Genomic DNA, 57,671 nt, shown 5'->3' on the forward strand with positions numbered 1-57,671 from the left:
GGAGATCTTCGGCCCGGTGGTCGCGGTGACCCGGTTCGACACCGTGGACGAGGCAGTCCGGATCGCCAACGACACCCTCTACGGGCTCGGCGCGGGCGTCTGGACCAGGGATATCACCACGGCGTATCGGATGGGCCGGGCAATCAAGGCAGGGCGAGTATGGACCAATTGTTTCCACGCGTACCCCGCACATGCCGCCTTCGGCGGGTACAAGAAATCCGGCATCGGCCGGGAAAACCACAAAATGATGCTCGACCACTACCAGCAGACCAAAAATTTGCTGGTCAGTTATTCACCGACAAAACTCGGACTCTTTTGATGCATGGCAGAGTAGCCCGCGTCGCGATCACCGAGCGGGCGCGAGAAGTGTTGCGCCGGTTGATCGAACAGCACGGCCCGGTGCTGTTCCATCAATCCGGCGGCTGCTCACCGATGTGCATCGGTGTGCGCGAATTCCGCATCGGCGGCACGGATGTGCTGCTGGGTCGGCTGCCGTGGCATACCGAATTCTGGATCAGCGGCGAGCAGTACGAACACTGGAAAAATACTCATCTCACTGTCGACGTGGTGAGTGGACGCGGCAGCGGAATCTCACTCGAGGCGTCCGAGGGCATGCGTTTCATCATCCGATCGCGGCTGCTGACCGATGAGGAGACTACGGTGCTCGCGGCCGGGCCACCGCCACGGAAGGGAGCCGATCGGATGGACTGACTGCCGCTAGCAGTCGCCTCGGCCTGATTCACGCCTGCGTAGGTGCGTCCGCGGGCGACAACCCGGTGTTCGGCCAGGGGGTTCCGCAGCCCCGGACCGACACCGCGAGGCCCCGCCGTCCCGCTGCAGACCGGGACGGCGGGGTCGGGGGCGGGGTCAGCGGCCGGGCAGGAACCGCAAGCTGCGGGCGAGGGTCATCAGCAGCCGCTGCCACTTGTCCTGCGAAATCACCACTGGCGCATCGAGATTCATGAATCGCGTGACGACCACCGTCTGCGGTTCAGTGAACTTCAGCAGACCGTCCGGGCCATGCCTGCGCCCGACACCGGAAATGCCCATACCGCCCATCGGCGCGGCGGTGGTGCCCCAGGCCGGTGCGTATCCCTCGTCGACGCAGACGGTGCCTGCATGCAACCGCTCGGCGATCCGCTCGCCCGCGGATTTGCTCTGCGCCCATACGCTCGCGTTCAGTCCGTACTCGGTGTCGTTGGCCAGCTCGATCGCCTGCTCGACATTCTCGACCGGGTAGATCGAGACCAGCGGGCCGAAGGTTTCATTGCGACCGCATTCCATCTCGTCGGTGACATCGGCGAGGACGGTCGGTTCGAAGAACAGCGGCCCCAGATCCGGGCGCGCCGAACCGCCAGCGAGCACCTTCGCGCCCTTGGAGGTCGCGTCGGCGACGTGTTTGGCGACGGTCTCCAATTGCGCCTCGGAGATCAGACTGCCGATATCGGCCGAATAGTCATAGGCGGCACCGAGTTTCGCGGCCTTGACGGCGGCGACGAACTTCTCGGTGAACTCCGCGGCGACCGCCTTCTCCACGTACAGCCGCTCGATCGAGATGCACAGCTGTCCGGCATTGGAGAAGGCGGCCCGCACCGCGGCCTTGGCGGCCCGATCCAATTTCGCGCCGCGGGTGACGATCATCGGGTTCTTGCCGCCGAGTTCGGCGGAGAAGCCGATAAGCCTGCGCCCGCACTGTTCGGCCAGTGTGCGCCCGGTCGCTGAGGATCCGGTGAACATCAGGTAGTCGCAGCTGTCGACGATCGCGGTGCCGACCACGGTGCCCGGACCGGGTACGACCGCGAGCAGGTCGCGGGGCAGCCCGGCCTGGTAGAGCAGCTCCGCGCTGGCCAGTGCGGAGAACGGGGTCTGGCTGTCCGGCTTGACGACCACCGCATTGCCCGCGAGCAGCGCCGGGATCGAATCGCCGATGGACAGCAGCATCGGATAGTTCCACGGCGCGATCACACCGACGACGCCCTTGGGCTGATGGCGCACGCTCGCGCGATTGAGTACCGGGAATGCGCCGGGCACGCGGTGCGCATCGAGCAGATCGGGCGCGACCCTGGCGAAGTAGCGAGTCGCGAAGATCAGGCCCATGATCTCTTCCTGGGCGGCCCAGCGGGCCTTGCCGGTTTCGGCCTGGATCACGTCCATCAGGAATTCCCGCTGTTCGATGACCAGTTCCCGATACCGCTCGAGCACCTCGGCCCGGTCCTTGGCCGACCGCGCGGCCCACCGGGCCTGTGCCGCCCTGGCCTTGCCGAATGCGACCGTCACGTCCTCGGCGCTGCCCACCGGCACGGTGCCCAGTGGTTTGCCGGTGAAGGTCTCGGCGATTGTCTTGCGCGCACGCTCGGCGGGATCATTGATCGCGGCGAGCGCACTGAGACGGTCGAAGACTTCGGCATTCGGCGCGGACATCGGTGCCTCCTACTTGTCAGTAACCCCGGGATACACACAACATACGCCGCGCGGGGCGCCCGCAGCAGCCACTACCCCGCGGTTGACGGAGATCGACGCGTATTCGGCCGGAACTGTCACCTTCCGCGGACCTGATTTGTCTTATGGACACCCTGCCCCCAACGAACTCAGGGAGGAATCATGAATGTCGCGTTGTGGATCGGACAGATCTTCCTTGCCATCGTGTTCACCGCATCCGGGCTCGCGAAATCCACGCAGCCCAAGGAGAAACTGGTCGAAATGGGCCAGACCGGAGTTGCGGTATTCCCGAAGCCGGTCGTGCGGCTGACCGCCTACAGCGAACTGCTCGGCGCCATCGGGATCATCGTGCCCTGGTGGACCGGGATCGCGCGGGTGCTCACCCCGCTTGCCGCGGTCGGTTTCGCCGTGGTGATGATCGGCGCGATCACCTCGCACGTGCGCCTGCGCGAACCCCGCAATATCGCGATCACCACGACGATCCTCATCATCGCCGTCCTGGTTGCCATCGGCCGTTTCGCTGGCCTGTGAACGCGGTGGCGATTCCGGTACCGAGGGCCTTCGCCGACGCTCGATCACGATGAGGGGTTCCGGTAGTAATCAAATTGCCGACTCCGAACAGCACCTCCTGCTCGCGCAGACCGGTCAGGATCTCTCCGGCCTCGGCTATCTTGCGCACGAATCACGTTGAGACGATCAGCTTCAGCGGTGACAGTGGGGCGGTAGATGAGCAGCGTCAGTAGAGCTCGACTCCGTCCCACAGATCCCGGACTGGGCACGGGTCGTCAACGACGGTGGGCTGGAGGTCCAGTCGCATGGTTGTCCTGCGGGCGGGTTCGTAATGCGGCCAGTTCACTCGCCCGGTGCTGGCGAACTGCACCCAGGTGTGGTGCACGATATCGGCCAGCTGCTGTGGTGGGTTCGGGCCGGTGATCCATTGCATCCGCCGATCGTGGAGTTGGTCGAAGACGAACGGGACCTCGAGGAAGTGGCATGATCCGAGTTGTCCATCGAATTGTGGGGAGCGCCAGGCGAATTCGTACATGTAGGTGGCCGCCGGTGCACTGGTGCGGGCGTCGGCGAGCCGGAGGCCGGGGATGGTGTAATACCAGTCCGCCTGCAGGATCGCCAGCAATGCACCGGGATCGGCGCCCGGGTAGGCGGCGCGGTAGGCCGGTAGCGCCCGGTCGACGGGCAGCCGGTACATACGCATCGCAGTGGTCAATTCCTCCTCGGTGACCGAATCAAGGTTGCGGAACGGTACCAGCGACAGTCGTCCCTCTTCGCCGTTGTGTCCGAGCAGCACATCCACATCGGCCCCCGCTCCAGCGGTGACGGCGTCGATGGGTTTGGCGGGCAGGGTGGCGCCGTCGAGCGTGGGCCGCCACATATTGATGCGGCATCCCGGCTCGCCGCCCCAGCGTTGCGGATCCGGTTGCTGCGCAAGGTCACCCATGACCGTGGTTTGCGCGGCGAGCACGCGCTCGACACCGACTGCGGCGACGGCGTCGCGTGTCGGCTCCACGCCGAGCTTCGCGATGAGGCGCTGTCCGATCTCGTGGGCGGTGTCGGTGGAGTAACAGATATTGCCCGCACCGCTTTCCATGATCGCGCGCCGAAACAGCCCCGTGGCGCCCGGCATCGCCAGCAGAGTGCCCACCGCCATGGCGCCGGAGGACTGCCCGAAGATTGTGACGTTGCCGGGGTCGCCGCCGAAGGCCGCGATGTTGTCGTGCACCCATGCCAGCGCCGCAATCTGGTCCAGCAGACCGACATTCGCCACACCGTCGTCGAGGAACAGGAATCCCTCGGCACCCAGCCGGTAGTTCATCGCGACGAACACCACGCCGTCGCGGGCGAATGCGCTGCCGTCGTAGAGTCCGTTGCTGCCGGTATCGAAACCGCCACCGTAGATCCACACCAGTACCGGCAGGCGCGCCGAGCCGGGGTCGGGGGTCCAGATGTTCAGGTTGAGGTAGTCCGCGCCCGGAATCGGCGGCGCGGAGAAGTCCAGCGGCGGCGGGGTCGGCGGCTGCGGTGGCGTGGGGCCGAGGGCGAGCGCGTCACGCACCCCGGTCCACGACTGGACCGGGTGCGGCGGCAGATAGCGGTCCACACCCTGCGGTGGCGCGGCATAGGGCACACCCTTGAACACGTGCACACCTGCGGTCACGATGCCCCGCACTCGCCCGGCTCGCGTCGCGACGATTGATTCAGTTGTGTTGCCAGCACCGCAACCGGCGGCGGCCAATGCGGCGAACGCGGAGGTCGCCGCCGCGCCGCGAAGAAATGTTCTGCGGTTCAAGATTCTTCCTTTCTTCCCGCCCAGCACGCGACGCCCATCGAGGAGCCCCTCTTCATTTCTCGGCTGTACCCACGATGTGGCGCGAAAACGCGGCAGTCCCAGACCCGTCACACTCGGCGAGAGACGCCGACGAAGCTGCCTCCGTGCACATGGACTACGAATGGCAGGTCGATCCCCGTGCCGCCGCGCTCGGGCGAGGGCCGATACACCCGGACGGGGAGTTCGCAGCCGGGCAGCGGCACTTTCTGCCAGTGATTGTGGCGCCGGGATCCAGGCTCCCGAGGATCGCTCGCGCCGCCTCCGACGCCCGGAAACGGTTCTTCGCTTCACGGTAGGCGACCAGTTCCTCGACCGTGACGGTCGAATAGTTCGGCCCCACTGGCCGTTCGACGTCGACGGCTTTGCTCATGTCCGCTCCCTGATACGACTCCGATTCCCAATACCTACGATGTAGGTTTCGTAGCGACGGTATATCCTACGGTGTAGGTTTGACAAGAGGAGGGAGTAGAACGTGGCCCGGCGCACACAGGGCACGTCGGCAGGGCTCAGCCGCGAGCGCATCGCGGCCGCCGCCGTCGCACTCGTCGACCGTGACGGCCTGGAGCGCTTCGGGGTGCGGCGGCTCGCTGACGAGCTCGGGGTCGACCCGATGTCGATCTACAACCACATCAAGGGCAAGGCAGCGCTGCTGGACGCGGTCTCGGAGGCTGTGCTCACCGAGATGGCGATCAACGCCGAGGGCGCACCCGATACCTGGGAAGAGATCGCTCGCTGGACAGCGCACAACTACCGGGAGACCGCCTACCGGCACCCTCACGTGATCCCATTGCTGGCAACCCGGCCGCAAAACTCGCCGCCGGCCCTTGCCACGCTGGAACAGCTGGTCACCGCAATGCGTACGGCCGGTCTGCCCGACCAGGTTATCTCGGACGCACCGCTGGTCTTGTTCGGCTTCCTCAACGGATATCTGCTGGCGGTCCTCAATGGCGGATCCGACGGTGCGGCAACCGTGCCCGCGATCGACCCCATGCTGTACCCCACGATGGCCGCCCTTGCACCCACCATGGCCGACTTCGGGTCCGTGGCGGAATTCGACCGGATGCTCGACGCCGTGCTCGGCGGAATTCGTGACCGGACCGCTTGGCAGGCAACCGAAGAACGCGCAGGCCACAACGATGGGAAGGCAAAACCGCCCATCGTTCGTCAAGGCTCCGGCTCACGAGCGGACCCAACCGGGTAGTCGCTCCCGCCGCCAATATCCGGGAACTCCCGCAGACGCGCCAACTCTTCGTCCGCGAACACCCTCGTCGCCACGAAACCCGATCTCCAGCACACCGACCAACCCCATCGGCAGCCAAGCCGAGCACCAACCGAGCCCATCCGCAGCTCGAACCAGCAACACGCCATCGCTGCTGGTCAAGCCATTGCCGTTGGTTTTCGCGCGATTACTACAGGGAACCCGATGCGGCGCAACAGTTCCAGCCGATCGGGGGTGGGAGTCGAATCCGGACCGGCGCCGTTTCGGAATGTCAAATCGGGTCCCGCTCACCGGGACGCGGGAAACGAAATGGTCACAACTGATTTAGGTTGGGTCGATGTTCAGAGCGAGGCTCGGGGTCCGAACGCGGATTCTGGCGATCGCGCTCGTCCCGAGCCTGACTCTGCTCGTGGTCGGCGTGGGATCGGCGGGATACCTGGTTGCCGAGGGAAATAAGGCCAAGAACTGGGCGTCGCAGAATCAGCAGGCGATTCCCTCGATCCGGGAATTGCTGGAGGCCGTCCAAAGTGAACGTCAGCTCACGCTGGCCGCGCTCACCGGCGACGAGACCGCGGCACCCGCACTCGGCGCGGCCCGGATCCGGCTGGACAGCGCGCTGAAGGGCCTTGTCGCGGCTGGCGACAGATTGCGTGAGGTCGACGATTCCAAGATCGGCGACAATGCCGCCAACTTCATGACGCTCTCGACGTCGATGACCCAGGTGCGCACCGCAACCGATGCGGGCGCACTGCCCATCCCCGACGCGTACAACTTCTACAACCGGCTGCTCGATGTCATCTCTTTCGGCACCGAGATCGCCGAGCAGACCGCGCCGGATGCCGAGATCGGCGTGCATATCGCCGACGGTATGCGGATCTTCCTGGCGACCGAGGCGATGTCGCGCAGCAACGCGCTCGCGGCCGTGATCGTCAATGTGAACGGGCCGACCCCCATTTCGATCGAGGAGTTCCTGCACGAGAGCGGCTTCTACCACGCCGAAGTCGCCAATCTGGCGGGCGAGCTCGACCCGAAGCTGCAGGAGAGCCTGCACGCGCTGATGGCCGGTCAGGCCTGGCAGCAGTTGACGGCCATGGAAAACGCTGTGGCCCAGCGCAATATGACCGCGACGAGCACAACTTCCACCGGCACCAGCTCATCGAGCACGTCCAGTGGCACCGGCAAGCAGTCGACGCCGCCGCCACTGCCGTTGAGCCCGCAGGAGTGGCACAATGCCGCCGCCGAGGTGAACCGCGGACTGATCGACGTCTGGATCGCCCAGAACAAGAACTCACAGAGACTCGCCGAGGACAAGGCCGCCGACGCCACCGAGACCTCCGCGTGGGCGGGCGGCGGTGTCGTGGCGGTCAGCCTGTTGGCATTTGTCATCGCGATCCTGCTGGCCAACCGAGTCATCCGCAGGCTCAAGCGACTTCGCGGCGAAACCCTGGCCCTGGCCGATGAGCGTCTGCCCGAGCTCATGCGGCGGCTGGGCGAGGGCGAACTCATCGATCCCGATGCCGAGGCAGCGAACCTGAACTATGGTTCCGACGAAATCGGCCAGGTGGCCAAGGCATTCCAGCATGCGCACGCCGCGGCCGTCGCGGGCGCGGTGAACGAGGCGCGCACCCGCGAGGGCGTGAAGGCGGTCTTCCTCAATATCGCCCACCGCAGCCAGATCGTGGTGCACCGGCAGTTGGAGATCCTGGACAAAGCCGAAGAGCGCCAAGAGGATCCGGCCCTGCTGGACACGCTGTTCCGGCTCGACCACCTGGCCACCCGGGAACGCCGCAATGCCGAGAACCTGATCATCCTGGGCGGCGGTCGGCCCGGACGTCAGTGGCGCAATCCGGTGCCGCTGCTCGATCTGGTGCGCAGCGCGGTCGGCGAAACCCTGGACTACGCCCGGGTTCGGGTGGCCCGGCTCCCGGAGGCGCAGGTACTCGGCGCGGTCGTGGCCGACCTCATCCACCTGCTCGCCGAACTGGTGGACAATGCGACCTCGTTCTCGCCGCCGCAGTCGCGGGTCGAGGTGACCGGCAATGTGGTCGGCAAGGGTGTGGTCGTCGAAATCAGCGATCAGGGCATGGGCATGCCCGAGTCCGAGATCACCAGGGTCAACGAAATGCTGCGCCAGCCACCGGATTTCGGTGTCGCCGCACTGTCGGCGGATTCGCGTCTCGGACTGTTCGTCGTCGCGCAGCTGGCCGCCCGCCACAGTGTTTCGGTCCGGTTGACCGAATCCGATTACGGTGGCGTCCGCGCCATCGTGCTCATCCCGAAGTCCCTGCTCGCCGACGGAACAACCCCCGCGCTCACGTCGGGTTCGGAACCATCGGATTCGGTGCGCAGACGACGGCATCCGGTCCCCTTCGTCGACTCCTCGCCCTATGGCGCCGCCGAGTCCGATTCCGCGGTGCTCACCGCGCCGCCACTGGCTCCGCCCGCGGTAGCGCCCGTGACTCCGGCGGATCCGCCGCGGCCCGCGTTCGAGGCGCCGCAGCCATCGGCATCCGACACCAGGCCGGCGCTGCCGCGCCGCAACCGACAGGCCAGTATCGCACCACAATTGGCGCAGCAGGCCCCGGCGGAACCGGCTACCGAACAGCAGCCGGAGCGGGAGCGCTCGGCCGAGCAGGCCCGAGATCTGATGTCGGCCATCGAAAATGGGACCAGACAGGGCCGCCGCGCGGTCCCCGATTCCGCGATCCCCGATGTTGTGGTGCCCGAGGTAGCATCCACTGAGCATTACGGCGCATCCGCTGCGCCTGCCGTCAATCCCTCGGATGAACAGGAAGGCAACGGTGACTTCTTCCAGCCCCGGTGATCTCAATTGGCTGCTCGATGATCTAGTCGATCGGCTGGCGGGCGTGCGTTATGCGGTGGTGCTGTCCACCGACGGCCTGCTGCTGGGCCGTTCCACCGCGATGACCCGCGAGGACGCCGAACATTTCGCCGCCATGTCCTCCACCCTCTACGGACTGGCCCGCAGCGCGGGCAGCCGTTTCGAGGGCGGCGGGGTCCGCCAGGCGGTGATCGAACTCGATCGCGCCGTACTGTTCGTGACCTCGGCCGGGGACAATGCCTGCCTGGCCCTGCAGGCGGCCGAAACCGCGAATCTCGGAATGGTCGCCTACGAAATGAACGTCACCGTGCAACGCGTCGGCACCTACCTATCGACCCCAGCGCGACTGCCATGACACGCAGCGGCGGGCAATGGTTCGATGAGGATGCCGGTCCGCTGGTCCGGCCCTATGCGCTGACCCGCGGGCGGGTCATGGGGGCAGGTCACGATCTGGACATGCTCACCGTGGTCGTCATGGCCGATCGCGCGCCCACCCTGCGCCGCACCGAACCCGAATACGCGGACATCGTCGCGCTGTGCCGCGTTCCGCAGTCGGTCGCCGAGGTGGCTGCGCATGTGAAACTTCCCTTGGCGGTAACCAAGATCCTCGTCGGCGACCTGATCGGCGAGGGCCACTTGATCTTCCGGGCACCGGTACAGCCGGATGCGGGCCCCGGCGATCTCAACGTATTGCGAGCGGTACTGGATGGCATCCGAAAGCTTTGACCCGACCCGACCCGGTGCGACACCGCATCTGGCCGCCTCGGTCAAGATTCTCATCGCCGGTGGCTTCGGCGTCGGCAAAACGACCATGGTCTCATCAATCAGCGAGGTCGCGCCGCTGCGCACCGAGGAACTGATCACCGAGGTCAGCACCGGCATCGACGACCTATCCGGCGTCGAACAGAAGACCACCACCACGGTCGCACTGGACTTCGGTCGGATCACCATCGACAGCGAGTTGGTGCTCTACCTGTTCGGGACACCGGGCCAGGACCGATTCTGGTTCCTGTGGGATGAACTCTCACGTGGAGCACTCGGCGCGGTCGTCATCGCCGACACCCGCCGCCTCGGCAATTCCTTTGCCGCCGTAGACTTCTTCGAACGCCGTGGGCTGCCGTTCCTGGTCGCGGTCAACTGCTTCGACGGCGCACCGGTCTACACCGTCGACGAGGTCCGCGACGCTCTCGACCTCGACCCCCACATCCCCACACTGCTCTGCGACGCCCGCGACCGCGCCTCCTGCAAACAAGTACTACTCGAACTGGTGCAACACCTCATCGAACGCGCCGGACGGGCACCGGTTGCGACCTAGCGGTATTCGCAGCGGGGGCCGATGCAGCGGCCGGTGATGCCAGCGACCTCCCAGTCGTCGAGACAGCCGACGAGTCGGCGTTCGGTTTGTTCACCGAGTGCGGATTCGAGGGTGACCAGCCAGATCCCCTCATACTCCCGGACCTGCGACGATGTGCACATGATTCACGCTGCTCGCACATTCCTGCCACAGGTCAGCGCGGGATCAAGGTCGCGGGTCTGCGCGTCGAAACGGACTACCGCGCGGGTGTTGGCGGCGCCGCGGTCGGTGTGGACTTCATACTGAACGCCAAGGCCATGTCCCCGGCGATCGCGATCACCGTGAGCACGGTCGGAATGACTAGGCGGCGCAGCATGATTCACCACCGCACCAGCGGGCAGTAGCGGTCGTCACATTTCGACGGGTCGGCAATCTCAGATCTGGTGCAGCCAGGAGATGAAGAGCAGTACGCCGCCGACCGTCAACAGCAGCGATACCGGAAGTGGCCACCACGGCCCGTCCCGGCCGAGCAGCCGCCGGGTGAGTCGCACCTGCACGACGCCGAGTCCGGCCAGCAACAGACCCCACGCGGGCAGCAGGCCGATCCCGAGCAATGCGTGCACCGCCCAGGCTCCGGCCAAGGTCGGACCACCCCACGAGTGCTCCAGATCGTCGGCCGCTATCAGCGGGTAGACGGCCCCACGCACCGCCGCGACGGTGGCCAGAAAGGCTAGAAACCAGGTCACCAGGCCGACTGCGACGGCAAGCATCGAATGCACGGTCGCACGCACCGCCAAGGCATCGCGCGGCGCGATGAAGATGGCGAGCATCCGGCGCGGAACGCGCAACCGGCTGGCGATGGGGCCGAGGGCGAGCACCGGCGCCACCAACGCGTATGCGGCCCAACGCAACAGTGTGCGAACCGTGGTCATGACATCGACGGTATCCCTTCGGTGGGCACGCTAGCGCATCATGCCAATCGACCCGCGTCGACGAGATCGTCGAAGAGCAGTTGATCCACCGGTGGCACCAGTGCGCGGTCGGCGTAGGAGAACCAGGCGACCTCTTCGATTTCACTGCTGGCCGCGAGCGTGCCGCGATAGTCGGCGGTGTAGCAACTCATTCGGACGATCACATCGGTGGCGGGTCCGTGCAGCGCGGCCTCGTAGGTCCCGAAGTGGGCGACGGTTTCCGGGACCAGAGCGACGGTCAGTTCCTCCTCGATCTCGCGCAGCAGCGTCTGCAGATCGGATTCCGTGCCCTCGCGTTTGCCGCCCGGAATATAGAAGATGTCCTTGCCCTTCGGGCGCGCGCACAGAATGCGCCCGCTCTCGATGCGCACCCACGCGACCGTGTCGATCAGCTTCTCCACTCGCCCATCCGCCACCGCCGCAGCCTAATGGACGTGGCACTCAGTGGGTGTGCTGGAGGCTGGCGGGGAGTATCGAGTGCCCGCCCGCGCCAGGGCCGTCGACCGGGCGCAGATCGGACCCCTGCACGTGCTCACCGCATTCGGCGCAGACCGGTTCGACCACCGTGGTCTTGCCGCAGCTTTCATGGACCGCCTGCACCGGCGGACCGTCGGGCGCGGCCCATTCGTCGCCCCATTGCCGCATGGCGTTCACGACGAGCCACAGTGAGCGTCCCTTGGGCGTGAGTCGATAGTCGTAGCGGACCGGATTCTCCTGGTAGGGAACCTTCACCATGATGTCGTGCGCGACCAGGTGCTCCAGGCGCTGGGTGAGCACATTGCGCGCGATGCCCAGACGCGCGCGGAAGTCGTCGAAGCGAGTCACGCCGAAGAGCGCGTCACGCACGATCAGCAGCGTCCACCACTCGCCCACCACCTCCAGGCATTGGGCGACCGAGCAGTTCATCTCGTCGAAGCTGGTCCTGCGCATGGGCCCAGCATAGTCGGTTGCTTGAAAGAACTAACTGACCTATGGTTCGTTTCATGATGCAACTCACTAGTCGGCTGGGTGACGAGTTCGCCTTGGCCGAGACCGACTACCGCATCTGGCGGGCCCAGATCGATAAGACCTGGGGCGGTTGGACCGGCCCGCACGGTGGTGTTATCGCGGGACTCCTGGTCGAGGTCGCGCGGCGCGCGGGCGGCGACGACCTCCCGGTGCGTGCGCTGGATCTGCGGTTCCTCGGCCGACCGGCGGACGGGGTGCTCACCTTCCGGACGACTTCGCATCCGGTGGGACGCAGCACCGCGGTCGTCGAGGTAATGGCCGATCAAGAGGGAAAATCCATCGCATCCGCGGCGGTCACCTTCGGCCGGACCACGCCCACCCGGGTCCCTGATCTCCTGCCGGCCACCGCGCCGCAGGTGCCCGCGCCCGATGACTGTGCGCCGTTCCGGCTGCCACCGGAAATCGTGCCCGTCGGAGCGCATTTCGAGATCCGCCCGGCCGCGGGGCCGCTGCCGCTCACCGGCGCGGATGAGGCGTGGATGTGCGCGTGGATCTCGCTGGTGCCACGGTTGCCGACCGATGCCGCGACGCTCGCGGTGCTCGTGGACGCGCTACCGCCCGCCTTCTTCCCCACCCTGACCATGCCGGTCGCCGTGCCGACGGTGGCGTTCTCGATGCATCTGCACACCGACCTGACCCGGCCGACCCATCAGCCGGTCCTCATCCGCGCGACCAATGCCAGCACCAGTGGCGGTTGGTCGGTGGACGACATCGATATCTGGGATCGCGGCGGTGCGCTACTGGCCTCGGCCCGCCAAACCCGCCGAGTGCTCGGCTGAATCGGAGACATAGTCGTGAGTTCCGTTGTCACATCGAAGGATCGGCCTGTCGATTCCCGGGTGGTGCTGGCCATCGTCTCGGTCGGCATTCTGCTGTCGAGCCTAGATCTGTTCATCGTCAATGTCGCACTGCCCGATATGGCGCGCGATTTCGGCGATACCCAACTTTCGGGCCTGTCGTGGGTGCTCAATGCCTACGCGATCGTCTTCGCCGCGCTGCTGGTGCCTGCCGGGCGACTCGGCGATCGCGGCAGCAACCGAGCCACATTCCTGATCGGGCTCGCCATCTTCGTACTGGGGTCGGGGCTTTGCTCGGCGGCCTGGAATGTGCAGTCGCTGGTGGCGTTTCGGGTGTTGCAGGCGGTCGGCGCGGCGATGCTGACACCGTCCTCGCTGGGGCTGGTGCTGACCGCCACCCCGGCCGAACGGCGTCCGATGGCCGTACGGCTGTGGGTGGCCTTCGGCGGTCTCGGCGCCGCGCTCGGCCCGGTGATCGGCGGGTTGCTCGTCGAAATCGATTGGCGCTGGGTATTTCTGGTGAATGTGCCGATCGGATTGGCAGCGCTCGCGGTCGGGCTGCGGCTGCTGCCACAGGTGTGCGGGGACGGCGGCGCACTGCCCGATGTCTTCGGTGCGGTCATGCTGATCGGCTCGATCGGGGCACTGATCCTGGCGTTGGTGAAGGGTGCGGATTGGGGATGGACGTCGGCGGGGGTGCTCATCTCCTTCGCGGTCGCGGTGGTGTTCGGAGTCGCGTTCAGGATTTCCTCGGCACGTCACCACAGTCCGGTAGTGGATCCGGCGCTGCTGCGTGCGCCGAATTTTGTACTGATGGCGGGCAATTCGCTGTTCTTCCAGATCGCGTTCGCGGGGATGCTGCTCTCAGTGGTGCTGTGGGCGCAGAACGTGTGGGGCTGGTCGGCGCTGAAGACCGGCTTGGCTATTGCGCCCGGACCACTGGTGGTGCCGCTCGTCGCGATACTCGCGGGCCGGTTCATTGGCCGGGTCGGTGCGGGTCCGGTGATCGCCGCGGGCGGGGTGTTGTTCGCGGCGGGCATGGTGTGGTGGGCCCGGGCCATCACCCTGGAACCCGACTATGTGGGCGGGCTGCTCGGCGGCATGGTGGTCAGCGGCCTCGGCGTCGGCCTCACACTGCCGACCGCCTTTGCCGCGGGCAGCGCGGGTCTGCCGCCACAGCGCTTCGCCACCGGCTCGGCAGTCCTGAGCATGTCACGCCAACTGGGCCTCGCCATCGGTGTCGCCATCCTGGTCGCAACCCTCGGCTCCCCCACCGGACCACAGGCCACCCTCGACGCATTCCACCGCAGCTGGTACGTCAGCGCGGCCGCCGCGGTGCTGGCCGGACTCATCGGCCTCGGCGCACACATGCCGAAACCAGCTGCCGCACAACAGGAGTCGGTGAGCGAGCAGGTCACCGCCTGACACCCCGACCGGCGCTCGCCCAGCTTCGAGATCGGCGAGCGCCGGACTGTTTCAACGGCCGATTCGTTGGAAGCTGTCCGCGGATGGCTTGACACCACCACAGCCCGACGCCTGCGGCTGCTGGCGCTGCTGACGGCGACAGTGATCACGTTGCGGGCCAAAGCCGGAGAGCTCACCGACCAGTTCGTTCAGGCGCGGGTCGTGCCGATGGCGGCCCGCGTACAGCCGCAGGGCAGCGACCGTGCCACGGGCGGCGGTCTCCCCGTCGGCGAGCAGGTCGTGGGCGGTAGGGTCGAGGAAAACGAACCGGGCGAGGTTGCGATCGCGGCTCGGCAGGGCGTCTAAGTCGGTGAACAGGGCCTTGGCGAGCGGGTTGGCGCCCAGAACGTCCAGCCGGTGTCCGAGGATCATCGTGCCGCGGCGTCCAGCCGGGTCGGTCTGCGAGCTCGATATCCCGCGCGGCGGGTTGTCGACTTGGCGCTCGGCCGCGGGGCCGTCGCACGCGACTTCTGTTGACGCAGACAGGCTTCGATAGCGCCGACGGTCGGCAGAAGATGGCCCGCAACGTCGTGGCGCGGCTGGACGATCACCCTGTCCCGAATCCACGAGGTGCTCGATCGGGTCGGAACGTCGAGCCGCCGGAGTCGGGCTCGAGGTCGGTGCGCAGTGCGGTGAGCGCGGAGTGCAAGCCGTGTGCGAGCGCGGTGATGGTCGCGGGATCCCACAGTGGTGCGGCGTAGCGGATCTCGCCGTAGATGCCGTCCGGTTCGCCGCGCGGCCCGACGGTCTCTCTGAGTTGGATCAGCATCTCGAATTCGGCTCGCTGGGGCGGCAATTCGCGCAGTCGGACCTCGATGTCCCCGGCGCGGCCCGCCACCGGGATGTCGCGGAAGAACGTGGTGACGATCTGGGGCAGCGGCCGGTCGGGTCCGGTGTGCGCGGAGATGGATCGCTCGAACGGATATCGCTTGTTCTCGTGGGCCTCCAGGACTCGATCGCGAACCTGGCCGATCAGATGCCTTGCGGTGGGTGCGGTGGTGCGGTCGGCACGGATCAGCACGACGTCGGCAGCGCAGCCGAGCATCGTGTCGAGTTCGGGACGATCGCGTCCGCTCAGCGCCGTGCCGATGACCAGATCGGGCCCGGCGCCCAGGTCGGTGAGCGCGTACACCAGGGCCGCGTGCAGGACGGCGTAGGTGGTCGCACCGCAGCGGCGGGCGGTGTCCAGCAGATCGGCGTGGGCATCCGCGTCGAGCGTGAAAGGCAGCGCCGCCGCCGGATATCCACCGGCGGACGTCCGCGGATGGTCGACCTCCAGCGGCGGGGTGTAGTCCAGTCCGGCCAGCGTGCCACGCCAGTACCGCGCTTGGGCGGACCGGTCGTCCGCGGGATCGCCGCCGTGGTCGCGCAGCCACCGGACGTAATCGGCGAACTGGACCGGAGGCGTCGGCCAGCTGGGCGCCCCTCCCTCGGCGCGCGCCAGGTAGGCGAATTCGAGTTCGCGCAGCAGCAGCGCCAGCGACTCGGCGTCGCCCGCGCAGTGATGCAGGACGACGAGCAGGACGTGATGCTCGGGTGTCACCCGGTACAGCCGCACCCGGATCGGTGCCTCGGTGAGCAGCGTGAAACCGCTGGCGATCTCCCGTTCCAGCGACCGGTTCAGGTCCTCGACGTCGGTGATCTCGCGGTAGTCGACGGCGTCCGGGTCGAATGCCGCGATCCGCTGGACCGGCCCGGCAGCGGTGAAAGGCAAAGTGGTCCGCAGTATCTCGTGCCTGCGCACCACATCGCCGACCGCCGACCGCACGCCCGCATGGTCGAGTGGCCCGATCAGATCCACGGCGGCGGGCATCAAATAGTCGGCCGCGCCCTCGCTGAGATAGTTGACCGACCATAGTCGCTGCTGGCTCGGCGCGAGCGGGACCGCGTCGTCCGACGGGGAGACGTTGCCGTCGCTCGCCCGATACGCGATGCCCACCGGTTCCCGGTCGACGGCGCCGAGATCACCGCCGCGCTCGGCGATGCGCCGTTCCAGCGCGGCGACGGTAGGTGCGTCGAGCAGGTCGCGCAGGCTCACGACGACGCCGAAGGTCCGGCTCGCGGACGCCGCGAGCCGGATGGCCGCCAGCGAGTTCCCGCCGATACGGAAGAAATCGTCTGCCAGGCCGACCCGCTGCTGCCCGATGGCATCGGCGAAAAGCCCGGCCAGGATCTGCTGGCGCGGTGTCCGCGGCGGATCCGCGGCCGCCGAGGTGGGCATAGTCAGCGCTCGGCGGTCGATCTTGCCGTTGACGGTCAGTGGCAGCGCCGGAATCTGCACGATCACGGCAGGCAGCAGATAGGCGGGCAAGACCCGTGCGAGCCGGGACCGCATGGTGGCGGTGTCGATCGGCTCGACGGCGACGACGTGGGCGACCAAGGTCTTGCCCGCCGCCATCCGATGCGCGGTGACGACCGCCGCGGTGACCCCGGGCATGGCGCGGATCGCGTGTTCGATCTCGCCAGGCTCCACGCGGATGCCGTTGACCTTGACCTGCCGGTCACCGCGGCCGAGGAACCGCAGCGTGCCGTCGGCGCCCCAGCTGCCCTGGTCGCCGGTGCGATACATCCGTGATCCCGGTGCGCCGAAGGGATTGGCGGTGAACGCCGTAGCGGTGCGGCCGGGCATCTGGTGGTATCCCCGCGCCAGGCCCGCGCCGGTCAGATAGATTTCGCCGACCATGCCCGATGGCACCGGGCGTAGCAACGCGTCGAGGACGAGTGTTTCGGTGTGGTCTACAGCTCGGCCCACCGGAATCGCCTCGTCGGGCGACGGTCCGGTCGGAATCGAGTAGGCGGTGGCGTACGCGGTCGCCTCGACCGGCCCGTAGATGTTGACGATGGAGATGCCGGGCGCCACTGCGCGCATCGCCCGCACGGTGTCGGGAGCCAGGATGTCACCGGCGCTCGACACCGTGCGCAGTCGCGCGAGGCTTTCCGGTATGTCGTCGACGAGCACCTGGAACAGCCCGGCCGCCAACAGCATCGCGGTGACCTCCCCCGCCCGCAGGACGTGCCGGAAATCCTCGGCCCCGAGCCGGTCCGGTGTCGCGACGACCGCGGTATGCCCCTGCAACAGCGGCATCCAGAGTTCCCAGACGACCATGTCCCAGGCATACGGCGAATGCATCAGCATCCGTGCGTATTCCGGGCCCGCGGCGATCCGGTCGATGGCGCGGGTCACCACCGCGCGGTGCGTGGCGAGCACGCCTTTCGGCGCGCCGGTCGACCCCGACGTGAACATCAGCCAGGCCGCCGCGTCGGCGGGCACCGTGTCGACCGGTGTGGCCAGGACCGGCCCGTCGGACCGCGCGACGGCGTGCACCAACGCGTTGTCGTCGAGGACGAGTTCGGCGCCGGTGTGTGCCAGCGTCCAGGCGACACGGTCGGGCGGATCCTGTTCGTGCAGCGGGACGCAGATCGCGCCGAGCCGCATCAGCGCCAGCGTCGCGACGACCAGCTCCGGGGTGCGCGGCAGCCGCACACCGACCGGTGTCCCCAGGCGGACACCGTGTCGAGAAGCGAGATGGTAGGCGAATCGTTCGGCGCGGACCGCCAATTCGCAGTAGGTGATGTGCTCCCCCTCGTACCAGAGCGCATTGCGTTCGGGGAACCTGCGCGCGACCGAATGGAAGACCTCCGCGATACCGCGATCGGTGGCGCCCGCCGGATCCTCGTGCGGGCTGCGCGACGCGCCGACGGCAAGCGCGGGCGCGAGCCGCCCGGCGGGTGTGTCCGCCGAGGACGCGGCGACCTCGTTCATGGCGGTCAGAAAGCGGCTGTGCAGACTCGCCAGTGCCGCGGCATCGCACCGGTCGGCGGTGGTGTCCAGATCGATGCGCGGCGGACCGTCGCCGAGGTAGACGCCGATGCCGAATGCCTCGGTGTATCCGGTGGATACCGGGATCAGTGTGGCGCGCACGTCGCCGAAATGGATGTCCGGGGGAATCGGCAGGATGTTGAGCATCGGGCCGGTGATCCGGTGGTCGCCGCCCGGTGAGGCGCCGTCGGCGAGCAGGTCGAATCGCCGATAGTGCTGGTGGCGCAGCACCGTTCGCAGCTCCGCCTGCGCCGCCCTGGCGAGCGCGGCGATGGACGCGCCCGGATCGACCTCGAGTCGTAGCCCGACGACGTTCGAGGTCATGCCGAGCGCGCGCCAGGATCGTTTGGCGGGCACCGGCAGACCGAGGACCACGGTCCGCGCACCCGAATCGGCGTGCAGCAAGAGCGCGGTGGTCGCGGCCAGCAGAGCGGGCCATTCGACGCCGAATCGTTCTGCGGCGCCGAGGAATTCTCGCCATTCGTCGTCGCCGGGACGGCCGGAGTGCCGGAGAGGTCCGTGCGCACCGGTGGCGACGGGCGGGTGGGCGAACATCGGAGCGTCGGGAAGCCCGGCCAACCGTCCGGACCAGAACGCGCGGTCGTCGGCGAACCGGCGGGAGGCGCGATACCGCTGATCCTGCTCGACGTAGCCGGCGACGGTATCGGCGACGTCCGGCGTGGGTTCGCCGGCGAGCAACGCGGAGTAGGCGCGGGCCACCGCGCGGATGAAAGCCAGCGACGCGCCGCCGTCGAAGACGAGGTGGTGGGCGCGGATGCCCCAGAGATGGCCCGCCGCACCGAGATCGAGCAGATGGTGATCGAAGAGCGGTGCGACGTCGAGGTCGAAGGCGGGCGGCGCGGCACGCAGGTACGCGAGCGCCGCCGCGACGGGATCGGATTCGTCACCGAAATCACCGCGGTGCAAGGACCATTCGGCACACTCCTCGACCACCTGCCGTGGTTCCGGACCGCCGGTGTCGAGCCGGACGCGCAAGGTCTCTGCGGCGGCGACGACACCGCGCAGCGCGCGTTCGAACAGGCCGGGATCGATGCGGCCGCGCAGGTGGACGTAACCGTCGATGAGGTAGCGATGATCGGATCCGTACAGGGTGGTGTAGGCCCAGATCTCCTGCTGCGCGACGGTCAGCGGGTAGTCGGTCCGGTGCTCCGGCATCTGCGTCATTTCACTCCGTTCGCGCCGTCGGCGGGCAGGGTCGCGAGCCGTTCGAGTTCGGCTTCCAGCCGGGTGATCGCCCGGCGCGACAGATCGTCGGCGAGCAGATCGCGGTGCCAGTTCAGTGCCACCGTCAGCTGTTCGCGCGGCCACACCGTCGCGGTGAGCGGGAACAGGGTGATCTCCCGCGACCGCAGGTCGGTCAGCACCAGGTCGCCCACCGTGATGGGGGTCGGCGCGATATCGACCGGATACGACTCGAAGACCAGCAGTGTGTCGAACCAGCCGCGCACAGGAACGCCTGCCGCGTCTTCGATCTCGGCAAGGCCGAGATGGTGATGGTCGAGCAGCGTCGCCTGTTCGGCTTGCACCGTGCGCAATCGCGCGCCGATAGGCTCGTCGCGGCGGCGGCGCACCCGCACCGGGACGGTATTGATGAACGAGCCGACCATGGCGTCGACGCCCGGGATGCTCGCGGGCCGCCCGGAGACCACCGTGCCGAACACGACATCATCGTTTCCGGTGAGATCCCCCAGCACCGACGCCCACGCGTACTGCAAGACGGTGTTCAGCGTGACGCCGCAGGCGGCGGCGAAGCGGGACAGCGCGGCGGTCCGCGCGACCGTCAGCGTCACGATGTGTTCGGCGTGGGACCGTGCCGGATCGCGCGGTGCGGCGCCCGGCGCGGCGACGAGGGTCGGCGCGGCGAGATCGTGCAGGGCATTCCGCCACGCCGCGGCGGCGGGTTCGCGGTCTTGCGCGGCCCGCCAGCGCAGGAACGTGGCGAATCCGTCGTCCGGCTCGCCGGGCGTGACCGCACCGAACGCAAAGGCGCTCAACAGGTTTCGCATCAGGATCGGCGCGGACCAGCCGTCGAGCAGGAGCCGATGGTTGGTCACCGACAGTACCCATCGGCGCTCCCCCGTCCGGATCAGCAGGAACCGGATGAGCGGCGGGGTCTCCAGGTCGAACGGGCGCACCTGTTCCTCGGCCAGGAGGTCGTCCAGGTCTGTGCCGCGCTCGCGTAGGTCGACTTCCCTGACCTCTATCGGCGCCGTCGCGATGACGAGCTGACGCCACTGACCACCACCGTCGCGGACGAAAGCGGCCCGCAGCGACGAGTGCCGGTCGACGACATGCTGGGCGGCGGCGTGCAGCCGTGCGATATCGGGGATTCCTATGCAGGTCAGCACCACCTGGAGGGTGTGGATCTCCGGGGCGCCGGGCGCCGAGGGTGCGAGTGCGGCGAACTTCTCCTGAATCGGTGTGAGGGCTCGGATATCGGACAACCGGCCGTAGCGGCGCTCCCACCGGTCGATCTCGGACTGGCGCAGACCGGCGGGCGCGAAATCCGAGGGTGTCCACCCGCCCGCTGCGGGATCGGTCGCGTGCCGTGCGAGAGCGCCCAGGACCGTCCCGAACAGGTCGGCGAAGGCGCGGACGCGGTCGGGCCCGATCAGGCTGCCGGGGAAGGAGAAGCCTGCGGTGAGCCGATCGCCGATCACCGCGGTGTCGATCGCGAGGGACGCGTCGGCGGGCAGTCCGGAGTCGACCGGATTCGGCGTGTTCGTGAGCGTGGCGGGCAGCCACGGGCCGTTCGCCGCGGAGATCGCGCCCAAATAGGTGAAGGACAGTTGCGTGGTCTCGGCGGGCAGGTCGGCGCCCGCGCCGAAGTAGCGAAGCAGTCCGTAGCCGACTCCGCCACCGGGCACCGAAAGCACTTGTTCCTTCACGGTTTTCACCGCATCCGCGAGGGCTGGTCCGCCCTCGATCGCGTCCGCGGTGTCGATTCCGTCCAGATCGAAGCGGCACGGGTAGGCGGCGGTGAACCAGCCGACCGTGCGGGAGAGATCGGCGCCTGGCACGAGATCGGTGTGCCTGCCGTGGGATTCCATCCGGAGGGGGACCACCGAGCCGTGATCGCCACGCCACGCGACCATCGCGACGGTCACCGCGGTCAGCAGGATGGTGTTGGTGTCCGTGCCGTAGCGCGGCGGCAATGCCGTCACGACGGCGGAGGTCGTCGCCTCGTCGAACTCGAGGACGATGCGCCGCAGCGTGGACGACACATCGATGCGCGGGTCGAGCGGACGATCGGTGAACAGCGGATCCGGCCCGCGCAGCAGCGCTCGCCACCGGTCGGCTTCGGCGAGATGCGCGGCGTTGTCGACCTTTTCGCGCAGCGCGTGCGCCCACCGTCGCACGGAGGTGCCACCGGCGGGCAGGCGCGGCGACCGGCCCGACTCGACCTGCGCCCACGCCGCGACGAAGTCCGGGATCAGGATGCGCCAGGAAACGCCGTCCACCGCGATGTGGTGGATCACCACAACGAGGAGTCCACCGCGTTCTCCCGCACCGCGATCGAGCCAGACACAGTGCAACACAGCACCGTTCGCCGCATCCAGGCGGCCGATCGCGGCTTCCGTCTCGCGCGCGAGGGTCGCCGCCACTTCGGCGTCGTCGGCGGCCGAGATGTCGACGCGGCTCAGCACCGAAGCCGGGTCGAACGATTCGGGGGCGTCGGCGAACAGCCGCCACTCGCCGCCCGCGTCGCGGTACAGCCGTGCACGCAACATGTCGTGCTGTTCGACCACTGCCCCGAGCACGCGCCGCAGCGTTATCGCGGTGATGCCCGCGGGCAAGTCCAGCACCATGTGCTGGGCGTACCGGTCGAACGGCACACCGCCGGATTCGGCGCGCTCGATCAGCGAGAGCACGGCCGGATTCGGCGGCATCTCCCCAACACCGGCACCCGGAAGTTCGGCGAGTACACGCCGCTCGGACGCTCCGGTGGCGGCGATCGAGGCCAGTCCGGCGACCGTGCGCTGTTCGAAGACCTGCGCGGGGGTGAAGTACACGCCCCGCGACTTCGCGCGGGAGACAAGGAGAATGGACATGACGCTGTCGCCGCCCATGGCGAAGAACGATTCGTCGACGCTGACCCGCTCCCGGCCGAGCACCTGCGCGAACACTTCGGCCACGGTCTGCTCCACCGGTGTCGACGGCGGACGGTGCGGCGTGTGCCGCGGCGCCGGTTCGGGCAACGCCGCCCGGTCCACCTTGCCCGCCGCCGTGGCGGGGAATGCGTCGAGCACAACGATGTCGTCGGGGATCATGGCCGCAGGCAGGGTAGAAGATAGATCAGTGCGTAGTGTGTCAGGGACGCAGACGGCTCCGGCTACCGGAACGACGTAGCCGAGAAGCCTGCCGTCGGAACGCAGCATCGCCACCGCCTGGGCGACCGTGACGCACGCCGAGAGCGCGGCCTCCACCTCGCCGAGTTCGATGCGCACGCCGTGGCGTTTGACCTGAAAATCGGCTCTGCCCTGGTATTCCAGCAGTTCGGTCGCCGCATTCCAGCGCACGATGTCGCCGGTGCGGTACAGCCTCGCGCCGGGCGCGAAGGGGTCGGCGACGAAGCGATCGGCCGTGCGCGCCGGATCGCCCTGATAGCACCGAGCCAGTTGCGCACCCGCGAGATACAGTTCTCCCGGCATGCCGTCGGGCACCGGACGTAGCCGGGAGTCGAGCACATACGCCCGGGTGTCGGACGCGACCGAGCCGATCGGGATCGCCGCCGAATCCCGCACGCTCACCGGATATCCCGTGACGGCGCCGGTGGCCTCGGTCGGCCCGTAGAGATTGTGCAGAAGCGCGGGGGTTGCCGCGCCGAACCGGTGTGCCAGTGCGGGCGTGAGGGTTTCGCCGATGGTCAGCACGCGACGAACGCAGGCCGGGAAGCCGGACACGACATTGAGGTGGCTGCTCAGGGTCGACGGCACGAATTGCAGGGTGGTCACCGCGTGCGCGGCGATCACCCTGGTCAGTTCGGCCGGGTCGGTGTGTGCGGACGGTGGTGCGATGGCCAGCTTCGCCCCGATGCTCATGGGCCAGAACAGCTCCCAGAGGGAGACGTCGAAGGTGACCGGCGTCTTCTGCAAGACGGTGTCGGTCTCGTCGAGGCCGAGGTGCTCGGTCATCCACCCCAGGTGCGCCACCACCGCCGCGTGCGGCACGGCGACGCCTTTGGGCACGCCGGTCGAGCCGGAGGTGAACATCAGATAGGCGAGATGGCCGGGCCGCAGTGGAGCGCGTCGCTCGGCATCGCGCACCGGGGTGCCGTCGTCTTTCTCGTCACCCGCTTCGTCGAGGTAGGCGACGGGTGCTGTCGCGCTGGCGAATCCGTCGGCCCGCGTGCTCAGCACCAGCAGCGGCCGAGCCACCGTCAGGATGCGCTCCAGCCGTTCGGCCGGGTGACCGGGTTCCAGCGGCAGATAGGCGCCGCCCGCCTTCAGCACGGCGTACACCGCGACGATGGCCTCCACTGAACGCGCCATCGCCACACCCACCACGGTGTCGGGGGCAACGCCGCGGCGGATCAGGCTGCGCGCCAGGCGATTCGCGCGGGTGTCCAGCTCACCGTAGGTGACCAGCTCCGCACCGTGCACCAGCGCGATCGCCTCGGGTGACCGGCGCGCGAAGAACTCGAAACCGGTCAGCGTGGTGGCGTGCGGGTCGCGTTCGCGTCGCGGGCCGCCACGGTGCAGGATGCGCGCTCGTTCCTCGCCGGTGGTGAGGTCGAAGCCGCCCACCGGTTCGGCAGGCTCCGCGACCAGACGGGTGAAAAACCTTGTGAACACCGGCAATTCGACCTCGGGAACACCGATCTGCCAGCCGTCCTCCTGGTGGACGGCGGTCGGGCACTCCCCCTCTGCCGCAGCGGGTTCACGCTGCCGCAGCAGCGACCCGACTTGTACCGTGACGGTGCGGAAGTTGTCCCGCGCCCCGACCGTCACGCGGATCTCGATGGCCTGCGTCCCGGATCGGTATCCGACGGCTACCTCGGCTGCGCCTGTGCGGCGATGCGTGTATACCGCCAGCCCGGCCAGCACGACCGCCGCTGTCCCGCCCCCGCTGCGCCGCGCCAGCGGACCGAGTCCCGGCGTCTGCTCCGGCGCGAACTCGGACGCGCTCACCTCACGGGTAAACATGAAATCCCCGTCCCGACTTGCGACCCAGATGGCCGTCCCTGACCAGACCCGCCAGCGAGTCCGGCACGCGGTAGCGGCCGTCGCCGGTGGCGTCCCGCAGGACGGCGAGCGTGTCGGCCACATTGTCGAGGCCGATTAGATCCGCGGTGCGCAACGGCCCCATCCGATGCCCCAGACAGCCCTCGAACAAGGCGTCCACCGTGGCTGCGTCGGTACCGGATTCGGTGATCGCGGCCGCCTCGGCGATGGCGAGCATGAGCACCCGATTGATGACGAATCCGGGACCGTCACCCACCACGATCCCGCGCTTGCCGAGTGCGGCGAGGAAATCGAGTGCGGTGGTGAGGGTGTCGGGCGCGGTGTCCGCGGTGGTGATCACCTCCACCGCTTCGGTCAGCGGCGCCGGATTCATGAAATGCAGCCCGAGCACGCGCTCCGGCCTTCCGGTGTGCGCGGCCATATCCGCGATGGGGATGGCGGAGGTGCCCGAGGCGAACAAGGCCGACTGCGGGCACGTCCGGTCGAGTTCGGCGAACACGGCGTACTTGAGTTCGACTCGCTCGGTGACGGATTCGATGACGATGGTGGCATCGCGCAGATCCTCGACGCGATCCGACCACCGGATGCGGTCGGTGATCTCGGTGAGCTCACCGGCGCGCGGAACCCGGCCGAGCAGCACGCTCGAACGCAGCGTCGCGCGGATGCTTCGTCGCGCGCGCTCGGCAGCCGCGGGGTCGGGGTCGATCACGGTCACGGGCATGCCTGCTTCGGCCGCGCACTGGGCGATGCCCGCGCCCATGGTGCCCGCGCCGACCACGCCGACCCGGTGCTGTGCGGTCACGGGTGGATCTCCTTTTCCTCGGCGAATGATTCGATGCCCGTGACGGTGTCGTGCACCGGCTCGTCCGGTCTGTCGAGCGCGGCCGCCGCCAGCGCGACGAGTTCGTCCGCGATGGCCTCGGCCGAGGACCGGTCGAACAGTTCGGTCGCGTAGTGCAGGTGCAGCGCCGCGGGGTGTCGCGTCCACGACAGGGCGAGTTCGGTCGCGGTGTCCAGCGCCGATGGCGTCGCGCCCGGCGTATGACCCAGGTACCGCAGGGGCGCTGCGCTTGCGCCCCTTGCCGGTTCCGGCGGGTTGTCACGCAGTCTTCGCCATGTCGTGCCCGGGCGAATCGTCACGATGCCCTCCCGATGCGCGCCCTCGGGAGAGTCGGGCAGGCCGACACGTAGCCGATCGCCACCGCTGTACCAGCCGAGCAGCACCCCGTAGGCATCGAACAGTGCGGCGTCGACGAGACGGGCGGCGTCGAGAGCAGTGTCGCGCACGGTCTCTGGCGTAGCGGTGCCGAACCGGTCCGGGTCCCCAAGGTCGAACCGCTCAGCACCGAGCCTTTCCAGATCGATTGCGCGCGTGATCGTTTCGTGGTGGTAGCTCGTGCTCGCGGTCCGCGGACGGTCGGTGGGGATCGACTCCGTCGCATCCGCGCCGCACTGTGCTCCGGCGATCAGCGCCTCGATCGGTGACGCGCCGGTGTCCGCCACCATCGCTGTCAGGATCTCCAGGAAGGCTTCGCCGATCGCGGCCACGGTCTGCGCGGTGAACAGCTCGGTGCTGAATTCGAGGCACGCGCCGATATCGCGCGGGACGTCGTCGGTGTATTCGAAGGTCACCAGCGTGAGGTCGAATTTCGCGGTGCCGGTGGGCAATCCGCCGAATTCGTTGCCCGCCGCGTGATCGAGGTCGAACAGCTCCGCGCCCGCTTCGTCGATCCGCTCCATCCGTGGCGTGACCTGGTGGATGTAGAGCACATCGAACAGCGGGGTCCGCGACAGGTCGCGCTGTTGCACCAGGGCGTTGACCACGCGGTCGAACGGGATCTCCTGGTGTTCGAGCGCACCGAAGACGACCGAGCGCACCCGGGTCAGCAGATCGGGCAACGCCGTATCGTCGGTGAAGTCGGCGCGCAGGGCGACCGTGCTGTTGAAATAGCCGATCAGATCCTGGAATTCGCGTCTGCCGCGTCCGGTGGTCGGCGTGCCGACGACGATGTCGCGCTGTCCGCTGTACCGCGCGAGGGTCAGATAGAACGCGCTGAGCAGGACGACGAACAACGAGACCGACTCGCGGCCCGCCAGCGTCCGCAGATCGGTGAGCAGCGCGGCCGGGATGGTGAACGGGTGCAGGTCGCCGACGTAGGTTTTGCGGGCGGGTCGCGGGAAATCGGTGGGCAGCCGTAGCGGTGGGGCGTCGGCGAGAGTGTCGCGCCAGTAGTCGAGTTCGTGGTCGAGCGACGAACTCGCCAGCAGCGCGCGATGCCAGGCCGCGTAGTCGCGGTAGCGAATGGGCAGCGCGGGCAGGCGGTGCGGTCGGCCTTCGCGCCGTGCGGCGTACAGCTCCGGCAGTTCGCGACCGAGGATCACCGGCGTCGCGCCGTCGGTGACGGCGTGATGGCAGGTCAATTGCAGGACATGGGTGTCCGGTCCCACGGTGATGACCAATACCCGCAGCAGGGCGTCCTCGGCCAGGTCGAACGGTTCCTTGGCGGCGGCGTGCACGAGGCCGCGGGCCGCGGCGAGCGGATCGGGTTCGGCCGAGACGTCGACGCGGCGGAAGTAGTCGTCCAGCCGTTCGCGGATGCGCAGCACCGCGACGCCGTCCACTTCGGCGAAGTTGTACCGCAGGGTCTCGTGGCGCTGGACGAGATCGTCGAAGGTGCCGTGCAGCGCGTCCAGGTCGATCGGTCCGCGCAACAGCTGCACGACCGGGTAGTTGTACAGCGTCGTGTGCGGATCGAACTGGTGGTGGAACCACATACGTTCCTGCCCCGAGGACATGACCGGTTCGTCGTGGGCGACCAGCGCCGGAACAGGCGCGCGCTCGGCACTGCCGACGCGCCCGCTCGCGAGAAGTTCCGCGAAATCGGCCACCCGCGGGCGCTCGTACACGTCCAGCAGTTTCGGCCGGAAACCGTAGGTCTCCTCGATCCGGTCCACCAGCTGGACCGCGATCAGCGAATTGCCGCCGAGGGCGAAATAGTCGGCGTCCTCGGCGATCTCGTCGTCGGTGTACAGCAGCTCGGCCAAGGTTCGGCGCAGCCAATCCACCGGATCGGAATAGTCCGGCGGTGCGGTGGGCGCGGCGGCCCGCGCGGGCGCGGGCGCGGTGGTGCGCGGCAGGTCGACCCAGCAGCGCGATTCGCGCATCGGATGCCCTGGCAGGCGGACCCGTCGAGCATCGACGGGTGCGATGGCCGTCCAGTCGAGGTCGACGCCGTATTCGTACAGCCGACCCAACAGCTCGTCCAGATCAGCGGTATCCGTCGTGGCGGAGATGATCTCGGCCTCGGGAATGGCCTCGGCGACGAGCGCGCCCAGCCTGCCGTCCCGGCTCGGTTCCACGAATACCACCGGACCGTCGGCCATGAGGGTGCGCACCGCGCTGAGCAGTCGGTCGCGGTCGATCGTGGGGGGTGCGTCGGCGAGCTCGGCCGAGTCGACCCGGTCGCGGGAGCCGAGCAGGTACCGGGCGGCGAATCGGGACGATCCCGCGCTCAGCAGCGCCGCGAGCGGGATGCCGCAGGCGGTGAGCCGCTCGTACACGGCAATCTGCCCGGCCAGCACCGTCGCTGTCGTACCCGTGGCGGGCAACTGGTCGGGCAATTCGATGTGCTGCGCGCACGACGACGCCTCGGCAGCGACCGGGACAGCGTCGGGAGACAACAGCAGCACAACGCGCGGCGCGGTCGGTGCACGATGGACGCCCACTGCGGCCTTGTCCAGCGTCTCGGCGAGTTCCTCTGTGTCGGAAGCGATCACCGCGGCACGATGGGTGTAGTGGTCGCGACCGAGCGCCAGCGTCGCGGCCACCTCGTCCAGCGATGCGGAGCCGGTGCGCACCGCCTCGGCGAGCCTCACACACAGCTCGCTCAGCGCCTCGGGCGTGCGCGCGGAAACGCCGATCAACCGGGCGCGGTGCGACGGCGGCGCGGCAGGGACGGGCGGGGCCTGCGACACCACGCAGTGCGCGATACTGCCACCCAGGCTGAACGAGCTGACTCCGGCGGCGCGCACCGCATCACCGGTCCACGGTCGGCTCTCGGTGAGCACTTCGATTCCGGCGGCCGCCAGATCGAATCCGCCCGTCGCACGGGTGAAGTGCAGTGACGGATACAGCTGCGCCTCCGACACGCTCAGCACCGCCTTCACCAAACCCGCGATGCCCGAGGCGTGGTCGAGATGACCGATGTTCGTCTTCACCGAGCCGATCGGCAGCCCGGGACCGTCGCCGAAGACGGTGGTGATCGATTCCAGTTCCACCGCGTCACCGAGCCGGGTGCCCGACCCGTGGGTTTCGAGGTAGCCCGCCGCGCGCGGGTCCAGTCCGGCCGTTTCCCACGCTTTCCTGATCACGGCACTCTGGGCGGTAGCACTCGGTGTACTGATGGTGGCGGCGGCCGCTCCGTTGTGCTGGGTCGCACTGCCGCGGATCACCGCGTGGATCGCAGCGCCGTCGGCCAGCGCCCGGCCCACCGTGGTGAGCAGCAGAATCGCACCGCCTTCCCCGTTCACCGTGCCGTCGGCGTCGGCGTCGAAGGCGCGGCAGACACCGCTGGGTGACATGATCTCGGAGAAGGTCGACCCACCCCAGGACGGGGAGCCGTGCACCCGCACGGTCACACCTCCGGCCAGCGCGTAATCGGCGTCGCCGCTGCGCAATTCGCGGCATGCCTGGTGCACCGCGACGAGTGCGCTGTTGCATCCGCTGTCGATACCGAAGCAGGCGCCGGTGAACCCGAACCGATGCGCGATTCGCGCCGGGCCCGCGAAGGTGGCATTGCCGAGCAGGCTCAACGGCCCCGGATCCACCGCGGCGGAGTGATAGCTCGACTGCGCGGCGCTGAGCGCGACGGCGGTGACCGAGCGGGCCAGCCGGTCGGTGGTGTACCCGGCGTCCTCGATCGCGCGCTGGGCCAGCATGAGGGCGAGCCGCTGCTGCGGATCCATGACGCACGCTTCCCGGCGGGAGAGGTCGAAGAAGCGGTAGTCGAAGCCGTCGATCTCGGCGAGGTGCCCCATGGGCAGGTAGGTGACAGTGTCGTCCAAGCCGGTGGCCGCGACCCGTCCGGGCGGCATCGGTCCCACCGAATCGCGCCCGGCGGCCAGGTTGGCCCGAAATTCCGCGAGGTCGGCGGCCTCCGGGAAACGCGCGCCGATGCCGACGATGGCGATGTCGGTGTTCCGCGCGAAGGCGCGGTCAGGGGTGCCGGGGTCCGGCAAGGTGTGCTCCTGAGAGGTCACAGCTCGAAGGCTCGAGTGGAGACGGGTAGGGAAGATTCGATGGACTCCGCGGCGGTGCCTGCGCCCGCAGCGATCGCGTCGGCCTGGTCGCGGACCGTGCGGAGGTCGAACAGCTGACCGACGCGAACCGCACCCGGCCGCCACTGCTCCATCAGCAGATGCAGCACGACTACCCGGTGCGAGTTGCCGCCGACCTCGAAGAACGACTCGTCGACGTCGAAATCGTCGTGTTCGAGTGCGGCGGACCATATTTCGGCGATCTCGCGCTGCTCGGGCGTCCAGTCGTGGCGCGACGGACCCGACAGGGGCGGGTCGTCGGCCCGAGCCAGCAGGACGGCTTCGTCGAGTTTGCCCGCCGTGGCGATGGGAATCGTGTCGATCGGCACGAACCGGCTCGGCACCTCCATCGGCGACACCCGTTCGGCACAGTGCCGAACCAGTTCACGACGTCCGGGAGGTGCGGTGGCGTCGGCGGGCACGATGAACGCGACGAGTTCATCGATCTCGTCGCGACCTCTGCGGATCACCGTCACCGCGTGTGCGACCCTGGGATGGGTCTCCAGCACCGCCTCCACCGCTTGGCGTTCTACGCGCGCGCCGCGGATCTGCACCTGCCCGTCGGCACGGCCGAGGAAGTCGATGTCGCCCGCGACGGTGAGCCGCGCGAGATCGCCGGTGCGATACATCCGCGCGCCGGGTTCGACGGCGAACGGGTCGGCGACGAAACGGGTGGCGGTGAGCCCGGGACGGGCGGCGTAGCCGAGGGTGATCTGATCACCGCCGAGATACAGTTCGCCTGTGCCGCCGTCGATTACGGCCGTCAGCTTCGGTCCGAGCACCTGCGCCGTATTGCCCGGCAGCGGTTTGCCGATCGGCACCGCCGCGGTCTCGGTGACGACGTGCCACACGCAGGTCACGGTCGCCTCGGTGGGTCCGTACTCGTTCATCAGCACGGTGTCCGGGAGCAGGTCGCGATGCCGCGCGGCCAGTGACGCGGACAGCGCCTCTCCGGCGAGGGCGACCACCGTCGGCGGGGTGGGCGCCTCGGCAAGCCGGGGCAGCAGCAGCCGGTAGTAGGACGGTGTGGCGACGAGATGACTGACCCGGTACCGGGCCGCGAGCGCGCCGACCGCCGCCGCGTCGGGGAGTTCCCGATGGGTCGGCACCACCACCGTGCCGCCCCGGGTGAGCGCCCAGGGACCGAACAGCAGTGCGGCGTCCGCGGTGAGCGGACAGGTCGACAACGTGACCAATTCTCCATCGGTGCACGGATAGTCGCGTCCGGAGATCATTGCGGCGAGATTGCCGCGGCTGACCACGACGGCTTTGGGGGCGCCGGTCGATCCGGAGGTGGTGATCACGTAAGCGGGCGCTGACGCTGGTGGTGGTGCGGGCAACGGGCCGCTCGGTGAGGTCGTGCCCAGTGCGACCAGAGCGGGTCGATTCGCCGCGGGCGCGAGCAGGGTTTCCACTTCGTCGATCGACGTCCGAGTTGCGTGCTCGTCGAAAACGACCGCGGTGCAAGGTATGTCGTCGATCAAGGCACTCAGCTGCGCCCCCGACCGACCGGGCTCGACCAGGCACCAGGCTGCTCCGGCGCGCAGCGCGGCCAGCATCGCCACGACCGTCCACGCGTCCTGCCGCAAAAGACACAGCACCACCTCGCCGGGACGCACCCCGCCACGGACCAGTCGTCCGGCGAGATCCGCTGTGCGGGTGTCGAGTTCGCGATAGGTGAGGGTGTCGTCGCCGGAGATCAGCGCGATCCGGTCCGGGAACTGCTCGACTCGGCACAGCAGACCGGTGATCAGATCACCCGTCGGCGTCGGCGCATCCGCCGACCGCACGAGCACATGGGCGGTGTTCGGCACCGCGGTCCGTCCGTCGTGGCCGAGCAGCACGCGCTCGGAACCCGGTTCCAGCACGGCGAATCCGGCGAAGCGCAGCGTGACGAGCATGACCCGGTTCACCTCGGTCGACACGAACTCCGCGACGCAGCGCTGACCGCGTGCGCTCGCGCGGTCGATCAGATGTGACAGCAGCGCGCCGCCGACCCCGCGCGACATCACCCGGCAGGACATGAGCATCAGCAACAGCACCGAATCCGAGCCACGGAACTCGGTGACCGTGAGCCCTATCGCACCGTACTCACCGAACCGGTCCCGCAGGGTCGCGATCAGCACCTCGTGCGTGGCGGAGGCGCTCAGCGCGCGCAATTGCTCGATGTCGAAGGTGCGGCCGGTGGTGTTGAGCTGATGGGTGCGCACCGTGAGTTCGTGCGCGCGTTTGAGATCCGCCTCGCGCGCCCGTCGCACGGTCAGCACCAGGCCGAGTCCGAGCAGGAATTCGGTGGTCGACCCGGCGAAGGACTGCTCGCTGGTGCGTCGAAGTGCTTCGGCGCGATAGCGTTTCCTGCGTTCGCGCGCATCCGGGGTGATCACCGCCGGGCTGAACTCCGCCAGATCGGGCAGTCCCGCCAGATCCTCGGCGGCATAGCAGCGGACCTGCGGCAGCTCGGCGGATACCTCGGCGCGTTCGACCGGATCGTTGTCGACGAAGGCGATGGCGTCCAGCCCGATGTTCAGCGTCTCCGCGATCCTGCGCACGGCGTCAGATTTGGCGTCCCAGCCGATCTGCGTCGCACAGAACATCTCTTCGAGCCCATGCGCCGACAGATGCGCCAGCGCCGGAGCAGGCTCACCGCGGCTGGCGATCGCGTGCACGATCCCGCGTTCGTCGAGCAGCCGCAGCGCCCTGCGGGCTTCCGGACGAGGCGCGGCTGCATCGCCCTCCAGCACGACACCGTCCCACAGGGTGTCGTCCAGATCCCAGACCAGACATTTCACGACCGCGTTCACGACGGCATCCCTTCGAGATCGCGATCCGGCAGCCGTCGCAGCAGGCTGGTGCTCCAGGCCGCGACCGGGCTGCTGTTCAGCAGCAGAACGTGATCCCCTGGCGCGCGAGTCCGCGCCGCGAGGTCGAGGTTGACGAGCATGTCCACCGATCCGAGGTGCCCGAACGCGGCGAGATTGTGCTGACAGGCCGGATCGACGCCGATGCCGAGCGCCTCCTCCCAGAAAGCGAACGCACCGGCCGAAAGATTCTGCATCAGGACCGAACCCATGTCGTCGAGGCGTAATCCGTTGCGGGACAACACCTCGGTGTTCAGCGCCGTGAGACGTTTGCGACTCTCGACCGCGAGCCGGAAGCTGTAGGCGGCCTCGTCGGCGCAGGTCTCACGCCACTGCCGCCACAGCACGTCGCGGTAATCGATCCGGAACAGGTCCGCGTAGCGGCCGTCGCTGCACACCTGGTGATCGACCAGCTGGTACGGGCCGCCGCGCCCGGTGCTGAGCAACACGGCGGCGGCTCCGTCACCCAGGATCGTCATCGGCGCGCGGTAGCGGAATCGCGTCGGCGCGGTCGCCGCGGCCACGACGAGCACTGTGCGGCACCGTTCGTCGCCGCGGAGCAGTGCCGCCGCCAGCGTGAACGCGGCCGAGATCGACACGCACCCGAGCTCACCGACCCCGGCGACAAACGCGCGATCCGCGCCGAGCCGCTGCTGAAGACGGGTGGCCTCGGAGGCGAGCAGGTAACGCGGTGCGCGCCCGCCGACGACCAGCATGGCGTCGAGCTCCTCCGCCGCCAACCCCGCGCGATCGAGAGCGTCGCGCGCCGCCTCAGTCGCAAGGTCGTGTTCGGCGTCGTCCTCGGCACAGCGGACGCCGTCGATGCCGAGGGAAAGTGCGTGCGCACGACGAGCGGGCGACAGTTCCGACAGCTCAGCGAGATCGGCTACGGCGATAGAGGATTCGGGAAACGCGGTCGACACCGGACCGACGCAGATCGAAGGCATCGACATCACCTCCCGGCCGCGACGCGTGATTCACCGACGGACCGCAGCACGAACTCCCCCAGATCCTGTTCGGCGACCTCGCGGGCGCCCTCGATGATCTGCATGATCTTGGCGTCACGGTAGAAGCGGCCCGCCCGGCTGCCAGGAGCACAGCCTGCGGCTCCCAGGATCTGCACCGCGCGCTCACTGGCAGCTGCGGCAGCCGCTGCGGCAGCGTACTTCGCGCCGATGGTGGTGAGCTGCGCCGTCGGTTCGCGATCGATGCGGTCGCGAGCCGCGCGGGCGCACAGTGCTTCCGCGGCCTCCACATCCAGCCAGCTGCGCCCGAGCATGGCGCGCACCGCTTGGTGGTCGGCGAGCCGGACACCGCTCTGCATCCGGTCGTGCGCGTGTGCCGCGGCATCGGTCAGGCACGCCCGCGCCATCCCGGCGCAGCCCCACGCGATCGTGTACCTGCCGTGGTCGAGTGCGGTTCCCAGCACGTGCGACAGGCCGAAACCCGGACGGGCGAGGATATTTTCGGCGGGCACCCGCGCCGCGTCGAATGTCAGGTGCGCGATGCGCGCACCGCGCATACCCAGCTGATCGGTCACCGGTTCCACGTCCACGCCGGGCTGACCGGTCTCTACCAGCGCGGCGACCGGGCCGGCCTCGGAACATCCCGTCACCAGCACGACATCGGCAAGCGCCCCGAACGTGACCCACATCTTGCGCCCCGACATGCGGCGCTCGGGCCCCGTACCGGTGAACCACGTGGTGATTCCCGAAAGGTCGCTGCCCGCACCCGCTTCCGTGGCCGCCAGACCCGCGACCAGCTCACCACCCGTCAACGCGGGCAGCCAGGTCGCGCGCTGCTCGGCGGTGCCCCAGCGATCGACGGTCGCGGCGACCATGCCCTGCACCGTGAACAGCGAGCGCAGCGACGTGCACACCGCGCCGAGGTCGGCGGCCACCCGGCCGGTGGCCAGCGCGTCCGCGCCACGGCCACCGTAGCGCCTCGGCCGGTCCATGCCGACCACGCCCGCCTGCGCGGCGGCGGTGACCATCTCGCGCGGTATGCCCTTGCTGTCCCACTCGGCCGCGGCCGCATCGGCGTTGTGTAGCAATACCTCTAGTTGCAGCAACGCTTCTGGTTGCAGCAATGCCTCTAGGTCGCTCACCTGCTCGTACCGCCGTCGACGGCGGTCCCGCACTTGCGGGTGACGAAGGCGGCGGCCCGCCGCGCCGTCCGGAAATTGTCCAGATCCAGGTCGTCGATGTCGATCTCGAAGTCGAAGGTGCGCTCGAGATACGCGACGATCTCCAGGGCGCGCAGCGAATTCACCAGGCCCATAACGAAATAGTCGTCGTCCGGCCCGAGCCGGGTCGCCGTGACCACGCTGAAATGCTGTACAAGCCGCTCCACCAGCTCCGGATGTGGTGGGATGCCTTCGTCGCTCATCTGTTGCCCGTCCTCGCCGGGTATCACCGCCGGATACCCGGTCGGAAAAGCTACCGGCTGGAGGTACGCCGCGAATGCCCCCAATTCGTCTGCCACCGGCGCACCGGGATCGGTTGTGCTGCCGCGCGTGCACACTCGATGGCACATAGCGAGACTTGCGGCCCCCGCCACTGGCCGGACAGATCAACTGGAAGACAACCCAGCAGGGTCTCAGTCGGACCCAGAGTCACGACCAGCGCGGGAACATGCATCATCAATGTCGGACCCCCGGTGAACCCGGCCCCCTCTGGTGGTACGAGCGGGGCTCCGCTCCGTGATCTGTTGGAATGCGACACACCCACCACCTCGGAGGTTCCCATGACCAAGCCCCTGATCGTCATCACCGGAGCCAGCTCCGGCATCGGCGCCGCCACCGCCCGACTGCTCTCCTCACAGGGGCATCCGCTGCTGCTGCTCGCCCGACGGCTCGACAAGCTGAAGGAACTCGCCCTGCCGAACACGCTGTGCCGCAAGGTAGACGTCACCGACCGCGGCGCCGTCGAGGATGCCGTGCGCGAGGCGGAGCAGCGGTTCGGCCCGGCCGACGCGATCGTCAACAACGCCGGAGCCATGCTGCTGGGCCGCATCGCCGACCAGCCGGTCGACGAGTGGGAACGGATGATCGACCTCAACATCAAGGGTGTCCTCTATGGCACCCGGGCGGTGCTGCCCGGCATGATCGCCCGGGGCACCGGCACCGGCACGATCATCAATGTCAGCTCCATCGCCGGACGCAAGACCTTCCCCAACCACACCGCGTACGTGGGGACCAAGTTCGCGGTCCACGCCATGTCGGAGAACCTGCGCGAGGAGGTTGCCTCCTCGGGCGTGCGCGTGGTGACCATCGCTCCCGGCGCAGTGGAGACCGAACTGCTATCCCACACCAGCGACGAGCAGATCAAGACCGACTACGAGGCGTGGAAGAAGTCCGCTGGCGGCGCACTGGCCCCACAAGCCGTGGCCGAGGCCATCGCCTACGCCTACCAGCAGCCGCCCAACGTCACCGTCCGCGAGATCGTCCTCGCCGCCACCGGCCAGGAAGCCTGAACCAAACCAAGCCGCTGCGCCAAGAAGGACTTTTCTCGTCACTGGCCCGCACGGGCGGTTACGTCGCCGGACGTCTGCTCATCGGCATGAGCGCGCCTTCGCGAGATCAACTGCTGGCCAACGTTTATCCCCGATTGAACGCGCGGATCGCAGCATTACCGGCTTTACGTGTCGACGCTGGGCGGTGACGGTCCGTTGAGCAAGTGGAGGTCTCCGTGAACGGGCGCGGGGCGAGGTCGAACTCCGTCGAGCCCGGCCAACGCTCGTCGGCTTCGGCGGCGGCCCGTGGCAGGCAACAACTCTCAGGATGACACTCCGTAACAGGTGGCGATCTCGGCGGCGCGGTTGCGCAGTGCGGTGCGCAACCACTGTGGGGCCAGTGCTTCCGCGTTCGTGGCAAGCTGCCACAGCGCCCATTCGGCGTGTCTCGGATCTTGGAAGGTCACCTCCAGCCGCAGCCAGCCGTCGGCGTCGACTTCTTCGGCACGGACGGCCAGCGCGGTGCCCACCAGTTCCTCCCGCCGTGCGGGGTTCACCCGTACCAGCACCGCGACTTGGTCGCCGCCGGTCCGAAACTGCGTGCTGCGTTCCTGCCAGGCCCGGTCCAGATCGACCCGGTCCGGTCGCTGTGCGGGTTCAGGGAGTTCCTCGGCGGCCAAGACCCGGGACAGTCGGTAGGTGCGGTCCGCGCCGGACCTCGTGGCCAGCAAGTAGCCCTGGTCGCGAACGGTGACCAGGCCGATCGGGTCCACCGTGCGCCACTTCGGGGTCTGGTCCACCGCCGCGTAGTGGATGCGCAGCTTGTGTCCGGCGAACACCGCACGCCGGACCTCGGTCGCAATGGTGTCGGGCACCTCCTCACCGAACAGTCGGCGCGAGAACAGGTCGGTCTCGGGGTCGATGAGCAACCGCTGGGCCGCGCCGGTCGCGGTGGCCCGATAGCTTTCGGGTAGCGCGTCGACCACCTTGCGCATGGCCGAAGCGAGCGCCGAGCCGAGGCCGAATGCCTGTGCGCCGCGCCGTGATCCGGCGACCAGCAGGGCAAGTGCCTCGTCGTGATTCAGTCCGGTGAGCTCGGTCTGGAAACCGGGCAACAATGCGAAACCGCCGTGCCGGCCGCGTTCGGCGTAGACCGGGACGCCGGCAGCGGACAGCGCCTCGATGTCGCGCAGCACGGTGCGGGTGGATACCTCCAGCTCGCGGGCCAGCGCCGCCGCAGACATCCGACCGTGCTGGCGCAGCAGCAGCACCAGCGAGACCAACCGGTCCGCGCGCATATGGAACCTTTGCAGAAATACACGACACAGGATGTCGTAATTCGTTGGGAGCCTTATCAGTATGACGAACAAGAGAGTGGCCACTGAGCCGAACGACCTGGGCAGGTACTTCATCGAGCGCGCCAACGCGGGCGACGTCGACGGGCTGGTGGCGTTGTACGAGCCGAACGCCGTGCTGGCGTTCCCACCGGGCAACCTCGCGACCGGACATGCGGAGATCCGCAAGGTGTACGAGCAGTTCGTCGCGGCCGCGCCGGTGCTGTCGCCGGGTAGGCAGCATCCAGCGCTGGTGAGCGGCGACCTGGCGCTGACAGCGTCCACGCTGACCACCGGCGAGATGACCGTCGAGATCGCCCGTCGCCAGCCGGACGGGTCGTGGCTATGGGCGGTGGACCAGCCAGCACTTGTGCCGTAGCGGGGCGGCGGTGGGCCGGCGTGACCGCGCCCACCGCCGCGCAGCGCCGTGTGGACGTGCGGCGCGCCGCGCCGGTATCGGCGAGCGCCTCGGACATAGACTTCGCGTTCCGCCACGCCACCGAGCCGGTCGGGTGCTGCGATGAGGCGCATCGCGACGATCGGTGCCTACGGCCGGAGCCTCAACAGAATTGCGGCCGATCTTCGCCGGCGGGCAGACCAACTCGAAAACCGCTGACCTGGCCGCACTCAACTCGGCAATCGTGTTGCGTCTGCGGCAGCAGCGGCCGACGTGATTCCGCTTCCGGGCTGTTCTATCTGGGTCAGCTGGTCATTTTCGGCCGTAGGGCATCGAGCATGAGGTCGAGTACCCGCTCGGTTTGCTCTGCAGAATCGCCCGCCGTGGTGAGCAGAATTCCGAGGAGCATCACCGTGATGTCCTCCGGTTCGACATCGCCACGCAGTGAGCCGGCTTCGGCTCCACGGGCCAGGATTGTGGCAATGGCTGCGGTGATGCGCTCCCGGGTTGCCGGTACCGCGATCCGGCCCGAGGCCCAACCGGCGCGAAGGGTGTCGGCCATGCCGCGCTTGGTCGCGACGAAGGCGGCGTATTTCCCCATCCACGCACGCAGCGCCGCATCCGGGGGCCGCTGCTGCAGCAGGAGCGCGACGCTGTCGGTGACATCGTCGAGTTCGGCGGCGTACACGGCTTCGGCCAGGGCTTCCCGGGTGGGGAAATGGCGATACAGGGTGCCGATGCCGACACCGGCGTCGTGAGCGATGCCCTCCAATGTCGCGGTCTCGCCGGCATCGGCGAATGCGGCCCTGGCAACCTCGACGAGTCTGTTGCGATTGCGCTGTGCGTCGGCACGGGGGGCGCGAGGCTTGTTCCCAGGGGACGTCGGATCGACAGAACTCAATTCGGAGGCACCTCCGGTATAGTTGAATAAGCGGAGCATCCTCCGTTTCACCTATCGTCTCATGTGGGAGGGCTCCCATGACCGCGAACACCACGTCCCTCACCAAGCTCGCTCCCTCGGGCGTGCCGCGCCCCGGTGGGGCCGGGACGCTCGGCGACCACACCGTGTCGCGCATCGGATACGGCGCGATGCAGCTCGAACGCCTGCACGGCGACCGCGCCGCCGCGATCGCGGTGCTGCGCCGTGCGTGGGAACTCGGGGTGGATCACGTCGATACCGCCCAGTTCTACGGCGACGGCTTCGTCAACGGGCTCATCCGGGACGCATTCGGCCCTGAGGACGGCGTCGTGGTCGTCAGCAAGGTCGGCGCCGACCCCGACCCAGGTGCCGATATCCCGCTGCGGCCGGCTCAGCGACCCGAACAACTGCGGGCCAGCGTCGAGGACAATCTCGCCTCCCTCGGCCTCGATCGGATCCCGGTGGTGAACCTGCGCCGCCTCGACGCCGGGCCGGGCTTGCGGGCCTCTGGCGACCAGGTCGTCGACCTCGACGATCAACTCGCGACCCTGATCACGCTGCGCGAGGAGGGCAAGATCGGCGCGATCGGGCTCAGCGGCATCACCCTCGATGGCCTGCGCCGGGCCCTTCCCGCCCGGATCGCATGCGTCCAAAACGCCTACAGTCTCGTCTCCCGCGGCGACGAGGGCATGTTGCAACTCTGCGCGGCCGAACGGATCGCCTGGGTCCCGTTCTTCCCGCTCGGCGGCGCCTTTCCTGCCATGCCGAAGGTCACCGACGATCCGGTCGCCGCCGCCGCGGCGCAATCCCTCGGCTGCACCCCCGCACAGGTCGGCCTCACGTGGCTGCTGCACCACGCACCGAACATAATGCTCATCCCCGGCACCGCCCACATCCGTCATCTCGAAGCCAACATCGCCGCCGCGATGATCGCCCCGCACGACACCGTCATGGCTGCACTCGACGCGATCCCGTCGACCTCCGCCGATATTCCGCTCGGTTGAGCACACCTGTTGGAATGCAACCGGCCCGGCCGCACGGGTACCGCTACGGGCGGGCCGACCCCGACGATGACTTGGCCGACGACGAGTTCGACTGCGACGACGGTGGCGGGAACGCTGCCTACCCTGAACCGGACAGCACGTAATCGGCGTGAGCGAGCAGTTCATTAGGTCGGATTCAGCTGTCACGCACTCGTCGTAACAGCAGTCCGAGGGTGCCAGCGTGCGGCTGGCGACTGCAGGAAGGGGGCCGGAGCAGCTACGCCGGACGCAACATGCCGAACACCGGCTCGGCGGTGTGATCAGTCGGTGATATAGCGCGTTGCCCGATCCGGCAGGACCCCTGCTCGGACGAGTTCCTCGTAGATCCGCTGCTGCTCATCGTCGAGATTCGAGTACAGCATGTCGTACGCCAGATCTTCCTCGGCGAGCACCGCGACCGGATCCCAGTCGTCACCGAGCGCCGCGACGACGGCGCTGCGCCGCCGTGCCTCGTCCAGCGTGAGATCGTAAGCAAAGTCAAAATTGTGGTCGGCCATTTTGGGCATCTCCAACCAGGTTCTTTCCAAAAACGAAGTGACGACGATGCCTAACCACGCCTTCTCGGGCAATGACCTGTGTCACGTTCCATGGCTGGACTTCGTCACATTTGATGGCCCGTGCGCGGACTGGACCATGGAGTAGATGCGTCCACACAATCGCCACGACACAGTCCACCGCTGAAGTCGGTCACAGCCACGGTTCAGCCGCGCCGTTACCGGATGCTCATCGATGGCTGGGCTCGCCGGTCAGTCGATGCCTTCGATGATGCGGAAGTCGCGCTCGACGCCGTCGGGGAGGGCCACCAGCGCCTTCTGGTATGCCTCGCTCTCGTATGCCGCGACGGCCTGTTCAAAGCTGTCGAACTCGATCAGAACGACGCGTTGCGTGATTCCGGCCTCGTGGGCGACGACTCGACCGCCACGGGACAGGACGCGCCCGCCCCCAGCCTGGACAGCCGGACGTGCCAGCTTGTTGTAGGCAGTCAGCCTCTCAGGGTCGGAAATGGCGGGGTAGACACTGACCCAGTAGCCCTTAGCCATGGAAACCTCCTGTGCTCGGCCGGACACGTCCGACTTCGAATTGACACTCAGATCGATCGATCCCGGCGACGGGTACTGCGGTCAGTTGAATCGTCATATGCGCAGGTTAGGGCTTGATGTGCGGTCGAGGGAAAGACCGGTACGGGATAGACTCAGAACGGATCGTTATCAATCGGCAGGGAGGGCACGTGGTGCCGGATACGGTGAGCCTGCGGTACTTTCTGGTGCTGGCGCAGGAGTTGAACTTCACCCGCGCGGCCGCACGGATCGGTATCGCGCAGCCCGCACTCAGTGCCCGGATGCGCCGATTGGAGGCGGAACTCGGTACGAGCCTGCTGGTTCGCAACACGCGTAGCGTCGTATTGACCACGGCCGGTGCGGCTTTGGCGGAGTCCGCGCCGCCCGCGCTGGCGGCGCTGGACCGGGCATGGGACACCGCCCGGAATGCGGGGGCCGGAGAACTGGGCACGCTGCGCATCGGATACAGCCTCAGCGCGGGGGCCGAGACGGCACCGGCCCTGGTGGACAGGATCATTCGCAGCAGCCCGGGACTCGAGGTCGGCGCGGTCCCGATGGCGACACCGGAGATTTCCCCCGCGGTCGCCGACGGCCGCATCGATGCGGGGATCACCCGCGGTGAACAGCCGGGTCGTGGCGTGCGCCGGTTCCTGCTGCGGCGTCAGCGCATCGGGGTCCAATTGGCACAACATCATCTGCTGGCCGAACACCCGGAGATCGAGATCGCCGATGCGGCCGCGTATCCGCTGCGACTCCCCGACCATACGGCCAACCCCGTGATCCACGACCAGCTGTCCGCACTGTTCCGCGACACCCGACCACACCCCCGATTCCACACGCCCGCAGTCTCTTTCGACATGTCTCAGCGCGACCTACGCGACGGGCTCACCCTCGCCCCGGCCGGAGAAGCCGCGGTCACGACACAACCGGCCGGTCTCACCTGGCGACCGCTGCAGGGCGCACCCAGCCTGACGATCCACCTGGTCCTCCCGCGCGAGCAGTCGCCACTACACCGCCGCATCCGTGCCGTCGCCAAAACCCTGGCGCACGAGCTGCACTGGCTGCCGGACTGACGCGCAAGAGGCTGGCCGTACCCCGGCACCACACCCTCATCACGCACAGCCGCTCATGAAACCACCAGCGCCACAACGACGCTCAGTAACCACCTCAAATCAGCCGAACCGGGCACGCTTAGCGCGACTTTTCGCGCCACTGGACCCCACATGACTGGTTGCAGTCGGCGCGCTGATGCTGTTCTCGCATCTTTGCAGTCGGAATGGATCGGAGCCCAGGCGTCCGACTCGGCGACGATAGCAATCAGGGTGAACGGCGGTGTGCATTCATTCGTCGCTGACGCGGATGATCGTCTTTCCGGGGCCGTGCCTGCCGGGGCTGAAGGCGTCGGGTGCCTCGGCGAGGGGTCGGACGGCACCGATGGCCGGCTTGATGCGGCCGTCGCGCAGGCGCGTGGCGAGCTCGGTGAGTTGGGCCCGGTCGGGTTCGACGACGAAGAAGACCGCGCGTCCGTTGTCGGGTTGGATCGTGGGTGGCATGGCAATGGTGACCAGGGTTCCGCCGGCGCGTACCAGGGCGGTCGAGCGATCCAGGACGTCTCCGCCGATCACGTCGAATACCACATCGACTTCGCCGACCTGCTCCAGCGGTTCAGTGTCCAGGGCCAGGAAGGTGTGCACGCCGAACGTGAGCGCGCGGTCGCGGTCGCGCGCCCGGCCGGTGCCGATGACTCGGGCCCCGACCTCGCGCGCGAGTTGCACCGCGATCGAGCCGACACCGCCGGCGGCGCCGTGGATCAGGACGGTCTGACCGGTGGTGAGTCGGGCGTGGTCGAATAGGCCCTGCCAGGCGGTCAGCCCCGAGATCGGCAGCGCGGCGGCCACGGTGTGGTCGATATCTGCGGGCAGCGCAGCGAGGTTGCGGGCTTCCACCGCGGTGTATTCGGCCAGTGTGCCGTTGCGGGTCCAGTCGGCCAGACCGAAGACCCGCTGCCCGACGGTCAAACCCGTAGTGCCGTACCCCAGTTCGACAATCACTCCCGATAATTCGTGCCCGGGCACGCTCGGAGTCCGATCCCGACCGGCGCGGTCGGTCCAGGTGCCGGGCCAGTCCAGCTCGCCCGGGGTGAACCCGGCGGCGTGTACTTTCACGATCACGTCGTTCTCGGCGGCGTGGGGGTAAGGCAGGTCGTGAGTCAGGGTCATCTCGGCGACGCCGGCGTCACGGTTCCCAACGATGATGGCCTGCATGATGGTCCTTCGTTGTCGTGTGTCGCGACGTGGAGGCGAGGCATTATGTTGGGCAGCCTGCCGCATTCGGCGCTAACCGATCGGCAGCGCGCTCAGGATCGGGTTGTAGGCCCAGTTCAACATGCGCTCGGCGTCTTCCTTTGCGGCGATGCCGCTGTCGGGTGAGCTGTGCAGGACCACACCGATCAGCGGTATTCCTGCCCTGACCGTCTCGAACAGCAGGCAGGTTCCCGCAGCGTCGGTGGATCCGGTTTTGATGCCGACAGTGCCGGGATAGTCGCGCAGCAGCGAGTTCGTGGTCCGCCAGAGGTGATCGTGGTTGTCCGGTCCGGCGGGCAGGTGGTAGCTCTGCGACCTGACGACGTCGCGGAACACCGGCAGGCTCATCGCGCGCAGGCCGAGGGCCACCAGGTCCGCCGGCGTGGAGTAGGTGGAGTCGTCGGTGGGGGCGGGCAGCCCGCTGGGGTCGGTGAAATATGTTCCCGCCAGGCCCATTTGACGCGCGGTGTCGTTCATTTTGGCGATGAAGCCGTCTTGGCCGGGCCCGTACGCCTCGGCAAGGGTATAGGCGGCGTCGCAGCCGGACGGCAGCATCATCGCGTAGAGGAGCTGTCGCGCGGTGAGCACCTCGCCGGGGACCAGCCCTGCGTTGCTTCCGCCGTACTTGGTGCCGTAGGCGATGATTTCTTGCGGCACGGTAATGGTCCGGTCGAGGTCGCCGGCGTTGATCACGACCAGTGCCGTCATCACCTTCGTGATGCTGGCTATCGGGACCGGGGTGTTCGGCTGTCGTGACCACAGCACCGTGCCGGTGATTCCGTCTGCCAGCGCTGCTCCCGACGCCTGCACTGCGTCCGGCTCAGGAGTCAGCCAGGGCAACTGAATATGGGCCTCGCTCGCGGCGGGGGCGGCCGCGAGACCATGACCGGCTACTACGACCAGCGCCGCGGCGACAGCCGCCTGCAACAATCGGGCAAATGTCCGCATTGCCACATTCTGCAGTGTGTCCCAGTCAACAAGCAGGATTTCAGCGACCGAATTGCCGTGTTTCTCCGGCGACAGCATGCAGTCGGCTAATTCAGGACGCTCTCGGCCCGACGCTTCTCGCGTGCGCTGCCGGCAGGAGCGGACGTCTACTTTGTTGTGCGACATCCTCCACGACTGGGGCGTCGAGCACGCCCACCGCATCCTCGCTCGATGCGTCGAGGCCGCACGTCCAACCGGCCGCGTTCTCGTCATAGAACCAGCAGGAGGACGGCGAGCCAGCACCGAGATGGGCCTGTCCATGCTCATGATCTACGGCAGCCGCGAGCGCCGGATCGACGAGTTCCGCGCGATCGCCGCCCCACATGGACTGGTCCTCGACACAGTGACCGTCTGACCGACCAACGCTGCCTTCTGGAATTCCGGCGAAGTCTGGAGATCGTGCTCGCGCGCCTCCGTCCGATGGGATATCGGCAAGAGGCACAACATAAGTCGGGCCTTATGCCACGTGCACGGCGAATCCGCTGTGGCTCGTGGCGGCGGCAACGTGATCGGCGGCGGCCTTCAGTTCGAGGGTCGGCGGCAGGGATCCGTCGAAAGTGGTGACGGACAGGTCGTTGCCGCTGATCTCCCATGTACCCGCGATACGACCGCCGATGACCAGGATCGGCGAGATCCACCCTGCCGCCCGGCTCACTCGCGCGCGGTGTTCGGCGGGCAGCAGTTCGGTATCGGCGGTGCCGGGGCCGAGCACGTATTGGTCGAAGGCGCCCAGTAGATGGACCGAGGCGTCCAGCGGCTCGGTGGCGGCGAGTTCATCGGCGTGTTCAGTGAGCACATAGGCGCGGCGGCCCGCGATATCGACCTCGGTCAACGCGTCCCCCAATTCCGAAAACCACCGACGCACCGTCGTTTTCCCGAGACTGTTGCGACTGAGCCAGGCGTCGAATGTTTCCGGGGTGGCCGGGCCGTACGCACCGAGGTAGGCGGTGATGGCCACCGGTGCGGCCGCATCCGGATCGGGCAGGCCGCGCCAGCCGCGAATGAGATGGGACGGACTGCAGAACGTGACCCGATTGCCCTGCGCCGGACCGTGACACAGCGCCCCCTGCCAGGCCAGCGGCTTGAGCAGCGCACCCCAGCCGGAGCGCAACTCCGCACCGAGTCGGTGGAAGGCGGGATCGGCGACCAGTGCGTCGACCAGTTCCTCCCGGCTGAGCACGACACCATCGAGCACCTGCGACACCGCATCGGCCAATGCCGCGACCTCCGCCGGGGATGCCCCGAACGTGCGCTGCCAGGCGGGCTTTTCCCAGGTGCGGGCCGAGCCGATCAACGAAAGGACCGCCGCCGCCAGGTCCGGGGCGAGCGCATGCAGGGTGCCGCGCATGGCCCAGGTCTTCATCAGCGTGCCCGCGGCCAACTCCGGTAGTAGCGCGCCGCGTTCGGGTTTGCAGCGCCGTAGCGCGACCGCGAGATCGGCCGCCGCGGTCACCTGAGCCTGCACGCCGCACAGTCGCTCGACGATGCCGGAGATCCCGATATCGACCGGTTTCGTGACGTATTGCCTGCGCAGTCTCCAGGCGAAAACCTGATCCCAGGTGACGTGCACCGACTTCCCCTCCTCCGATTCGGCGGACCGGCACGCGGCGGACTGAGCCCAGCGCCGGATTCATGCCAGCGCCGGATTCATCCCACCTGATTCATCCCAGCACTGTGGTGCAGAACAGTACTCCGACGGCGATTTCGAGTAGGCCGACTATCGTTGCCGCGATTACGGCGAGCAAGGCCGTCCGGTTGGTCGCACGTTGCACCGGGCCGACCGGCGCCGCCAAGCGCTCGGCCCGCGCCAATACCGCGGTGGCCGCGGCGCTGAGCGCACCCGCCGGAAACGGACCGGTCGCGCCGACGATCGCGAGCAGGCCGCCGAGCAGCGGTTCCGCACCGTGTCTGCGCGCGGCCGTATCGTCGGCGCACATCTCCAGCAGCCGACCGATTTCGCCGACCCCGTCGGTCACCAGACGCACACCGGGCAACGTGATCGCGATGGCGCGCAGCAAGCCGATCAGCGTGCCGTGGCGGCCGCTCAGATGCGCGTGTTCGTGCGCTAGCACCGCGGCGAGCTGGTCGCGGGTCAGCGCGTCGACCGCTGCGCTGGTGACGACGATGGTGTCGGGGCGTCCGGCCACGCAATAGGCTTGGCGCTCCGGCGAGTCCAGTACCACCGCACTCACGCCCGGCACTCGGCGGCCGACCATCCGCACGGCGCGCCCGTGCGCGCGGGTGATGCGCCGCAAGCGCAGCATGGCGCGCGCGGTATGTACCAGCATGCCGATAACGGCGACGGCGACCAGCGCCGCAAGTGTCAAGGTGCCGAATTGGGCGATCAACCCGCCGTGCAGGTGGACGGGCGTGGACAGCACCGTGTAGGAGTCACGCAGGGTGTCGGCGGGATGCTGACAGAAGGTGGCGAATTCGATGACCAGCAGTCCGGCCGCCATGGCCCACGCGCCGAGCGCGCCCGCGATCGCGACCAGCCACGCGAGCGCCCCCAGCCTCGGAGCGGCACCGCGACGGGTGAGTCTGCGCAGCACGGTCGGGCCGAAAGTCGCCACCATGCTGCCGTAGATCATCAGGCTCACCGCTATGTTCACGGCGCCTCGGGGGTCTTGCGCGAGGTCAGCCGACGCAGGGCGGCGCGCAGCCCGGCCGACTCCTCTTCACTTATCCGATCGACGAAATGGCTGAGCACCAGATCCGAGCGGCCGCCGGAGCCGAGCGCCTCGAGCATCAGCCGGGCACTGTGCTCCTCGCGGGTGAGGGTGGGCCAGTATCGGTAGGCCTTGCCCACGCGTTCGCGCGCCAGCCAACCCTTGCGGTGCAGATTGTCCATGGTCGACATGACCGTGGTGTAGGCGATGCCGCGTTCGGCGGCCAGTTCATCGAAGATTTCGCGGACCGTTGTGGTCTCCGCGTCCCGATCCCAAATGCGGTCCATGATCACCGCCTCCAAGTCCCCGAAACCACGCACGATGCCGACTCCCTCATCATTACTGGACACCCTCTGACGTCCCAGGGTAGCTGTCCGGCCTTGTTGCTACGTAGTCGTACCGTAGATTCGCTCGTTAGGCTGTAGACCTCGGCTCGAGGAGGCAGGCGTTGGGCGATGACCTGGTAACCGGCGAATTCGCCATCGACGGGCTCGTCCGCACCTGCGCCATACGCCCACCGCGTGAGCAGCACGCGCCGTTGGTGGTGGTTCTGCACGGCAATATGTCCGGAAATCCGGCGGCGGCCGCCAGACCGATCATGTACGACTGGACCAGTTTCGCGGCGCATGCCGACGATTGGGGCATCGCGGTCGCGTATCCCGACGGGCACGGTGGCTGCTGGGCCGACGGGCGGGGCGTCACGACCGCTGACCTGGCGGGCGTGGACGATGTGTCGTTTCTGCGCGCGGTGATCGATCGGTGCGCCGACCAATTCGGCACCCCACCGGATCGGACCATTGTGGTCGGTATGTCCAACGGCGCGTTCATGTCTCACCGATTCGCACTGGCGGCCGCCGACCTAGTGCCGGTATTCGCCGCGGTCGCTGGTGGCTTCCCTGCGGCATTGCGCGATATCCGGCCCACCCACGCCGTATCGGCGATGCTCGTCAATGGCGATGCCGACCCCATCCAACCGATCACCGGCGGCTTTTCGCGCCACCGCGGACCCGACGGTGAACCACGCGGCCGCACACTCGGACTGATCGAGACCGCCCAGCACTGGCGGACACTCAACCGCTGTGGGAACAACCAGCCCACGATCACCACCGAGACCTCGAGCCGACAGACCGCGACCGGCGGCGCTGGGGGCGCCCAGGTGACGGCCTGGACGGTATTCGGCGGCGGGCACACCTGGCCGGGCACGCCGGTGCCGCCCGAATGGGCCGACCGCCCAGGCACAGGCGTGACCCTGGAATTCGATGCCGCCGAGGAAATCCTTCGCTTCGCCCGATCTCTCCTCGCACCGGCCGAAGACCGCAAACTCTAACGCGTTTCGGCACGCCAGCCCATCGCGCTCAGCGCGAACCCAGCCCCCTTTCTCGACGTACACCCGTTAAGTAGTCGGCGGACCTGAAGGAATGTGGTTGATGACACCGCAGCCGAACGGGGTTCGGGACTGGCGGGCTCGCGTATTCGACCGTCGCGAATTCTCGGACACCGGTCGGCGGCAGTCTGTGCTGGTACGCGAAGCGCCCCCGTTATCCGGGGCAAGCGAAAGGCGGGAACGCATGGCGGCGACCATGACCCGGATCGGGACCATCGTGCACCCTGCGCGAGTCGGCCGCGGAACTCCTCGACACGATCCGCTCGGCGAACACGCTCCGCCTACAACATTGCCGTCGTCAAGACCGTCGAAGAGTTCGACGGACGCGGGCCGGCTCGCTGATGCCGAGTCGAATGTGTTAACCGCACGCGGGGTGTGTTTCTGGACAGCGCCGCGCGAGCGGTCCCACGACTCGGACCCTGCCCTCACGCTATGTCGCCGGACATCCCTGTGTCCGACCGAGCATGGTGAGATAGGTATCGAGCTGGGCCGCACCGGTGAGAAGGTTGCGGCTGCGGGTGGTCAGCCGGTCCTGCCAGGAGCCGAGGAAGGCGCTCAACGCGTCCGCCCCGCCCGCCTCGCGCAGCGACTCGATGAACTGCGCGACTTGGTGCAGCAGGTACCCGCCGCGGCGCAGCTGTCGTGCGATCTCAGCGTCGCGCACACAGTCCGGTCCGTATTCGCGGTACCCCGTTGCCCGGTCGCGTTCTGGGCGCAAGATGCCCTCGGCCTCCCAGGTGCGCAGCGTCGCCGGGTGCACGCCGAGTCGACGCGCGAGTTCACCGACGGTCAGCGGTCGACCGTGGACCGGGGGCGGTGTCGTGACGGACAGGCTGCCCAGGGCCGTTGCGACTTCGGTGCGGGTATCGCGTTCGGCGAGCAGCGCGACGTGCGCGGCGTCGATGAGCCGGTAGGCGGACTCGGTGTCGCCCTGGTTCGTCGCCCGCATGATTTCCATTGCCTGCTGGTGCCCGTGGCCACCGCGTAACGCAAGAAAGGCGCGCAGGGCCTGCGCGTGCAGGGGCGTGTAGCGCCGGTAGCCGGTCTCGCTGCGCTCGGTCGGCGGAAGAATGCCCGCGTCGTCGTAGTTGCGGATCGCCTGTGCGGACAACCCGTGTTCCCGGGCCAGGTCGATGGGTCGCAGATTGCACCTCCGATTGAGGGTTTGATCGCTGGATCTCAGGTAGAAGTCGCAGAAGTTTCACTCGAATCTTCAACGATACTGTAAAGGGCAGTTCCTTCTGAAGAGAGGTGTTCATGTCCGCTGCCACATCGCTGCGTGAGATCGGCCGCCAACTCGACGACCCGGCCAGCCTTGGCCGTGCCATCGACGAACTGCTCGCCGCGCGGTCCGAGCCGCCGACCCTGCTCGCCCTCGGCGAGCCGACCCACGGGATCGAGGCATTCCCGTTGCTGCGCAACGAACTCCTCGGTCACCTCGTCGAACGCGGGTACCGGTCGATCGGATTGGAGACCGATGTCTTGGCCGCGTCCGTTGTCGACGACTACGTGGCCGGGGCAACGGCGGATATCGACGAGGTGCTCGCTAGCGGGTTCAGCCACGGGTTCGGCGCCGTGCCGGGCAACCGTGAACTGGTCGAATGGCTCCGGGCCCATAATGCCGGCCGCTCGCCGCAGGACCGGGTTCGCTTCTACAGCTTCGACGCGCCGGTGGAGTACTCCGGTGCGCCGAGTCCGCGACGTGCGCTGTCCTCGGTCACCGACTATCTGCCCGCGGCGCTCCGGCCCGCGTCGGTCCGCGACCTCGACGCACTGCTCGGCGAGGACGCGGACTGGACGAACGAGGCGGCCATGTTCGACCCGGCAGCATCGGTCGGCGATTCCGACCGCGCTCGCGTCCTGCGCATCGTCGCCGACGACCTCGCCAGCGCACTGCGCCGCGCCGCGCCCGCCCTGCGTCCGGCCGACCCGACCGGCTACGACCATGCCGTCGCGCACGCGCGCACCGCCCAGGGCTTACTGCGCTATCACGCGGCCATGGCCAGCCCCGCATCCGATCGCATCGAAACCCTGCTCAGCCTGCGCGCCGAGATGATGGCCGAGAACCTGCTCGCAATCGTCGCCCAGGAGCAGCACCGCGGTCCGAGCCTGGTGTTCGCGCACAACGCGCACCTGCAGCGTGCGCAGTCCCTCGCACCGGACGGCGAGCACGACCTGAGCTGGGGCAGCGCTGGCGCGCTCGTCGGAATCACCCTCGGCGAGCGTTATGTCTTCCTGGCAACCGACGCGAACCCCCACAGCGATCCGGACACCCTCCAGGGTGTCTTGGCGGCGGCGACCAGCCGCCGCGCCCTGTTCCCGACACCGGCCTTGCGCGCCGCGCTTGCCCCGTCGATCGGAGCAGGTGAACCCGTCCTGCCGGGCCACATCCCGCTGACCCCGGCGGACTTGGACGGCGCCGACGCGGTCATATTCGTCGCCGATACCGACGGAAAACGGCATCAGTACTGGTAGCCGCTTTTGGCTTACCGAAGCGTCGTCCCTCTCGACACGTTATGTGACACCTACGGCTTGGCCGGGGCCCCGGAGTCCGGCACCCCCGCGTAGTCGGGCAGCTCGACGCCGTTGATCGCACGCTCGACCAGCTCGGTGAACCATTCACTGCCGAAATCGATGTTCGGCTCGGCGTCCGGCCCGGGGACGTCGCGGCTGCGCGCGTTCAACCGGCCGATCTCCTGGTTGGCCTCGACGAACGAGCGCATCCGCCCCTCGTAGCCGGCGAACCCGGCCTCCGGGTCCCACCCGGCGGCGGCCAGCTCTCCTGCCAGCAGGTAGGCGCCGACCAAGGCCAGCCCGGTGCCCTGCCCAGACATCGGCGAGGAGCTGAACGCCGCGTCCCCGAGCAGCACCACCCGTCCGCTCGACCAGCGGTCCATCACCACCTGGGCGACCTGGTCAAGGTAGAAGTCCGGGGTGTCGTCCAGGTGCGCGAGGATGCGCGGGGTCAACCAGCCCAGGTCGGCCATCCGCGCGCGCAGCAGGCGCTTCTGGGCCGCGACGTCACGGTAGTCGACGTCGAGGTCGGCCGCGGGGAAGGAAAACATGGCCATCGCCCGGGTGGCGTCCTGGATGGGCCGCAGGCCGGCGGAGCGCCCGGATTCCTGGTAGTCGACAAGCCAGCGGTCCAGCCCGAACTCGTTGGGCACACTGTAGAAGGCCAGCACGTGCCCGAGGTGGCGGACGAACCGCTCGCGCGGCCCGAAGACCATCGCACGAAGCGCCGAGTGCAGCCCGTCCGCCCCGACCACCAGGTCGAAGCGCCGCTGGTCGCCACCCTCGAAGGCCACATCGACCCCGTCCGCATCCTGGGTGAGCTCGGCGATCCGGTCGCCGAAGACGTACTCGACACCGTCGCGGGTGTCGTCGTGGAGCACTCGGGACAGGTCTCCACGCAGGATCTCGATCTCCGAGATGTACCCGTCGCCGCCGTCGTCGTCCGCGCGGTAGGTCTCCAGCACGTTCCCGTCCGCGTCCACGGTGTGCGCGCCAGCGGTCTCGGTGCAGGCCGCACGCACCGCCCCGTCCAACCCCATCCGCCGGATGACCTCCTTGGCCACCCCGCGCGCGTCCACCGCCTGCCCACCGGGACGCAGCTCGGGGGCCCGCTCCACCACGGTCACCTCGGCCCCCCGCCGGCGCAGCCAGTGGGCCAGCGCGGGCCCCGCGATGCTCGCCCCCGCCACCAACACCCTGGTACCACTCACTGCGCCTCCTGCTCACTCGTCCGGATCACTGTCCGGATCGTTTACTCCTGCACTGACCCACCACTGTCGGTGTATCCAGAGGTATCGACGACAGATCCACACAAAATTCATCGGTGCAGCGGAGATCGTGTCCACGCTCCTGAACTCGGCATGCGGGTGCATTGAAGCGGTGCCGCCGGGAGCATGCGGCTATCGCGAGCAACTGGACGGCCATGCGCAACCTGGGTTCCACGGTCTATAGGACCATCGCGCTTGACACCGGTCTATGCGAACATATGTTCGTGTCCGAGTTCGTTCGCCCACCGCAGCCCCAGGTCAACGGTGCTCGCGCCCGGTCGGGTCGGCCGCGGATCCAGGCGCGGGCCGAGGCGTCGATTCTGCATGCGGACCTCGACTCGTTCTATGCCTCGGTCGAACAGCGGGACAACCCTCGGCTGCGCGGGCGTCCGGTCATAGTCGGCGGCGGGGTGGTGCTCGCGGCCAGTTATGAGGCGAAGGCGTTCGGGGTGCGCACGCCGATGAATGGTGCTGCGGCGCTGCGGCTTTGCCCGCATGCCGTAGTCGTGCCGCCGCGCATGTCGGCCTACGCCGAGGCGAGTAGGGCCGTCTTCGAGGTCTTCCACAACACCACACCGGTGGTCGAGGGCATCTCCATCGACGAGGCATTTCTCGATGTGGGCGGGCTGCGGCGGATCGCGGGCGAACCCATCGAGATCGGGCGGCGGCTGCGGGCTGCGGTGCGCGATCAGGTCGGGCTGCCGATTTCGGTCGGCATCGCGCGCACAAAATTCCTCGCGAAGGTGGCCAGCGCGGTCGCCAAACCCGACGGATTGCGGCTGGTGCCACCGGAATTCGAACTCGACTTCCTGCATCCGCTGCCGGTCGAACGACTCTGGGGCGTCGGCGAGGTCACTTCCCGCACCCTGCACGAACACGGCATTACCCGGATCGGCCAACTTGCCGAACTCGGTGAGGCGCCGCTGCGCTCGATCCTCGGACCCGCTGCCGCCCGGCACCTGTACGCACTGTCGTGGGCCCGCGATCCGCGCCGCGTCGAAACCGGCGTCCGCCGCCGCTCCATCGGTGCCCAACGCGCACTCGGCAGGAGGTACCGCCCGCCCGACGAGATCGAGGCCTACTTACACGGCCTGACCGACCGCCTCGGCCGCCGACTGCGTGCGGCCGAGCGCGTCTGTCGAACCGTGGTGCTGCGCATGCGTTTCGACGATTTCACCCGCGCCACCCGCTCACACACGCTGCCCGAGGCGACCGACCACACCGAGACGATCCTGCAGGCTGCCCGCACCCTGCTCGGCACCGCGATGCCCATGATCCAGGAGCGCGGCCTCACCCTGATCGGCCTGGCCCTGACCAATCTCGACAATGCCAATGCCGTCCAACTCACCCTGCCCCTGGCGCCCCGCGCCACCAACACCCTGGACGCCACCCTCGACGACCTGCGCCGCCGCTTCGGCTCCGCCGCCGTCACCCGCGCCGCCCTCATCGGCCGCGGCGAAGGTCTCTCAGTTCCGTTGCTACCGGACTGATTCGGATCGGTCGACAAGGCGCACGCACACATGCTGGCAAGAAATGCGGTGGCCCGGTCCGGCCGACCGAGCGCCCGAACAGGCCCGCCCACACCGTGTATCCTCCATGCGGGCCGGTTCGACGGGGGGTGAGCATCGAACTTCGGAAACCGCGGAAGAACAGGCCCGCAGCCATGCCGCGAACCCGAGGAGTTCCCGATGCCCTACGCGATACTCGGCCTGATCACCCTGGCCCTGTGGGTCTACTGCCTGGTCGACATCGTCACCTGCCCGGACGCGGGCATCCGCCATCTCCCCAAAATGGGCTGGCTCATCATCGTCATCCTGATGCCGACCGTGGGCGCGCTGCTGTGGCTGTTCGCGGGCCGCCCCCTCGATGAGGCCCGCCCGCGCTCAACCACCCGCTATGCCGAATACGACCGCCCAGGCCGCCACGTTCCGCAGAATCCGGACGATGACGAAGCCTTCCTCCGCGGCCTGCGCGAACGCGCCGAATCCCAACGCCGCGAGGCCCGCCGCCAGGAGGAAGAGCGCCAGCGCGACCTGGATCGGCGCCGCGAACAGGGCGAGCTGTAATCATCAGCGGCGCAACGGAATCTACAGACGCTCGATAATGGTGGCGTTGGCCAGGCCGCCCGCTTCGCACATGGTCATCAGCCCGTAGCGGCCGCCGGACTGTTCGAGGTGGTTGACCATGGTCGACAGAATGCGGGTGCCGGAGGCGCCGAGCGGGTGGCCCAGGGCGATGGCACCGCCGCGGGGGTTGAGTTTGGCGGGGTCGGCATCGAGGTCGTGCTGCCAGACCAGCGGGACGGGGGCGAAGGCCTCGTTCACTTCGTAGGTGTCGATCTCGTCGATGGTGAGACCGGCCTTGGCGAGCGCCTTGCGGGTGGCGGGGATGACGGCGGTGAGCATGAGCAGCGGGTCGTCACCGGTGACCGCGAAGGAGTGGAAGCGGGCACGCGGGCGCAGCCCGAGGGCGTTGGCTTTGTCTTCGCTCATGATCAGCGCGGCGGAGGCGCCATCGGTGAGCGGTGAGGAATTGCCGGGAGTGATCGACCATTCGATCTCCGGGAAGCGCGCCTTGAATTCGTCATCGGCGAAGGCGGGGCGCAGACCGGCCAGCCCTTCGACGGTGGTGCCCGGGCGGATGGTCTCATCGGCGGTCAGGGTGCCCGCGGGGATGAGTTCGTTGTCGAAGCCACCGGCCGCGGCGGTTTCGGCGGCGAGTCGGTGCGAGCGGGCGGCGAAGGCGTCGAGGGTCTCCCGGTCCAGCTTCCAGCGCTGGGTGATGATCTCCGCAGCGATACCCTGTCCGATCAGGCCTTCCGGGAAGCGGTGGGCCAGCGGGGCGCGGCTGGCGTCCTTGTCCTGGGCATTGGAGAACATCGGCACCCGGCTCATCGACTCCACGCCGCAGGCGATCGCGATGTCATAGGCCCCGGCGATCACTCCCTGCGCCGCGAAATGCGCGGCCTGCTGGCTGGATCCGCACTGCCGGTCGACGGTGGTCGCGGGCACCGACTCCGGGAACCCGGCCGCCAGCACCGCCGTGCGCGAAATGTTGAACGCCTGCTCGCCACTCTGGGTGACGCAACCGCCGATCACATCGTCGACGAGAGCTGGATCGATGCCGGTGCGCTCGATCAGCGTCCCCAGCACCCCGGCCAGCAGCGTCGCCGGGTGCACATCCGAAAGTCCACCACCGGTTTTCCCTTTACCGGAGGGTGTGCGGACAACGTCGACGATGACTGCGGATGTCATGACGGCTCCTTGCTGTGCCTGCGATCGCTCGTGTGAACGATGATTAACTTAGGACACTGTACGTCGAACCGGCGTACGCCCGCGATCCCCGAGTTCGCTCGCTACGCATCCGGGCACGGCCCCGCCTCCCAGCCCCGCATCACCTCGACGCGCCGCGCTCACTCCGATTCCTGCCCAACGGCACCCGAACCGACAGCAGTCTCGATCAGCGAAAACGCTTGGGGCGCTTGTCCATCAGGCGCAGGATGAGCGGGGTGAAGATGAGTTGCATGGCCAGCTCCATCTTTCCGCCGGGGACAACAATGCAGTTGGGGCGGGACATGAAGGAGTCGTGCAGCATCGACAGCAGGTAGGGGAAGTCGATGACCTTCGGATCGGCGAAACGGATGACGACGAAGCTCTCGTCGGCGGTGGGGATGGTGCGGGCGATGAAGGGATTGGAGGTGTCCACGGTGGGGACGCGCTGGAAGTTGACGTAGGTGTGCGAGAACTGGGGGCAGATGTATTTCACGTAGTCGGGCATGCGGCGCAGGATCGTATCGATGACGGCCTCACTGGAATAGCCACGTTCGGTCTTATCGCGGATCACCTTCTGGATCCATTCGAGATTGACGATCGGCACCACCCCGACCAACAGATCCGCGTATTGCGCGACGTTCACCGTATCGGTGACGGCGGCGCCGTGCAGTCCCTCGTAGAACAGCAGATCGCTACCGGGAGCCAGGTCCTCCCAAGGCGTGAACGTGCCCACGGGTTGCCCATAGGGTTTCGCCTCGAACTCGTCGTGGAGATATTTGCGCACCGAGCCGACGCCGGTCTCACCATAATCGCGGAACAGTGTCTCGAGCTCCTCGAGCAGATTCGCCTCCTCGCCGAAATGCGAGAAGGTGCGATTGTGGTTCTGTTCCGCCTCGGCCATCGCGAGTTTCATCTCGTTGCGGTCGTAGCGGTGGAACGAATCACCTTCGACGATTACCGCAGTGATGCCTTCGCGGCGGAATATCTCCTGGAAGGTCCGCGTGACACTGGTCGTTCCCGCGCCGGATGATCCGGTGATGGCGACGACGGGATGCTTGACCGACATGGCGTCTCCTCGATTGCCGGACAATATTCATGTGTGGGCCTTCAGCGCCCGGCCGGACGGAACAGCGACCGGGAACCGAACAGTGAGCTGTCGAAGCTGGGCCCTTCCTCGGGCTCGCGGTGATAGCGCTCGATCCGCTCGACCTCATTGCGCGAACCGAAGATCAGCGGCACCTGCTGGTGCACCTGCTCCGGCGGCACCTCCAGCACCCGATCGCCGCCCGTGGTCGCCCATCCCCCGGCCTGTTCGACGATGTAGGCGATCGGATTGGCGCCGTACAGCAGCGAAACCCGCCCCGGCCGCCGGGTGTCATACGGGTACAGATACACCCCGCCCCGGGTCAGAATGTGAAAGGTATCCGCGACCAACGATGCGACCCAGCGCATATTGAAATCCCGCCCGCGTGGCCCGTCTACCCCGTCGAGGCATTCGTGCACATACCGGCGCACTGGCCGCTCCCAGAAGCGCTCATTGGCCGCATTGATCGCGAAACCCGAAGTGTCCTCGGGAATTCGCATTCGCGGATGGGTCAGCACGAACGCCCCGATCTCCCGATCGAGGGTGAATCCGTCGACACCGCTGCCGGTGGTGAGTACCAGCATTGTCGCCGGTCCGTACAGGGTGAATCCGGCACAGACCTGGCGCACCCCCGGTTGCAGGAAGTCATCGGCGCTCGGCGGGCCGCCATCCGAGGCCCGCAATATGCTGAAAATCGTTCCGACAGGCAGATTTACATCGATATTGGAAGATCCGTCCAACGGATCGAAGGCAAGTAGATATTTGCCGCGCCGGTGCGTGTCGGGCACCGGGTGGACATCGGTCATCTGCTCGGACAACAGCGCCGACAGATGCCCCGTCCATTGGGTCTCGGCCACCATGATGTCGTTGGCGATGGCGTCGAGCTTGCGGTGCACTGTCGGCGGCAGGTTGTCGGGTTCGGCGGCGCCGAGGGAACCGACAATGGCTCCCCTGGTCACCTGGTTGGCGATGATCTTCGTCGCGGTCGCGACGACATTCACCAGAGCGGAGAATTCACCGGACGATCCGGGATGCCGGTGTTCCTCCTCGATCGTGTATCGGGTGAGGGTCTTCAGTCCTTCTGGCATGAGTTCTCGATCTCGTCACGCGGGCGCCCTGGCGGTCGGCCCATCCGGCTGCTGTTCTGCTCGGTCGGATCGGCGGCACTCGCGGGGCCCTGCGTGGTCACGCAAGCTACTGCCTCCGGGTTCGTCGTTGGCGCCGCCGAACACACTGCTGCCGTAGACATCCCGGTCGGTCAGCGTGATCAGATCGGCCTTGGTGAGCGGTCGCCGCAGCTCGACCAGCCGCTTGGCCTGCCGTAACCGGCAGCGGTCCAGGGCATTGCGCACGCTGCGCGCATTGGAGAATCGAGGTCTGCTCATCCGCAGTGCGAGATATTCACCGA

General features: G+C 68.0%; 49 protein-coding genes (1 of these 49 running past the window's edge). 19 read left to right on the forward strand and 30 right to left on the reverse strand.

The genetic code is table 11. The features are described from left to right. Both ABZ293_RS26590 and ABZ293_RS26595 read left to right on the forward strand, forming a co-directional pair. Positions 1–319, forward strand: a 319-nt coding sequence (locus tag ABZ293_RS26590) for an aldehyde dehydrogenase family protein (protein WP_355184924.1), incomplete at its 5' end; no start/stop codon positions are given. Next, entirely contained in the window at positions 319–711 is a 393-nt protein-coding gene (locus ABZ293_RS26595; RefSeq protein ID WP_355184926.1) for a DUF779 domain-containing protein, read from the forward strand. The genes ABZ293_RS26590 and ABZ293_RS26595, both read left to right, overlap by 1 nt. A 156-nt stretch (positions 712–867) precedes the next feature. Here ABZ293_RS26595 and ABZ293_RS26600 read toward each other — a convergent pair whose 3' ends face one another. After that, complete coding sequence (locus tag ABZ293_RS26600; RefSeq protein WP_355184928.1) at positions 868–2,421, reverse strand: succinic semialdehyde dehydrogenase; 1,554 nt, start codon at positions 2,419–2,421, stop codon at positions 868–870. Between the two features lie 180 nt (positions 2,422–2,601). Between ABZ293_RS26600 and ABZ293_RS26605 the strand changes: the two genes are divergently transcribed. Beyond that, positions 2,602–2,970 carry a DoxX family protein gene (locus ABZ293_RS26605; RefSeq protein ID WP_354960369.1) on the forward strand — a complete coding sequence of 123 codons (369 nt, stop codon included), beginning with the start codon at positions 2,602–2,604 and terminating at the stop codon, positions 2,968–2,970. A 205-nt stretch (positions 2,971–3,175) separates the two neighbouring features. Here the strand turns inward: ABZ293_RS26605 and ABZ293_RS26610 are convergent, their stop codons facing one another. Continuing rightward, positions 3,176–4,744 (reverse strand): carboxylesterase family protein, encoded by a 1,569-nt coding sequence (locus ABZ293_RS26610; RefSeq protein ID WP_355184930.1) that lies wholly within the window; start codon positions 4,742–4,744, stop codon positions 3,176–3,178. 511 nt (positions 4,745–5,255) lie between these two features. Here ABZ293_RS26610 and ABZ293_RS26615 point away from each other — a divergent pair. The 5 genes from ABZ293_RS26615 to ABZ293_RS26635 all read left to right on the forward strand — a co-directional run bounded on the left by ABZ293_RS26615 (position 5,256) and on the right by ABZ293_RS26635 (position 10,159). Next, a complete protein-coding gene (locus ABZ293_RS26615; protein ID WP_355184932.1) occupies positions 5,256–5,984 on the forward strand; it encodes a TetR/AcrR family transcriptional regulator C-terminal domain-containing protein in 729 nt (242 codons plus the stop codon). A 355-nt stretch (positions 5,985–6,339) separates the two neighbouring features. Next, entirely contained in the window at positions 6,340–8,826 is a 2,487-nt protein-coding gene (locus ABZ293_RS26620) for a nitrate- and nitrite sensing domain-containing protein (protein ID WP_355184934.1), read from the forward strand. Next, positions 8,804–9,199 carry a roadblock/LC7 domain-containing protein gene (locus tag ABZ293_RS26625; RefSeq protein ID WP_355184936.1) on the forward strand — a complete coding sequence of 132 codons (396 nt, stop codon included), beginning with the start codon at positions 8,804–8,806 and terminating at the stop codon, positions 9,197–9,199. The genes ABZ293_RS26620 and ABZ293_RS26625 overlap by 23 nt, the downstream gene beginning before the upstream one ends. Beyond that, positions 9,196–9,570 carry a DUF742 domain-containing protein gene (locus ABZ293_RS26630; protein WP_355184938.1) on the forward strand — a complete coding sequence of 125 codons (375 nt, stop codon included), beginning with the start codon at positions 9,196–9,198 and terminating at the stop codon, positions 9,568–9,570. The genes ABZ293_RS26625 and ABZ293_RS26630 overlap by 4 nt, the downstream gene beginning before the upstream one ends. Continuing rightward, entirely contained in the window at positions 9,551–10,159 is a 609-nt protein-coding gene (locus tag ABZ293_RS26635) for an ATP/GTP-binding protein (RefSeq protein WP_355184940.1), read from the forward strand. Before ABZ293_RS26630 ends, ABZ293_RS26635 begins: the two co-directional genes overlap by 20 nt. On the opposite strand, the gene ABZ293_RS26640 is transcribed toward ABZ293_RS26635, so the two are convergent. The 4 genes from ABZ293_RS26640 to ABZ293_RS26655 form a co-directional block, all read right to left on the reverse strand. After that, positions 10,156–10,320 (reverse strand): hypothetical protein, encoded by a 165-nt coding sequence (locus tag ABZ293_RS26640; RefSeq protein WP_355184942.1) that lies wholly within the window; start codon positions 10,318–10,320, stop codon positions 10,156–10,158. The two genes, ABZ293_RS26635 and ABZ293_RS26640, sit on opposite strands and share 4 nt — an antisense overlap. 252 nt (positions 10,321–10,572) lie before the next feature. Continuing rightward, the gene (locus ABZ293_RS26645) at positions 10,573–11,070 is read right to left on the reverse strand and encodes a hypothetical protein (protein WP_355184944.1); all 498 of its coding nucleotides are present in this window, start codon (positions 11,068–11,070) and stop codon (positions 10,573–10,575) included. Positions 11,071–11,108: 38 nt separating this feature from the next. Continuing rightward, entirely contained in the window at positions 11,109–11,525 is a 417-nt protein-coding gene (locus tag ABZ293_RS26650) for an NUDIX domain-containing protein (protein WP_355184946.1), read from the reverse strand. A gap of 25 nt (positions 11,526–11,550) precedes the next feature. Continuing rightward, positions 11,551–12,039: a helix-turn-helix domain-containing protein gene (locus ABZ293_RS26655; protein WP_355184948.1), complete on the reverse strand. Its 489-nt coding sequence runs from the start codon at positions 12,037–12,039 to the stop codon at positions 11,551–11,553. A gap of 53 nt (positions 12,040–12,092) precedes the next feature. On the opposite strand from ABZ293_RS26655, the gene ABZ293_RS26660 reads away from it, so the two are divergent. Continuing rightward, positions 12,093–12,896, forward strand: a complete 804-nt coding sequence (locus ABZ293_RS26660; RefSeq protein WP_355184950.1) for a thioesterase family protein — start codon at positions 12,093–12,095, stop codon at positions 12,894–12,896. A gap of 15 nt (positions 12,897–12,911) precedes the next feature. Then, complete coding sequence (locus ABZ293_RS26665; RefSeq protein ID WP_355184952.1) at positions 12,912–14,339, forward strand: MFS transporter; 1,428 nt, start codon at positions 12,912–12,914, stop codon at positions 14,337–14,339. A 51-nt stretch (positions 14,340–14,390) separates the two neighbouring features. Here the strand turns inward: ABZ293_RS26665 and ABZ293_RS26670 are convergent, their stop codons facing one another. From ABZ293_RS26670 to ABZ293_RS26710, 9 genes are all read right to left on the reverse strand, one after another. Continuing rightward, the gene (locus ABZ293_RS26670) at positions 14,391–14,750 is read right to left on the reverse strand and encodes a hypothetical protein (RefSeq protein WP_355184954.1); all 360 of its coding nucleotides are present in this window, start codon (positions 14,748–14,750) and stop codon (positions 14,391–14,393) included. Positions 14,751–14,925: 175 nt separating this feature from the next. Next, positions 14,926–19,383 (reverse strand): amino acid adenylation domain-containing protein, encoded by a 4,458-nt coding sequence (locus tag ABZ293_RS26675; RefSeq protein ID WP_355184956.1) that lies wholly within the window; start codon positions 19,381–19,383, stop codon positions 14,926–14,928. Then, on the reverse strand, positions 19,380–24,365 hold the full coding sequence (locus tag ABZ293_RS26680) for an amino acid adenylation domain-containing protein (RefSeq protein ID WP_355184958.1): 4,986 nt from the start codon (positions 24,363–24,365) through the stop codon (positions 19,380–19,382). The genes ABZ293_RS26675 and ABZ293_RS26680 overlap by 4 nt, the downstream gene beginning before the upstream one ends. Further along, complete coding sequence (locus tag ABZ293_RS26685) at positions 24,352–25,206, reverse strand: 3-hydroxyacyl-CoA dehydrogenase family protein (RefSeq protein WP_355184960.1); 855 nt, start codon at positions 25,204–25,206, stop codon at positions 24,352–24,354. Before ABZ293_RS26685 ends, ABZ293_RS26680 begins: the two co-directional genes overlap by 14 nt. After that, positions 25,203–29,663 carry a condensation domain-containing protein gene (locus ABZ293_RS26690; RefSeq protein WP_355184962.1) on the reverse strand — a complete coding sequence of 1,487 codons (4,461 nt, stop codon included), beginning with the start codon at positions 29,661–29,663 and terminating at the stop codon, positions 25,203–25,205. The genes ABZ293_RS26685 and ABZ293_RS26690 overlap by 4 nt, the downstream gene beginning before the upstream one ends. Then, positions 29,660–32,521 (reverse strand): HAD-IIIC family phosphatase, encoded by a 2,862-nt coding sequence (locus ABZ293_RS26695; RefSeq protein WP_355184964.1) that lies wholly within the window; start codon positions 32,519–32,521, stop codon positions 29,660–29,662. Before ABZ293_RS26695 ends, ABZ293_RS26690 begins: the two co-directional genes overlap by 4 nt. Further along, on the reverse strand, positions 32,518–33,525 hold the full coding sequence (locus ABZ293_RS26700) for a 3-oxoacyl-ACP synthase (protein ID WP_355184966.1): 1,008 nt from the start codon (positions 33,523–33,525) through the stop codon (positions 32,518–32,520). Before ABZ293_RS26700 ends, ABZ293_RS26695 begins: the two co-directional genes overlap by 4 nt. 5 nt (positions 33,526–33,530) lie before the next feature. Further along, positions 33,531–34,685 (reverse strand): acyl-CoA dehydrogenase family protein, encoded by a 1,155-nt coding sequence (locus tag ABZ293_RS26705; RefSeq protein WP_355184967.1) that lies wholly within the window; start codon positions 34,683–34,685, stop codon positions 33,531–33,533. Next, positions 34,682–35,062 carry an acyl carrier protein gene (locus tag ABZ293_RS26710; protein WP_355184969.1) on the reverse strand — a complete coding sequence of 127 codons (381 nt, stop codon included), beginning with the start codon at positions 35,060–35,062 and terminating at the stop codon, positions 34,682–34,684. The genes ABZ293_RS26705 and ABZ293_RS26710 overlap by 4 nt, the downstream gene beginning before the upstream one ends. Before the next feature lie 261 nt (positions 35,063–35,323). Between ABZ293_RS26710 and ABZ293_RS26715 the strand changes: the two genes are divergently transcribed. After that, on the forward strand, positions 35,324–36,052 hold the full coding sequence (locus tag ABZ293_RS26715) for an SDR family oxidoreductase (RefSeq protein WP_355184971.1): 729 nt from the start codon (positions 35,324–35,326) through the stop codon (positions 36,050–36,052). 302 nt (positions 36,053–36,354) lie between these two features. Here the strand turns inward: ABZ293_RS26715 and ABZ293_RS26720 are convergent, their stop codons facing one another. Continuing rightward, positions 36,355–37,329: a WYL domain-containing protein gene (locus tag ABZ293_RS26720; RefSeq protein WP_355184973.1), complete on the reverse strand. Its 975-nt coding sequence runs from the start codon at positions 37,327–37,329 to the stop codon at positions 36,355–36,357. 61 nt (positions 37,330–37,390) lie between these two features. On the opposite strand from ABZ293_RS26720, the gene ABZ293_RS26725 reads away from it, so the two are divergent. After that, positions 37,391–37,744 carry a nuclear transport factor 2 family protein gene (locus ABZ293_RS26725; protein ID WP_355184975.1) on the forward strand — a complete coding sequence of 118 codons (354 nt, stop codon included), beginning with the start codon at positions 37,391–37,393 and terminating at the stop codon, positions 37,742–37,744. Between the two features lie 322 nt (positions 37,745–38,066). On the opposite strand, the gene ABZ293_RS26730 is transcribed toward ABZ293_RS26725, so the two are convergent. Beyond that, the gene (locus tag ABZ293_RS26730; RefSeq protein WP_355184977.1) at positions 38,067–38,663 is read right to left on the reverse strand and encodes a TetR/AcrR family transcriptional regulator; all 597 of its coding nucleotides are present in this window, start codon (positions 38,661–38,663) and stop codon (positions 38,067–38,069) included. Between the two features lie 77 nt (positions 38,664–38,740). Between ABZ293_RS26730 and ABZ293_RS26735 the strand changes: the two genes are divergently transcribed. Continuing rightward, positions 38,741–39,685, forward strand: coding sequence for an aldo/keto reductase (locus ABZ293_RS26735; RefSeq protein ID WP_355184979.1), 945 nt, complete (start codon positions 38,741–38,743; stop codon positions 39,683–39,685). A 299-nt stretch (positions 39,686–39,984) separates the two neighbouring features. On the opposite strand, the gene ABZ293_RS26740 is transcribed toward ABZ293_RS26735, so the two are convergent. Together ABZ293_RS26740 and ABZ293_RS26745 are read right to left on the reverse strand one after the other, a co-directional pair. Further along, positions 39,985–40,221 (reverse strand): DUF6400 family protein, encoded by a 237-nt coding sequence (locus tag ABZ293_RS26740; protein ID WP_355185134.1) that lies wholly within the window; start codon positions 40,219–40,221, stop codon positions 39,985–39,987. A gap of 249 nt (positions 40,222–40,470) precedes the next feature. Next, on the reverse strand, positions 40,471–40,764 hold the full coding sequence (locus tag ABZ293_RS26745; RefSeq protein WP_355184981.1) for a DUF1330 domain-containing protein: 294 nt from the start codon (positions 40,762–40,764) through the stop codon (positions 40,471–40,473). Positions 40,765–40,952: 188 nt separating this feature from the next. Here ABZ293_RS26745 and ABZ293_RS26750 point away from each other — a divergent pair, with 188 nt between their 5' ends. Then, positions 40,953–41,855, forward strand: a complete 903-nt coding sequence (locus ABZ293_RS26750) for a LysR family transcriptional regulator (RefSeq protein ID WP_355184983.1) — start codon at positions 40,953–40,955, stop codon at positions 41,853–41,855. 267 nt (positions 41,856–42,122) lie between these two features. Here ABZ293_RS26750 and ABZ293_RS26755 read toward each other — a convergent pair whose 3' ends face one another. Both ABZ293_RS26755 and ABZ293_RS26760 read right to left on the reverse strand, forming a co-directional pair. Beyond that, positions 42,123–43,046: an NADP-dependent oxidoreductase gene (locus ABZ293_RS26755; RefSeq protein ID WP_355184985.1), complete on the reverse strand. Its 924-nt coding sequence runs from the start codon at positions 43,044–43,046 to the stop codon at positions 42,123–42,125. A 72-nt stretch (positions 43,047–43,118) separates the two neighbouring features. Continuing rightward, the gene (locus ABZ293_RS26760) at positions 43,119–44,033 is read right to left on the reverse strand and encodes a serine hydrolase (protein WP_355184987.1); all 915 of its coding nucleotides are present in this window, start codon (positions 44,031–44,033) and stop codon (positions 43,119–43,121) included. 154 nt (positions 44,034–44,187) lie between these two features. Between ABZ293_RS26760 and ABZ293_RS26765 the strand changes: the two genes are divergently transcribed. Then, positions 44,188–44,427 (forward strand): methyltransferase, encoded by a 240-nt coding sequence (locus ABZ293_RS26765; RefSeq protein WP_355184989.1) that lies wholly within the window; start codon positions 44,188–44,190, stop codon positions 44,425–44,427. A gap of 102 nt (positions 44,428–44,529) precedes the next feature. On the opposite strand, the gene ABZ293_RS26770 is transcribed toward ABZ293_RS26765, so the two are convergent. From ABZ293_RS26770 to ABZ293_RS26780, 3 genes are all read right to left on the reverse strand, one after another. After that, a complete protein-coding gene (locus tag ABZ293_RS26770; RefSeq protein ID WP_355184991.1) occupies positions 44,530–45,642 on the reverse strand; it encodes a winged helix DNA-binding domain-containing protein in 1,113 nt (370 codons plus the stop codon). Positions 45,643–45,733: 91 nt separating this feature from the next. Beyond that, positions 45,734–46,684 carry a M56 family metallopeptidase gene (locus tag ABZ293_RS26775; RefSeq protein ID WP_355184993.1) on the reverse strand — a complete coding sequence of 317 codons (951 nt, stop codon included), beginning with the start codon at positions 46,682–46,684 and terminating at the stop codon, positions 45,734–45,736. Then, the gene (locus ABZ293_RS26780) at positions 46,681–47,091 is read right to left on the reverse strand and encodes a BlaI/MecI/CopY family transcriptional regulator (protein ID WP_355184995.1); all 411 of its coding nucleotides are present in this window, start codon (positions 47,089–47,091) and stop codon (positions 46,681–46,683) included. Before ABZ293_RS26780 ends, ABZ293_RS26775 begins: the two co-directional genes overlap by 4 nt. A gap of 98 nt (positions 47,092–47,189) precedes the next feature. On the opposite strand from ABZ293_RS26780, the gene ABZ293_RS26785 reads away from it, so the two are divergent. After that, positions 47,190–48,068, forward strand: coding sequence for a hypothetical protein (locus tag ABZ293_RS26785; protein ID WP_355184997.1), 879 nt, complete (start codon positions 47,190–47,192; stop codon positions 48,066–48,068). A 487-nt stretch (positions 48,069–48,555) separates the two neighbouring features. Here ABZ293_RS26785 and ABZ293_RS26790 read toward each other — a convergent pair whose 3' ends face one another. Continuing rightward, positions 48,556–49,269: a MerR family transcriptional regulator gene (locus ABZ293_RS26790; RefSeq protein WP_355185136.1), complete on the reverse strand. Its 714-nt coding sequence runs from the start codon at positions 49,267–49,269 to the stop codon at positions 48,556–48,558. Between the two features lie 113 nt (positions 49,270–49,382). On the opposite strand from ABZ293_RS26790, the gene ABZ293_RS26795 reads away from it, so the two are divergent. Next, entirely contained in the window at positions 49,383–50,600 is a 1,218-nt protein-coding gene (locus ABZ293_RS26795; protein WP_355184999.1) for an erythromycin esterase family protein, read from the forward strand. Between the two features lie 50 nt (positions 50,601–50,650). On the opposite strand, the gene ABZ293_RS26800 is transcribed toward ABZ293_RS26795, so the two are convergent. After that, positions 50,651–51,850 (reverse strand): FAD-dependent monooxygenase, encoded by a 1,200-nt coding sequence (locus tag ABZ293_RS26800; protein ID WP_355185001.1) that lies wholly within the window; start codon positions 51,848–51,850, stop codon positions 50,651–50,653. Positions 51,851–52,125: 275 nt separating this feature from the next. Here ABZ293_RS26800 and dinB point away from each other — a divergent pair, with 275 nt between their 5' ends. Then, the gene (gene dinB / locus ABZ293_RS26805) at positions 52,126–53,397 is read left to right on the forward strand and encodes a DNA polymerase IV (RefSeq protein ID WP_355185002.1); all 1,272 of its coding nucleotides are present in this window, start codon (positions 52,126–52,128) and stop codon (positions 53,395–53,397) included. Positions 53,398–53,595: 198 nt separating this feature from the next. Next, a complete protein-coding gene (locus ABZ293_RS26810) occupies positions 53,596–53,973 on the forward strand; it encodes a PLD nuclease N-terminal domain-containing protein (RefSeq protein WP_355185004.1) in 378 nt (125 codons plus the stop codon). 21 nt (positions 53,974–53,994) lie between these two features. Here ABZ293_RS26810 and ABZ293_RS26815 read toward each other — a convergent pair whose 3' ends face one another. The 4 genes from ABZ293_RS26815 to ABZ293_RS26830 all read right to left on the reverse strand — a co-directional run. Next, positions 53,995–55,161 (reverse strand): thiolase family protein, encoded by a 1,167-nt coding sequence (locus tag ABZ293_RS26815; protein WP_355185006.1) that lies wholly within the window; start codon positions 55,159–55,161, stop codon positions 53,995–53,997. A gap of 205 nt (positions 55,162–55,366) precedes the next feature. Beyond that, positions 55,367–56,245 (reverse strand): phosphoribulokinase, encoded by an 879-nt coding sequence (locus ABZ293_RS26820; RefSeq protein WP_355185008.1) that lies wholly within the window; start codon positions 56,243–56,245, stop codon positions 55,367–55,369. A gap of 41 nt (positions 56,246–56,286) precedes the next feature. Beyond that, entirely contained in the window at positions 56,287–57,351 is a 1,065-nt protein-coding gene (locus tag ABZ293_RS26825; RefSeq protein WP_354956715.1) for a class 1 fructose-bisphosphatase, read from the reverse strand. Between the two features lie 15 nt (positions 57,352–57,366). Further along, positions 57,367–57,671 carry the 3' portion of an AAA family ATPase gene (locus ABZ293_RS26830; RefSeq protein ID WP_355185010.1) on the reverse strand. Its footprint extends 796 nt past the window's final position, so the window shows 305 of its 1,101 coding nt (coding positions 797–1,101); its start codon lies off the right edge, out of view; its stop codon occupies positions 57,367–57,369.

The sequence above is a fragment of the Nocardia sp. NPDC005998 genome (assembly GCF_040614395.1).
Lineage (GTDB): Bacteria > Actinomycetota > Actinomycetes > Mycobacteriales > Mycobacteriaceae > Nocardia.

What these genes read in the sequence shown, in the direction of transcription:
- ABZ293_RS26820 (WP_355185008.1), bottom strand. Translation starts at nt 56,245, where the DNA reads ATGTCGGTCAAGCATCCCGTCGTCGCCATCACCGGATCATCCGGCGCG.
- ABZ293_RS26595 (WP_355184926.1), top strand. Translation starts at nt 319, where the DNA reads ATGCATGGCAGAGTAGCCCGCGTCGCGATCACCGAGCGGGCGCGAGAA.
- ABZ293_RS26700 (WP_355184966.1), bottom strand. Translation starts at nt 33,525, where the DNA reads ATGCCTTCGATCTGCGTCGGTCCGGTGTCGACCGCGTTTCCCGAATCC.
- ABZ293_RS26740 (WP_355185134.1), bottom strand. Translation starts at nt 40,221, where the DNA reads ATGGCCGACCACAATTTTGACTTTGCTTACGATCTCACGCTGGACGAG.
- ABZ293_RS26735 (WP_355184979.1), top strand. Translation starts at nt 38,741, where the DNA reads ATGACCGCGAACACCACGTCCCTCACCAAGCTCGCTCCCTCGGGCGTG.
- ABZ293_RS26715 (WP_355184971.1), top strand. Translation starts at nt 35,324, where the DNA reads ATGACCAAGCCCCTGATCGTCATCACCGGAGCCAGCTCCGGCATCGGC.
- ABZ293_RS26725 (WP_355184975.1), top strand. Translation starts at nt 37,391, where the DNA reads ATGACGAACAAGAGAGTGGCCACTGAGCCGAACGACCTGGGCAGGTAC.
- ABZ293_RS26675 (WP_355184956.1), bottom strand. Translation starts at nt 19,383, where the DNA reads ATGACGCAGATGCCGGAGCACCGGACCGACTACCCGCTGACCGTCGCG.
- ABZ293_RS26745 (WP_355184981.1), bottom strand. Translation starts at nt 40,764, where the DNA reads ATGGCTAAGGGCTACTGGGTCAGTGTCTACCCCGCCATTTCCGACCCT.
- ABZ293_RS26605 (WP_354960369.1), top strand. Translation starts at nt 2,602, where the DNA reads ATGAATGTCGCGTTGTGGATCGGACAGATCTTCCTTGCCATCGTGTTC.
- ABZ293_RS26645 (WP_355184944.1), bottom strand. Translation starts at nt 11,070, where the DNA reads ATGACCACGGTTCGCACACTGTTGCGTTGGGCCGCATACGCGTTGGTG.
- ABZ293_RS26680 (WP_355184958.1), bottom strand. Translation starts at nt 24,365, where the DNA reads ATGTTTACCCGTGAGGTGAGCGCGTCCGAGTTCGCGCCGGAGCAGACG.
- ABZ293_RS26825 (WP_354956715.1), bottom strand. Translation starts at nt 57,351, where the DNA reads ATGCCAGAAGGACTGAAGACCCTCACCCGATACACGATCGAGGAGGAA.
- ABZ293_RS26760 (WP_355184987.1), bottom strand. Translation starts at nt 44,033, where the DNA reads ATGCGGACATTTGCCCGATTGTTGCAGGCGGCTGTCGCCGCGGCGCTG.
- ABZ293_RS26640 (WP_355184942.1), bottom strand. Translation starts at nt 10,320, where the DNA reads ATGTGCACATCGTCGCAGGTCCGGGAGTATGAGGGGATCTGGCTGGTC.
- ABZ293_RS26670 (WP_355184954.1), bottom strand. Translation starts at nt 14,750, where the DNA reads ATGATCCTCGGACACCGGCTGGACGTTCTGGGCGCCAACCCGCTCGCC.
- ABZ293_RS26720 (WP_355184973.1), bottom strand. Translation starts at nt 37,329, where the DNA reads ATGCGCGCGGACCGGTTGGTCTCGCTGGTGCTGCTGCTGCGCCAGCAC.
- ABZ293_RS26660 (WP_355184950.1), top strand. Translation starts at nt 12,093, where the DNA reads ATGATGCAACTCACTAGTCGGCTGGGTGACGAGTTCGCCTTGGCCGAG.
- ABZ293_RS26810 (WP_355185004.1), top strand. Translation starts at nt 53,596, where the DNA reads ATGCCCTACGCGATACTCGGCCTGATCACCCTGGCCCTGTGGGTCTAC.
- ABZ293_RS26795 (WP_355184999.1), top strand. Translation starts at nt 49,383, where the DNA reads ATGTCCGCTGCCACATCGCTGCGTGAGATCGGCCGCCAACTCGACGAC.
- ABZ293_RS26600 (WP_355184928.1), bottom strand. Translation starts at nt 2,421, where the DNA reads ATGTCCGCGCCGAATGCCGAAGTCTTCGACCGTCTCAGTGCGCTCGCC.
- ABZ293_RS26655 (WP_355184948.1), bottom strand. Translation starts at nt 12,039, where the DNA reads ATGCGCAGGACCAGCTTCGACGAGATGAACTGCTCGGTCGCCCAATGC.
- ABZ293_RS26635 (WP_355184940.1), top strand. Translation starts at nt 9,551, where the DNA reads ATGGCATCCGAAAGCTTTGACCCGACCCGACCCGGTGCGACACCGCAT.
- ABZ293_RS26620 (WP_355184934.1), top strand. Translation starts at nt 6,340, where the DNA reads ATGTTCAGAGCGAGGCTCGGGGTCCGAACGCGGATTCTGGCGATCGCG.
- ABZ293_RS26815 (WP_355185006.1), bottom strand. Translation starts at nt 55,161, where the DNA reads ATGACATCCGCAGTCATCGTCGACGTTGTCCGCACACCCTCCGGTAAA.
- dinB (WP_355185002.1), top strand. Translation starts at nt 52,126, where the DNA reads ATGTTCGTGTCCGAGTTCGTTCGCCCACCGCAGCCCCAGGTCAACGGT.
- ABZ293_RS26755 (WP_355184985.1), bottom strand. Translation starts at nt 43,046, where the DNA reads ATGCAGGCCATCATCGTTGGGAACCGTGACGCCGGCGTCGCCGAGATG.
- ABZ293_RS26630 (WP_355184938.1), top strand. Translation starts at nt 9,196, where the DNA reads ATGACACGCAGCGGCGGGCAATGGTTCGATGAGGATGCCGGTCCGCTG.